The organism is Polaribacter sp. KT 15 (genome assembly GCF_900143115.1).
GTDB lineage: Bacteria > Bacteroidota > Bacteroidia > Flavobacteriales > Flavobacteriaceae > Polaribacter > Polaribacter marinaquae.
The window spans coordinates 115,344-173,014 of record NZ_LT670850.1 but is presented as its reverse complement, the minus strand read 5'-3'; the positions used below and the strand labels follow the sequence as shown (position 1 = coordinate 173,014).

General features: G+C 29.5%; 53 protein-coding genes and 1 riboswitch (1 of these 54 only partly in view). Of the genes, 35 read left to right on the top strand and 18 right to left on the bottom strand.

Annotated features, from left to right (window positions below):
* A protein-coding gene (gene fumC, locus B5464_RS00875) for a class II fumarate hydratase (protein WP_079736814.1) crosses the window boundary here: on the bottom strand, positions 1-922 show its 5' portion. Its footprint begins 479 nt before the window's first position; only the first 922 of its 1,401 coding nucleotides appear in the window; its start codon is at positions 920-922; its stop codon lies beyond the left edge, outside the window.
* A 152-nt stretch (positions 923-1,074) separates the two neighbouring features.
* Between fumC and B5464_RS14395 the strand changes: the two genes are divergently transcribed.
* Positions 1,075-1,248 (top strand): hypothetical protein, encoded by a 174-nt coding sequence (locus tag B5464_RS14395; protein WP_172830837.1) that lies wholly within the window; start codon positions 1,075-1,077, stop codon positions 1,246-1,248.
* 142 nt (positions 1,249-1,390) lie between these two features.
* On the opposite strand, the gene B5464_RS00870 is transcribed toward B5464_RS14395, so the two are convergent.
* The 3 genes from B5464_RS00870 to prfB form a co-directional block, all read right to left on the bottom strand.
* Entirely contained in the window at positions 1,391-3,856 is a 2,466-nt protein-coding gene (locus tag B5464_RS00870; RefSeq protein ID WP_079736813.1) for a TonB-dependent receptor, read from the bottom strand.
* Between the two features lie 96 nt (positions 3,857-3,952).
* Positions 3,953-4,294 carry an arsenate reductase (glutaredoxin) gene (arsC, locus tag B5464_RS00865; protein ID WP_079736812.1) on the bottom strand — a complete coding sequence of 114 codons (342 nt, stop codon included), beginning with the start codon at positions 4,292-4,294 and terminating at the stop codon, positions 3,953-3,955.
* A 14-nt stretch (positions 4,295-4,308) separates the two neighbouring features.
* Positions 4,309-5,406, bottom strand: a complete 1,098-nt coding sequence (gene prfB, locus B5464_RS00860) for a peptide chain release factor 2 (protein WP_079736811.1) — start codon at positions 5,404-5,406, stop codon at positions 4,309-4,311.
* Between the two features lie 87 nt (positions 5,407-5,493).
* On the opposite strand from prfB, the gene B5464_RS00855 reads away from it, so the two are divergent.
* The gene (locus B5464_RS00855) at positions 5,494-7,908 is read left to right on the top strand and encodes a zinc-dependent metalloprotease (RefSeq protein WP_079736810.1); all 2,415 of its coding nucleotides are present in this window, start codon (positions 5,494-5,496) and stop codon (positions 7,906-7,908) included.
* A 20-nt stretch (positions 7,909-7,928) separates the two neighbouring features.
* Positions 7,929-8,948 (top strand): low specificity L-threonine aldolase, encoded by a 1,020-nt coding sequence (locus B5464_RS00850; protein ID WP_079736809.1) that lies wholly within the window; start codon positions 7,929-7,931, stop codon positions 8,946-8,948.
* Here B5464_RS00850 and B5464_RS00845 read toward each other — a convergent pair.
* From B5464_RS00845 to B5464_RS00835, 3 genes are read right to left on the bottom strand one after another with little or no spacing between them, the layout of a single operon-like run.
* Positions 8,945-9,424 (bottom strand): hypothetical protein, encoded by a 480-nt coding sequence (locus tag B5464_RS00845; RefSeq protein ID WP_154066912.1) that lies wholly within the window; start codon positions 9,422-9,424, stop codon positions 8,945-8,947. The two genes, B5464_RS00850 and B5464_RS00845, sit on opposite strands and share 4 nt — an antisense overlap.
* 11 nt (positions 9,425-9,435) lie before the next feature.
* Positions 9,436-10,050 carry a hypothetical protein gene (locus tag B5464_RS00840; RefSeq protein ID WP_079736807.1) on the bottom strand — a complete coding sequence of 205 codons (615 nt, stop codon included), beginning with the start codon at positions 10,048-10,050 and terminating at the stop codon, positions 9,436-9,438.
* Positions 10,051-10,053: 3 nt separating this feature from the next.
* Positions 10,054-10,548, bottom strand: a complete 495-nt coding sequence (locus B5464_RS00835) for an RNA polymerase sigma factor (protein WP_077809560.1) — start codon at positions 10,546-10,548, stop codon at positions 10,054-10,056.
* Positions 10,549-10,667: 119 nt separating this feature from the next.
* Between B5464_RS00835 and B5464_RS00830 the strand changes: the two genes are divergently transcribed.
* The 4 genes from B5464_RS00830 (at position 10,668) to B5464_RS00815 (ending at position 14,379) form a co-directional block, all read left to right on the top strand.
* Positions 10,668-11,561: a MerR family transcriptional regulator gene (locus tag B5464_RS00830; protein WP_231963619.1), complete on the top strand. Its 894-nt coding sequence runs from the start codon at positions 10,668-10,670 to the stop codon at positions 11,559-11,561.
* Between the two features lie 61 nt (positions 11,562-11,622).
* Positions 11,623-13,086 (top strand): NAD(P)/FAD-dependent oxidoreductase, encoded by a 1,464-nt coding sequence (locus tag B5464_RS00825; protein WP_079736805.1) that lies wholly within the window; start codon positions 11,623-11,625, stop codon positions 13,084-13,086.
* Positions 13,087-13,090: 4 nt separating this feature from the next.
* On the top strand, positions 13,091-13,933 hold the full coding sequence (locus B5464_RS00820; RefSeq protein ID WP_079736804.1) for a phytoene/squalene synthase family protein: 843 nt from the start codon (positions 13,091-13,093) through the stop codon (positions 13,931-13,933).
* Complete coding sequence (locus B5464_RS00815) at positions 13,933-14,379, top strand: sterol desaturase family protein (RefSeq protein ID WP_079736803.1); 447 nt, start codon at positions 13,933-13,935, stop codon at positions 14,377-14,379. The genes B5464_RS00820 and B5464_RS00815 overlap by 1 nt, the downstream gene beginning before the upstream one ends.
* 44 nt (positions 14,380-14,423) lie before the next feature.
* Here the strand turns inward: B5464_RS00815 and B5464_RS00810 are convergent, their stop codons facing one another.
* On the bottom strand, positions 14,424-15,239 hold the full coding sequence (locus B5464_RS00810; RefSeq protein ID WP_079736802.1) for a DUF1853 family protein: 816 nt from the start codon (positions 15,237-15,239) through the stop codon (positions 14,424-14,426).
* 57 nt (positions 15,240-15,296) lie between these two features.
* On the opposite strand from B5464_RS00810, the gene B5464_RS00805 reads away from it, so the two are divergent.
* On the top strand, positions 15,297-15,971 hold the full coding sequence (locus B5464_RS00805; RefSeq protein ID WP_079736801.1) for a DUF2461 domain-containing protein: 675 nt from the start codon (positions 15,297-15,299) through the stop codon (positions 15,969-15,971).
* On the opposite strand, the gene B5464_RS00800 is transcribed toward B5464_RS00805, so the two are convergent.
* Entirely contained in the window at positions 15,963-17,300 is a 1,338-nt protein-coding gene (locus B5464_RS00800) for an MATE family efflux transporter (RefSeq protein ID WP_079736800.1), read from the bottom strand. The two genes, B5464_RS00805 and B5464_RS00800, sit on opposite strands and share 9 nt — an antisense overlap.
* 95 nt (positions 17,301-17,395) lie before the next feature.
* Between B5464_RS00800 and B5464_RS00795 the strand changes: the two genes are divergently transcribed.
* The 3 genes from B5464_RS00795 to B5464_RS00785 are packed head-to-tail and all read left to right on the top strand — an operon-like array spanning position 17,396 to position 19,574.
* A complete protein-coding gene (locus B5464_RS00795; protein WP_079736799.1) occupies positions 17,396-17,791 on the top strand; it encodes a thioesterase family protein in 396 nt (131 codons plus the stop codon).
* Between the two features lie 30 nt (positions 17,792-17,821).
* Positions 17,822-18,943 (top strand): DEAD/DEAH box helicase, encoded by a 1,122-nt coding sequence (locus B5464_RS00790; RefSeq protein WP_079736798.1) that lies wholly within the window; start codon positions 17,822-17,824, stop codon positions 18,941-18,943.
* A gap of 1 nt (position 18,944) precedes the next feature.
* Complete coding sequence (locus tag B5464_RS00785; RefSeq protein ID WP_077809550.1) at positions 18,945-19,574, top strand: trimeric intracellular cation channel family protein; 630 nt, start codon at positions 18,945-18,947, stop codon at positions 19,572-19,574.
* 36 nt (positions 19,575-19,610) lie between these two features.
* Here the strand turns inward: B5464_RS00785 and B5464_RS00780 are convergent, their stop codons facing one another.
* Positions 19,611-22,844, bottom strand: coding sequence for a S41 family peptidase (locus B5464_RS00780; RefSeq protein ID WP_079736797.1), 3,234 nt, complete (start codon positions 22,842-22,844; stop codon positions 19,611-19,613).
* A gap of 99 nt (positions 22,845-22,943) precedes the next feature.
* Here B5464_RS00780 and B5464_RS00775 point away from each other — a divergent pair, with 99 nt between their 5' ends.
* Positions 22,944-23,408, top strand: coding sequence for a MaoC family dehydratase (locus B5464_RS00775; protein WP_079736796.1), 465 nt, complete (start codon positions 22,944-22,946; stop codon positions 23,406-23,408).
* Positions 23,409-23,420: 12 nt separating this feature from the next.
* On the opposite strand, the gene B5464_RS00770 is transcribed toward B5464_RS00775, so the two are convergent.
* Positions 23,421-23,840, bottom strand: a complete 420-nt coding sequence (locus tag B5464_RS00770) for a hypothetical protein (RefSeq protein WP_079736795.1) — start codon at positions 23,838-23,840, stop codon at positions 23,421-23,423.
* Between the two features lie 170 nt (positions 23,841-24,010).
* On the opposite strand from B5464_RS00770, the gene B5464_RS00765 reads away from it, so the two are divergent.
* Together B5464_RS00765 and B5464_RS00760 are read left to right on the top strand one after the other, a co-directional pair.
* Positions 24,011-24,406 carry a hypothetical protein gene (locus tag B5464_RS00765; RefSeq protein WP_154066911.1) on the top strand — a complete coding sequence of 132 codons (396 nt, stop codon included), beginning with the start codon at positions 24,011-24,013 and terminating at the stop codon, positions 24,404-24,406.
* A 1-nt stretch (position 24,407) separates the two neighbouring features.
* On the top strand, positions 24,408-24,608 hold the full coding sequence (locus B5464_RS00760) for a helix-turn-helix transcriptional regulator (protein WP_079736793.1): 201 nt from the start codon (positions 24,408-24,410) through the stop codon (positions 24,606-24,608).
* Here B5464_RS00760 and B5464_RS00755 read toward each other — a convergent pair.
* The 5 genes from B5464_RS00755 to B5464_RS00735 all read right to left on the bottom strand — a co-directional run bounded on the left by B5464_RS00755 (position 24,605) and on the right by B5464_RS00735 (position 30,916).
* Positions 24,605-26,008 (bottom strand): TolC family protein, encoded by a 1,404-nt coding sequence (locus B5464_RS00755; RefSeq protein ID WP_172830836.1) that lies wholly within the window; start codon positions 26,006-26,008, stop codon positions 24,605-24,607. The two genes, B5464_RS00760 and B5464_RS00755, sit on opposite strands and share 4 nt — an antisense overlap.
* 4 nt (positions 26,009-26,012) lie before the next feature.
* A complete protein-coding gene (locus B5464_RS00750) occupies positions 26,013-27,368 on the bottom strand; it encodes an HlyD family secretion protein (RefSeq protein ID WP_079736792.1) in 1,356 nt (451 codons plus the stop codon).
* 5 nt (positions 27,369-27,373) lie between these two features.
* Positions 27,374-29,041: a peptidase domain-containing ABC transporter gene (locus tag B5464_RS00745; protein ID WP_079736791.1), complete on the bottom strand. Its 1,668-nt coding sequence runs from the start codon at positions 29,039-29,041 to the stop codon at positions 27,374-27,376.
* A 1-nt stretch (position 29,042) separates the two neighbouring features.
* Positions 29,043-29,714 carry a TetR/AcrR family transcriptional regulator gene (locus tag B5464_RS00740; RefSeq protein WP_077809542.1) on the bottom strand — a complete coding sequence of 224 codons (672 nt, stop codon included), beginning with the start codon at positions 29,712-29,714 and terminating at the stop codon, positions 29,043-29,045.
* A 173-nt stretch (positions 29,715-29,887) separates the two neighbouring features.
* A complete protein-coding gene (locus tag B5464_RS00735; protein WP_079736790.1) occupies positions 29,888-30,916 on the bottom strand; it encodes a hypothetical protein in 1,029 nt (342 codons plus the stop codon).
* A gap of 267 nt (positions 30,917-31,183) precedes the next feature.
* Between B5464_RS00735 and B5464_RS00730 the strand changes: the two genes are divergently transcribed.
* Positions 31,184-31,636: a cold-shock protein gene (locus B5464_RS00730; RefSeq protein ID WP_077809540.1), complete on the top strand. Its 453-nt coding sequence runs from the start codon at positions 31,184-31,186 to the stop codon at positions 31,634-31,636.
* Positions 31,637-31,709: 73 nt separating this feature from the next.
* Here B5464_RS00730 and aroB read toward each other — a convergent pair whose 3' ends face one another.
* A complete protein-coding gene (gene aroB / locus B5464_RS00725; protein ID WP_079736789.1) occupies positions 31,710-32,768 on the bottom strand; it encodes a 3-dehydroquinate synthase in 1,059 nt (352 codons plus the stop codon).
* A gap of 89 nt (positions 32,769-32,857) precedes the next feature.
* On the opposite strand from aroB, the gene B5464_RS00720 reads away from it, so the two are divergent.
* From B5464_RS00720 to B5464_RS00665, 12 genes are all read left to right on the top strand, one after another.
* A complete protein-coding gene (locus tag B5464_RS00720) occupies positions 32,858-34,018 on the top strand; it encodes a proline dehydrogenase family protein (protein WP_079736788.1) in 1,161 nt (386 codons plus the stop codon).
* Positions 34,018-34,302 (top strand): LETM1 domain-containing protein, encoded by a 285-nt coding sequence (locus tag B5464_RS00715; RefSeq protein ID WP_079736787.1) that lies wholly within the window; start codon positions 34,018-34,020, stop codon positions 34,300-34,302. The genes B5464_RS00720 and B5464_RS00715 overlap by 1 nt, the downstream gene beginning before the upstream one ends.
* Before the next feature lie 45 nt (positions 34,303-34,347).
* Positions 34,348-34,442: riboswitch (TPP riboswitch) on the top strand.
* Positions 34,443-34,486: 44 nt separating this feature from the next.
* Positions 34,487-34,690 (top strand): sulfur carrier protein ThiS, encoded by a 204-nt coding sequence (thiS, locus tag B5464_RS00710; RefSeq protein ID WP_077809536.1) that lies wholly within the window; start codon positions 34,487-34,489, stop codon positions 34,688-34,690.
* Between the two features lie 18 nt (positions 34,691-34,708).
* A complete protein-coding gene (gene thiC, locus B5464_RS00705) occupies positions 34,709-36,565 on the top strand; it encodes a phosphomethylpyrimidine synthase ThiC (protein WP_079736786.1) in 1,857 nt (618 codons plus the stop codon).
* Positions 36,566-36,685: 120 nt separating this feature from the next.
* Complete coding sequence (locus B5464_RS00700) at positions 36,686-37,285, top strand: thiamine phosphate synthase (protein WP_079736785.1); 600 nt, start codon at positions 36,686-36,688, stop codon at positions 37,283-37,285.
* 5 nt (positions 37,286-37,290) lie between these two features.
* Entirely contained in the window at positions 37,291-38,058 is a 768-nt protein-coding gene (locus B5464_RS00695; protein WP_079736784.1) for a hydroxymethylpyrimidine/phosphomethylpyrimidine kinase, read from the top strand.
* Complete coding sequence (gene thiE / locus B5464_RS00690) at positions 38,048-38,695, top strand: thiamine phosphate synthase (RefSeq protein ID WP_079736783.1); 648 nt, start codon at positions 38,048-38,050, stop codon at positions 38,693-38,695. The genes B5464_RS00695 and thiE overlap by 11 nt, the downstream gene beginning before the upstream one ends.
* A gap of 5 nt (positions 38,696-38,700) precedes the next feature.
* Positions 38,701-39,468, top strand: a complete 768-nt coding sequence (locus tag B5464_RS00685; protein ID WP_079736782.1) for a thiazole synthase — start codon at positions 38,701-38,703, stop codon at positions 39,466-39,468.
* Positions 39,469-39,471: 3 nt separating this feature from the next.
* The gene (thiH, locus tag B5464_RS00680; protein WP_079736781.1) at positions 39,472-40,587 is read left to right on the top strand and encodes a 2-iminoacetate synthase ThiH; all 1,116 of its coding nucleotides are present in this window, start codon (positions 39,472-39,474) and stop codon (positions 40,585-40,587) included.
* Positions 40,588-40,592: 5 nt separating this feature from the next.
* A complete protein-coding gene (moeB, locus tag B5464_RS00675; protein WP_079736780.1) occupies positions 40,593-41,654 on the top strand; it encodes a molybdopterin-synthase adenylyltransferase MoeB in 1,062 nt (353 codons plus the stop codon).
* Between the two features lie 117 nt (positions 41,655-41,771).
* A complete protein-coding gene (typA, locus tag B5464_RS00670) occupies positions 41,772-43,544 on the top strand; it encodes a translational GTPase TypA (protein WP_077809528.1) in 1,773 nt (590 codons plus the stop codon).
* 93 nt (positions 43,545-43,637) lie between these two features.
* Positions 43,638-44,015, top strand: coding sequence for a hypothetical protein (locus tag B5464_RS00665; protein WP_077809527.1), 378 nt, complete (start codon positions 43,638-43,640; stop codon positions 44,013-44,015).
* Positions 44,016-44,023: 8 nt separating this feature from the next.
* Here the strand turns inward: B5464_RS00665 and B5464_RS00660 are convergent, their stop codons facing one another.
* Positions 44,024-45,202: a nitrate/nitrite transporter gene (locus tag B5464_RS00660; RefSeq protein WP_079736779.1), complete on the bottom strand. Its 1,179-nt coding sequence runs from the start codon at positions 45,200-45,202 to the stop codon at positions 44,024-44,026.
* An 84-nt stretch (positions 45,203-45,286) separates the two neighbouring features.
* Between B5464_RS00660 and B5464_RS00655 the strand changes: the two genes are divergently transcribed.
* The 8 genes from B5464_RS00655 (at position 45,287) to guaB (ending at position 57,662) form a co-directional block, all read left to right on the top strand.
* Positions 45,287-46,144: a hydroxymethylglutaryl-CoA lyase gene (locus B5464_RS00655; RefSeq protein ID WP_079738943.1), complete on the top strand. Its 858-nt coding sequence runs from the start codon at positions 45,287-45,289 to the stop codon at positions 46,142-46,144.
* 150 nt (positions 46,145-46,294) lie between these two features.
* Entirely contained in the window at positions 46,295-48,202 is a 1,908-nt protein-coding gene (locus B5464_RS14485) for a CHRD domain-containing protein (protein ID WP_231963617.1), read from the top strand.
* 91 nt (positions 48,203-48,293) lie between these two features.
* Positions 48,294-49,796, top strand: a complete 1,503-nt coding sequence (locus B5464_RS00645) for a bifunctional UDP-sugar hydrolase/5'-nucleotidase (RefSeq protein ID WP_079736778.1) — start codon at positions 48,294-48,296, stop codon at positions 49,794-49,796.
* 98 nt (positions 49,797-49,894) lie between these two features.
* Positions 49,895-51,085 carry a DUF4856 domain-containing protein gene (locus B5464_RS00640; protein WP_079736777.1) on the top strand — a complete coding sequence of 397 codons (1,191 nt, stop codon included), beginning with the start codon at positions 49,895-49,897 and terminating at the stop codon, positions 51,083-51,085.
* A gap of 89 nt (positions 51,086-51,174) precedes the next feature.
* The gene (locus B5464_RS00635; RefSeq protein WP_079736776.1) at positions 51,175-52,275 is read left to right on the top strand and encodes an imelysin family protein; all 1,101 of its coding nucleotides are present in this window, start codon (positions 51,175-51,177) and stop codon (positions 52,273-52,275) included.
* A 70-nt stretch (positions 52,276-52,345) separates the two neighbouring features.
* Positions 52,346-53,716 (top strand): HTTM domain-containing protein, encoded by a 1,371-nt coding sequence (locus tag B5464_RS00630; RefSeq protein WP_079736775.1) that lies wholly within the window; start codon positions 52,346-52,348, stop codon positions 53,714-53,716.
* Positions 53,717-53,719: 3 nt separating this feature from the next.
* Positions 53,720-56,119: a TonB-dependent receptor gene (locus B5464_RS00625; RefSeq protein ID WP_079736774.1), complete on the top strand. Its 2,400-nt coding sequence runs from the start codon at positions 53,720-53,722 to the stop codon at positions 56,117-56,119.
* 67 nt (positions 56,120-56,186) lie between these two features.
* Positions 56,187-57,662 carry an IMP dehydrogenase gene (guaB, locus tag B5464_RS00620; protein WP_079736773.1) on the top strand — a complete coding sequence of 492 codons (1,476 nt, stop codon included), beginning with the start codon at positions 56,187-56,189 and terminating at the stop codon, positions 57,660-57,662.
* Positions 57,663-57,671: the final 9 nt, after the last annotated feature.

Sequence of the window (57,671 nt, the reverse complement as noted above, 5' to 3'; positions counted from 1 at the left end):
TTCCAGATCTTGGTCCAGAAGACATTAAACGAATATCGTTTGCTATTTTATTTAAAGAAACGGCAATTTGCTTTAAAGCGCCATGTGTTTCTACCAATGCATCATGAGCAGCTAAAGCTTCGAATTTATTTTCTGCAGTAATAAAAGGTAAATCCGTAAACTCTGCTATATATTTAGCAACCATTACATCATAACCTGCAGGTGTATTTAAACCTGTACCCACAGCTGTACCACCAAGTGCTAACTGACTTAAATGTGCTAAAGTATTTTCTAAAGCTTTTAAGCCAAAATCTAATTGCGCTACATAACCAGAAAATTCTTGCCCTAAAGTTAAAGGTGTAGCATCCATTAAGTGAGTTCTACCAATTTTAACTACATCTTTAAAAGCAACGGCTTTATCATTTAAAGTATTTCTAAGTTTTATTATTCCTGGTATTGTTGTCTCTTTAATCTTTTTATAAATTGCAATATGCATTCCTGTTGGAAATGTATCGTTAGAAGATTGAGATTTGTTAACATCATCATTGGGTTGAATTGTTTTCTCACCTTCACCGATAACTTTTCCAGCTATTTCATGGGCCCTGTTTGCGATAACCTCATTTACATTCATATTAGATTGCGTACCAGAACCTGTTTGCCATATAACTAATGGAAATTGATCATCTAGTTTACCTTCTAAAATTTCATCACAAACTTGTGCAATTAAATCTCTTTTTTCTGTAGCTAAAACTCCTAACTCTGCATTTGTAAAAGCTGCTGCTTTTTTTAAATATGCAAAACCATATACTATTTCTAAAGGCATAGAAGCTGCGGCACCAATTTTAAAATTGTTTCGAGAACGTTGTGTTTGTGCTCCCCAATATTTATCAGCAGGAACTTCTACATTTCCCATTGTGTCTTTTTCTATTCTGTATTTTGACATTTTAACTTTATTTTAGATCGAACAAATTTACAAAAACTAAGCTAAATCTTAATAAAACAAACTATTAAATACTATTGAAAAAAAATAATTTTTGATAGTAATTTTTAAAAATTAGTATTATTTTTGCTGTAATAATTTTTCAAAATATATAAATGTTAGATTTTTCACAATTTTCAGGTTTAGTTTTATTTATGTTTATTTTTACAGCTGGTTTTTGGTTGTTAATTTTCTTGTTAACATTTGTAGTACCTTATTGGATTGGTGGAACTATTTGGGAAAATTTAAAACTAAAAAGTGATGCAAAAAAGGCAGCAGAAGGTAAATAGTCTTTTTTCTTAAGATATTAAAAAAACTCGTTCAATTTATTTGAACGAGTTTTTTTGTTTTTAATTTTGAGGGATTTTACATAATTAATTTTCTATCTAAATATAAACGCTCAGAGTTTTATAAAACTCTGAGCGTTTAATATTAAAACTCGTCTCCGCCACCATCATCATCTCTTTGTTGTTGGTTTCTTTCTTTCTGGCTTTTATTCTGATTAAATCTATATGTAAAGTTTAAAGAAACTTGACGAACACGCCATTGAAAGGTTTGGTTCGAAATATTTGTAGGGTTTTCTCTACTTGGTGCAAAAGCGTTTGTTACATATTTTCTAGAGTTAAAAACATCACTAACATTTAAGACCAATGTACCTTTGTCTTTTAAAATATCTTTACTAAAAGCTAAGTTTGCAGAGAAAACTCCGTCTGTGTCGCTCTGAGCATCACTTCTTGGTCCTCTGTAAAACAATCTTGTTTGCCATTCGATATCTAAAGGCAAGCTAACTCTTGCGTCAAACCTTGTAAACCAAGATGTATTTTTTGCATCAAAATCTTGTGTAACACTTGTAACTGTATTCGTTGTTGGGTTTGTTATATCATAAGTATATTCTCCGTTTGTTTCAAACTGAAAAAAGTTAAAACTACCAGAAAGCTTTATTTTTCTAGACGGATTGTAGTTGGCATTAAACTCGAAGCCCATTCTATCTTCCGAAGCCAAATTAATAGGCTCTCTAACCAATACATTTGTTTCTTTATTATTTATAATTCTCACTTCTTCTCTGTTTACTCGTACAATGTTGTTTGTAGAATGCTGATAATAGATAGAAGAGTTTAATGTTAATTTTCCCCAACGGTTTAAGTAACCTAAGTCAAAAGAATTTGTATAAGTTGGGTCTAAGTTAACGTTACCTTTAGAAATAACAGTTTCGCTGGCTCTGTTTTCAAACGGATTTAAAAAACGAGATCTTGGTCTTCTTAATCTTCTACTATAACCTAAAGTAAAGCTTTGATCATCGTTAACTTCATAACCTAAATTTACGGTAGGAAAAAAGTCTGTAAATCTTTTCTTATAATTTTCTTGAGTTGTTAAAAGATTTATATCTATTGCTGTAATTTCTGCTCTTAAACCTAATAAATAAGAGAACTTATTTATCTTGTTTCCGAATTGAGTGTAAAATGCATTAACGTTTTGAGTAAATTCTAAGTTATTAGACGGATTAAATCTTGGATCTAAATTAGGAGCAACAACTAGATAATTAGAAGTTAAATCTTGAAAATTACCTCTATAACCAGCTTCAAATTGTGCACTTTCTCCGATTGGTAAAACATAATCTGCCTGAAATAGGTTGTCAACAGAAATCTCTTTTGTTGAATTAAACTCTAAATTTGTGTCAAAAATATCTGCACTTTCAAATTCATTACTAGCGTTGTACTGATAATCAACAGTAAGTTTATGACCTTTATCATTAAAGTTATTAGCATAATTTAAAGAGAATTGTAAAGATTCGTCTTTTTCGTCTTCATCTTGAATTCTTACCGAGTTGTATAAATTGTTACCAGAAGGATCAAAAGAACTTATGTTGTTTGTAGAATAAGAATTGTTATTAGAACTTCTTACAAAAACAGTACCTGTAATAGAACTATCATCATTTAAATAATACTCTAAACCTACATTACCATTAAAACCAGCACGATTTCTGTCGAAGTTTCTTTTTTCTGTTCTTAAACTATCGATTGCACCGTCAGATAAATAAGTAATATCTGCTAAATAATTACCAGGTCCTTTTCTATCATTATATCCAAAATTAGAAAAAACATTAACTTTTTCTGTACGCATATTTAAATTTACGGCACCTTGATAGTTCTGCGGATCACCTACAGTAACATTTACAGAACCATTAAATCCAACGGCTTTTCCTTTTCTTAAAATAATATTTAAAATTCCTGCGGTACCTTCAGCATCATATCTTGCAGATGGTGATGTAATAACTTCTACACGTTCTATGGCATCAGAAGGTAATTGTCTTAAGGCATCTGCACCATTTAAACCTACTAAAGCAGATGGTTTTCCATCAATTAAAATTCTTACGTTTTCACTTCCTCTTAAACTTACTGCTCCTTCCGGATCAACATCAACAGAAGGTACATTGTCTAAAACATCAGAAGCGGTACCACCTTTTACTGTCATATCTTTACCAACATTGTAAATCTTTTTATCTAAACGAATATCTACTGTAGATTTTTCTGCTACAATTACAATTTCATTTAAACTATTAGTATCTTCTGCTAGTTTAATTGTACCTAAATTTTTGTTAGATGTAATTTCTTCTGCAGGAAAACTTATCGATTTAAAAGAGATAAATTCTACACTAATTTGATAATTGGCTTTTGGTAGTTGAATCGAAAAGTTTCCGTCTAGATCTGTAATTCCTCCAGAAACTTTTTCTGTTTTGGTGTTTTTTATAATTATAGTTGCATATTCTAAAGGTTGATTAGTTTTAGCATCTATAACTTTACCAAAAATTTTAATTGTGTTTGCAGCGTCTTTGCTTTGCGAGAATGTTGTTGAAATAGTAAATAAACAACAAATAAAGAATGTAAATTTTTTTGTCAAAACTGAGTTGGGTTTTCTTTTAAGACTACAAAAATCATTTATAGTTTAATCCAACTCAGTTAAAGAAAAGTTAAAGAAATGCTAATTCATTTTTAACTATAAAATTGTAGCAATATTTTCTGGAGGTCTACCAATTACTGCTTTGTTGTTATTTATAACTATTGGTCTTTCTATTAATTTAGGATTTTCTATCATAGCAGTAACTATTTCATCATCAGAAAGCTCTTTTCCTTTAAAATTTTCTTTCCAGATTTTTTCTGTTTTTCTAACTAATTGAATAGGAGAGACGCCTAGTTTTTCAATAATAGCTTTTAATTCTTTTTCTGATGGAATTTCTTCTAAATATTTAACTATTTCGAACTCTTTTTTAGATTCTTCTAATATTGCTAAACCTTGTCTAGATTTAGAACAACGCGGATTGTGGTATATTTTTATCATAATTAGGATTATTTTTAAGAGGTTTCTTTTTGTCCGTTCATCATTAAATAAGATTTTAAAAACGGATTAATATCACCATTCATTACATTATCTACATTACCGGTTTCATGGGCAGTTCTAACATCTTTTACTAATTTATAAGGATGCATTACGTAGTTTCTAATTTGGCTTCCCCATTCATTTTTTAATTTTCCAGATTCTATTTCGTCTCGTGTTGCTTGTTGTTTCTGCAACTCGATTTCATACAATTGAGATTTTAACATTTTTAAAGCTGTAGCTCTATTATCGTGTTGAGATCTAGAGTTAGAGCAAGAAATTTGAATTCCGGTTGGTTTATGTGTTAGTTGTACTTTTGTTTCAACTTTATTTACATTTTGTCCGCCGGCACCACTAGATCTAGCAGTTACAATTTCAATATCAGCAGGATTAATTTCAATTTCTATAGAATCATCAGCAACCGGAAAAACGTAAACAGAACCAAAAGTTGTATGTCTTTTTGCATTCGAGTCAAACGGAGAAATTCTAACCAATCGATGCACACCATTTTCTCCTTTTAGCCAACCAAAAGCATAATCGCCTTCAATTTCTATAGTTATAGTTTTAATACCAACAACATCGCCAGCTTGATAATTTAAAGTTTTAAGTTTGTAACCTTGTTTTTCTGCCCACATTGTGTACATTCTCGATAACATTTCTACCCAATCGCAACTTTCTGTTCCGCCAGCACCTGCATTAATTTGTATCGTTGCAGATAAAGAATCTCCTTCATCAGAAAGCATATTTTTAAATTCTAAATCTTCTAAAAAAGTACTTGTTTTTTCAAACTGGGCTATTACTTCACTTTCATCTACTTCGCCTTCTTTATAAAATTCATATAGCACATTTGTGTCTTCATATAAAGAAATGGTTTTATTGTAGTCTTCTACCCACTTTTTTTTGAACCTTAATTCTTTCATCAATACTTCTGCTTCTTTTGGGTTGTTCCAAAAATCTGGGTTTGCAGTTTTTTCTTCCTCATTGGCAATTTCAATGAGTTTTTTATCAATTTCTAAATAAGATTTTAATTTATCTATTCTTGTAGCTATGTCTTTTAACTGTTCTTGTGTAACCATATATAAAGCAAAAATAAATGAAATTTTAAGATTTCTTGTTTTTTAAGTTGATAGTTATTTTATAGATTTATAAAAAATATACCAAACATGAAAAAACTACTACTTATTCTCTTTTTTATTACAATTTCTTTTGATGGATTTTCGCAATTTTTTACTGATAAAAAAAGTGACAAAATGCAAAAAGGAATTACAAAATACGAAGGTTATTTTACGTATTATTATGATGTAAATTCAGATAAAATTTACCTTCAAGTAGAAAAAATAGATTCAGATTTTTTATATGTTCGTTCTCTTTCAGAAGGTGTGGGTTCTAACGATATTGGGTTAGATCGAGGCCAATTGGGTAGCGGCGTAGTTGTGCATTTTAAAAAAGCGGGTAATAAATTATTACTTGTTCAGCCAAATCAAGATTTTAGAGCAATAACTTCTAATAAAGAAGAAAAGCAATCTGTAAAAGAAGCCTTTGCTAAATCTGTTTTACATGGTTTTGTAATCAAAGAAGAAAAAAATGGCAAGTTTTTGGTTGATGCAACCTCTTTTTTTATGAGAGATGCGCATGGTGTTGCAAGAACTTTGGCAAGAAATAATCAAGGTAATTATAGTTTAGATAAAAGCAAATCTGCATTTAATTTAGAGCGTACCAAAGCGTTTCCAAAAAATGTAGAATTCGATGTTTTATTAACTTTTAAAGGAAGTGCTAGAGGTTATAATATTAGAAGTGTTACGCCAGATGCAAGTTTGGTTACTGTACACCAACACCATTCTTTTGTAGAATTACCAGATGATAATTACAAACCAAGAAAATTTGATCCAAGATCTGGAGGTTATCCAATGTCTTATTTAGATTATGCAACTCCTGTAAACGAATCGATTACAAAACGATTTGTTTATAGACATCGATTAGAAAAGAAAAATCCGAAAGCCGCAGTTTCTGAAGCTGTAGAACCTATAATTTATTATTTAGACAGAGGTACACCAGAACCTGTACGTTCGGCTTTATTAGAAGGTGGTAGATGGTGGAATCAAGCTTTTGAGGCAATTGGTTACAAAGATGCTTTTCAAATGAAAATGTTGCCAGAAGGTGCAGACCCTTTAGATATTCGTTACAACATGGTACAATGGGTTCATAGATCTACAAGAGGTTGGAGTTACGGTGGAAGTATTTCTGACCCAAGAACAGGTGAAATTTTAAAAGGGCATGTTAGTTTGGGGAGTTTAAGAATTCGTCAAGATTTTTTAATAGCACAAGCTTTACAAGCACCTTATAAGAATAAAAAAGCAGAAGATGATTTTGCTTTGCAAATGGCAATTGCAAGAATTAGACAATTATCTGCACACGAAATAGGGCATACATTAGGCTTTGCACATAATTTTGCTGCAAGTACAAATGGTAGAGCTTCTGTTATGGATTATCCGCATCCGCAGTTTTCATTAAAAAATGGTAAAATTGATTTTTCTAAGGCTTATGATGATAAAATAGGTGATTGGGATAAAGTTACTGTTGCATATTTTTATCAAGATTTTGAAAAGGATGAAGAAAACGAACTGAATAAAATTTTAGATAATGCAACTGCAAAAGGTTTAAAATACTTATCAGATTCTGATGCTAGACCACAAGGAAGTGCAAGTATTTCTGCGCATTTGTGGGATAATGGTGGCAATGTTCACGACGAATTATATAATATTTTAGAAATTAGAAAAAATGCAATTCAAGATTTTTCTACGGATAATATAAAATCTAATCAACCATATTCTGTTTTAGAAGATGTATTTGTTCCGCTGTATTTTTTCCATAGATTTCAAACAGAAGCTACTGTGAAAATTATTGGTGGTTTAGAGTATTCTTATGCAGTAAAAGATGGTAAAGAAACAGTTGTAAAAAACGCTTCTGGTGCATCAGAAAGAATAGCATTGCAAGCTGTTTTAAAAACTATTGATGTAAATGAAATCGCAATTCCGAAAGATAAGTTGTCTTTATTTCCGCCAAGAGCAATGGGGTTTGGTAGATCTAGAGAATCTTTTAAAAGTAAATTAGGTGTAGAGTTTGATGCTTTTAGTGCAGTAGAAACAGCAAGTGAAATGACGTTGAATTTATTATTGAATCCGCAAAGAGTTTCTAGATTAGTAGCTCATAAAAGCTTAAACAAGAATAATTTAGGTTTCAATGAGTTATTGCAAGAATTGATTACAAAATCAATAAAAAAGAATTACAACGATTCTTATTACCAAGAACTTCAAAATGTTATAAATGTTAAGCTTTTAGAACAATTATTTTATTTAGCAGCTAATAAAAATCAGTACAAACAAGTAAATGCAATTGTAGATTATAATTTAAATGAGATTAAAGATTATTTAAAAAACACGAATAAAACAGGAGTTCAGAAAATGTATAATTTATCATTGATTAAAATGATAGATAATTTTATGAAAAATCCAGCGTCATTTAAAAAAACAAGAGCACCAAAAATTCCAGATGGTTCGCCAATAGGAAGTTTTAATTAAAAGTTTAGAAAGATTAATACATGATTATAGATTTAATTTCGGATACAGTTACAAGACCAACAAAAGAAATGTTGGCTTCGATGATGAGTGCTAAAGTTGGTGATGATGTTTTTAACATGGATCCTACGGTAAATGAATTGCAAGAAAAAGCTGCTAAAATGTTTGGTATGGAAGCTGCTTTATTTTTTCCTTCTGGTACGATGGCAAATCAAACAGCTATAAAATTACATACACAACCAGGTGATCAATTAATTTGCGATAAATATGCACATGTTTATAATTACGAAGGTGGTGGTGTTGCTTTTAATTCTGGTGTAACTTGTAAATTGATTGATGGTAACAGAGGTATGTTTACTGCAGAACAGTTAGAAGAAGTTGCTAGTACAACACCTCAAATATATTTACCTTTTAATAAATTAGTTTGTATAGAAAATACAACAAACAAAGGTGGTGGAGCATGTTGGGATTTTTTTGAATTAGAAAAAATTAAAAAAGTAACTAAAGATAATAATTTAAAATTTCATTTAGACGGAGCACGTTTATTTAATGCTTTAGTCGCTAAAAATGAAACTCCAAAACAATATGGGCAATTGTTTGATACTATTTCTATCTGTTTATCAAAAGGTTTAGGTGCCCCAATTGGATCAATCTTATTAGGTTCTAAAAAAGATATAGAAAAAGCCTTAAGGTTAAGAAAATTATTGGGTGGTGGTATGAGACAAGTTGGTTTTTTAGCAGCTGCCGGAATTTACGCATTAGACAATCATGTAAATAGATTGGCTGAAGATCATCAAAAAGCAAAAGAAATAGGAATTGTTTTAAAATCTTGTTCTTACATTACAAAAGTAGAAAGTATAGAAACAAATATTGTTATTTTTTATGTTGATAAAGAAATAGGAGCAGACAATTTTATAGCTAAAATGAAAGACAAAAATATTTTATTAACTCCTATGGGAGAAGGTAAAATAAGAATTGTAACGCATTTAGACTATACCAATGAGATGCATGAAATCTTATTAAGAGAATTAAAAAATTTTTAGAAGTAAAAGCGAACTATAGGAGAAATAGGTGAAGCAAAAACACTTTTATTTTCATCATATAAAACATCATATCTAATTCCGACAGCAAATCTACCTTGGTTGTAAGCCACACCCAAGTGTAGTGCTGGGAAATTTGTATTTACAGATGCAAATTGATCTTTTTGATTCGCAAAATTATAATCAAATTCACCAGATAATTGCACACCAAATTTTGTTTGATATAAAGAGATAATACTTGCGCCATAAACACTTGTAGAAAAATCGTTAATTTCTGAATACAAATAATTTAAACCTGCACCTAAGGCAAAACCGTTATCAAAATTATATATGGCACTCGGTGAAATACCAATAGTAGTTTGGCTTCCGAAACCTAAACTAACACCACCGCCAAATTGTACGTTTTCCCAAAAATCTGACTTTTGAGAAAATAAAGACATAGATAAACATAGGCATACAAGTAAAAAAATCTTTTTCATAGCATTTAATTTTATAAGTTGCCGTCTAATTTAGCTAATTCTTTATAATTTCTATTTAGTTTTCTTAATAAAAATCCATAAAGTAATTGATAAAATAACCACAATATAGCTAAAGCTACTATTGTAACTACCAATGTTAGTAATACAATAAGTAGTATTTGCTTTCTTGATAAATCATCAATATTTAAATTGATATTAGCTACAGAAACAATTATTAGCAATAAAGCCATGTAACCTAAATTAAATAGCATGTAGTTTCTAACAGTTTTTCTAGTTTTAAGAATTTTCTTCATCAACAATTTTGTAGAATCAGATGTTGAAATTTTTTGGTAGTTCTTATAAAACATTATCAAAAAATAGAAAATTATTAAATAGGCTAATATTTGTGAATAATATACAAAGTTCTCTAAACCTAACTTTTTGTATTCGTCATACGCTTCATCCATATCAACAAAAAAGTACATAGAATTTAAAATTACAAATTCTAAAATACCAATAATAAATATCCATTTTACAATAGATGATGATCTAGATTGTGCAAGTTTGTAAATTTCTACAGTAGAAAATTTACTTTCTTCTTCTGGTTGATTTTTCCAGGCTTTTTTATAATTATCTAATAAATCCATAGTTTATGGGTTTAGAATGTTTTTTAACTTTTCTTTTGCTCTATTCATTTTAACTCTTGCATTTACACTGGATATTCCTAGTGTTTCCGAAATTTCTTTATACGGTTTATCTTCTAAGTATAAAAAAATGAGCGCTTTATCAATATCATTTAACCTATGAATCGCTTTATAAAGTGCTTTTAATTGCACTTCTTCGGTATCATCATAATCTGTAGCTTTAATTTTAAAGGCAACATCACTAAAATCTTGAGTTTTTACTCTTCGGGTAGATTTTCTATATAATGAAATTGCTGTATTTAGCGCTACTCTATACATCCAAGTACTAAATTTAGAATCTCCCCTAAATTTTGGGTAGTTTTTCCAAACTTGTATGGTTATTTCTTGAAACAAATCGTTATGAGCATCTTTATTTGTAGTATAAATTCTACAAATTTTATGCGCAATATTTTGGTTTGTTTCAAAGTCTACTAAAAATTTAGCTTCTAAATCTTTTTGCACTTTTGTAATTAGGTTAGTTATTTATAAGTAGCGTAAATGTAGAAAATGTTACAATTATTATAAAAAATATTTTTTTGAATTAAATTTCTTTACATTTGTTGAATAATAAACGAGAAACATTGAACAATATTAAGCAAGATTTTACGATTAAGGACCTAGAAAATATATCTGGTATAAAAGCACATACTATACGTATTTGGGAAAAAAGGTATAATTTGCTAGAACCACAAAGAACAAATACCAACATAAGATATTATTCTCATAAGAATTTACAAAAGCTATTAAATGTTGTTTTACTATCTAAAAACAACTTTAAAATATCTAAAATAGCAAAAATGACTGATGAAGAAATTTTTGAAAATTCTAGAGAAGTAGCTTTTAAAGAAGGCTTAAACGACGAAGCAATTAATGCATTTAAGTTATCCATGCTTCAATTTGATAAAGTTTTATTTAATGAAACTTACAATAGATTATTAGAGGTTAAATCTTTTAAAGACATTTTTAAAGATGTTTTTATTCCGTTTTTAAATTATATAGGTTTATTATGGCAAACAGATACTGTGTTGCCAGCGCATGAACATTTTATATCGAATTTAATTTCTCAAAAAATTCACATAAAAACAGAAAATTTAGAACAGCAAAACACAACTTCAGACAAAGTTTTTGTATTATTTCTTCCAGAAAACGAAATTCATGAATTAGGTTTATTATATTTAAATTATGAATTAGTTCTTAAAGGATATAATACGATTTATTTGGGGCAAAATTTACCTCTAAACAATCTTAATTATTTCTTTAAACACAATACTAAACTTTGTTTTGTAACTTCATTAACAGTGCAGCCTTATGAAGATAAAGTTGAGGACTATTTTAAGGAAATTGAAGAAATTTTACAAAACACACATCACGATTTTATTGCAATAGGTAGAAAAACAAATTTAATAAAACATAATACTTATAACTTTAATGTATCATTTTTTGATACTGTTACAGATGTGTTAAAACAAATATAAAATTTACATTAAATAAATATAATGTTTAATAATTATATATATTTGTTAAACAAAATTAAATATGAGCAAAAATATATATATTATTGGTTCTGGTTTTTCTGCTTTATCAGCTTCTTGTTATTTAGCTAAAGAAGGATATAAGGTTACAGTATTAGAAAAAAATGATACTTTAGGTGGTAGAGCAAGACAATTTAAAAAAGACGGTTTCACTTTTGATTTGGGTCCGTCTTGGTACTGGATGCCAGATGTTTTTGAAAGGTTTTTTGCAGATTTTGGTAAAAAAGCATCAGATTATTATGTTTTGGATAAATTAAATCCTGGCTATGAAGTATATTTCGGAGAAAACTCATCGTTAAAAATTTCTGAAAATTTAGAAGAGATTTATCAAATGTTTGAGAACGAAGAGGCTGGTAGTGCAAAGCATTTAAAAAGCTTTATAAGTTCTGCAAAATCAAATTATGATACAGCAATAAAAGATTTAGTTTATAAACCTGGTGTTTCTCCTTTAGAATTGGTAACAACAAAAACTGTTACAAGAGTTTCTCAATTTTTTTCTACTATATCTAAACAAGTCAGAAAAAATATAAAGAGTAAAAAACTCATAAAAATATTAGAATTTCCTGTGTTGTTTTTAGGTGCAAAACCTAGTGATACTCCTGCTTTTTATAATTTTATGAATTATGCAGATTTTGGATTAGGTACTTGGCATCCAAGAGGAGGAATGTATAAAGTAGTTGAAGGAATGGTCGCTTTAGCAACTAGTTTAGGCGTAGAGTTTAAAGTAAATGCTAATGTAGATAAAATTGTTACAAATAGTAATAATGAAGTTGCTGGTTTAGTTGTAAATGGCGAAAAAATTGATACAGATTTGGTATTGAGTGGTGCAGATTATCATCATACAGAAACTTTATTGAATGAAGATGAAAAACAGTATTCAGAAAAATACTGGAGTAAGAAAACTTTTGCGCCTTCGTCTTTGCTTTTTTATGTGGGTTTTGATAAGAAAGTAGAAAATGTAAGTCATCATACATTATTTTTTGATACTGATTTTGAATTACATGCAAAAGAAATTTACGATAATCCTAAATGGCCTTCAGATCCATTGTTTTATGCAAATTTTACATCTATTACAGATAAAACTTCTGCACCAGAAGGTAAAGAAGCAGGTTTTTTTCTAATTCCTTTAGCACCCGGAATAGAAGATACTGAGGCTTTAAGAGAAGAATATTTTCATAAAATTTTAGATAGATTTGAAACTTTAACAAACCAAGAAGTTAAAAAACACGTATTGTTTAAAAGGTCTTTTTGTGTTAAAGATTTTAAGCAAGAATACAACTCTTATAAAGGTAATGCATACGGAATGGCGAATACGTTATTGCAAACTGCATTTTTAAGACCAAAAATTAAGAGTAGTAAAGTTAAAAATTTGTATTTTACAGGGCAATTAACAGTTCCAGGACCAGGTGTGCCACCAGCTTTAATTTCTGGAAAGATTGCAACAGAATTAATAATTAAAAACCAATAATAAAATGAAAGAATTATTTGATAGTGTTTCTAATGATTGTAGCAAATTAGTTACTAAAAAATATAGTACATCATTTTCTCTTGCGGTTAATATGTTATCGCCAAAAATTAGAGAAGATATTTATAATATTTACGGCTTTGTGCGTTTTGCAGATGAAATTGTAGATTCTTTTCATGATTATGATAAAGAACATTTGATGCAACATTTTGAAAGAGATTATTATCTTTCTAAAGAACATGGTATTAGTTTAAATCCTATTTTAAATTCTTTTCAGCATACCATAAAGAAATATAAAATTCCAGATGAAATGGTGCAAGCCTTTCTAAAGAGCATGAAAGCGGATTTACACAAAACTACTTATAATACAAAACAAGAGTATGACGAATATATTTATGGTTCTGCAGATGTAGTTGGTTTAATGTGTTTAAAAGTTTTTGTTGATGGAGATGATAAAAAATACGAAGAACTTAAAGATGCAGCAATGCGTTTGGGTTCTGCGTTTCAAAAAGTGAATTTTTTACGAGATTTGAAAGATGATTTTGAGACTTTAAACCGTTCTTATTTTCCAAATATTGACTTAGGAAAATTAGATGCATCTTCTAAACAAATAATTATTGATGAAATTGAAGCTGATTTTGAATATGCATATAGCAACGGAATTTTAAAATTACCGGTTGAAGCAAAATTCGGAGTTTATACAGCTTACAGATATTACAGAAGGTTACTAAAAAAGTTAAAAATGGTGCCATCAGAACAGATTATGGATTCTAGAATTAGAATTTCTAATCCTATGAAAATTAATCTATTAGCAAGAAGTTACGTAAAATATAAATTAAATATTATTTAATGATTTATGCCCTTATAACATTAGCGGTTTTTTTAATAATGGAATGTGTAACTTGGTGTACACACAAATATGTAATGCATGGTTTTGGTTGGTTTTTACATGAAGATCATCATCAACCAAAATATAGCGGATTCGAGAAAAATGACGCTTTTTTTGTAGTATTTGCGATACCAAGTATTGCACTATTTTATTTTGGAACTTATACAGAACATACCTATTTATTTTTTATTGGTTTAGGTATTTTATTTTATGGTTTAGCGTATTTTTTAGTGCACGATGTTTTAATTCATCAAAGATTTAAATGGTTTAAAAATACCAATAACAACTATTTAAGAGGACTAAGAAAAGCGCATAAAATACATCATAAAAACATGGGGAAAGAAGATAGCCAATGTTTTGGGATGCTCTTTGTACCTTTAAAATATTTTAAAAAGCCTAAAGTTTAATTACTTATAAATTAAAACTGAATAATTAATTTTATTCAGTTTTTTTATGTCCACCAAACAAGAAAAAATTTCTCAATTTCTCCGTTTTCTTTTTTCAACCAACATAAAGGAGAAAATTGTCTTTCTAAAATAGATGTAACTTCATTTTGAAAGTCAGAGAATTGTAACCAATTCACATTTTTATGCGGAATAATTAACCAATCTTTTTTTATTGGTATATAAAATTTACAGGTATTAAACTGATTTAAATCTTTTAAATTACAATAAAAGCCAACGATACAATTGTTATTTAATATACTTAAATTAATGTTCTTTTTATTTATCGGCACAAATAATTGTGCTTTAAAATAAATTTGTTGCGAGATATCTTTTAAAGAAATTTCTAAGTTATCTAGTAGATTTTCACATTCTTTTACGAACAAAATTGGCAGTTGTTTACCTTTAAGTTTTGTTAATTTTTCTATTAGAGCATCTTTTCTATTTGGGCCAATAAAATGCTCAATTTCAGTATGACCAATTTTATCATCAAAAAGATAAAATTTATAAATAATTTCTAAATGTATAGGAGAGTTGTTCTTTAATAACAAACAATCTAGCTCGCCAAGTGTAATTTTATTTCTTTGAATTTGTATGTTTTCGGCTAAAATTTCTATGGATTTGTTCTGAGATAATTCAAAAGAAACAAAACGCTCTATGTATTTTCCTAATCTCAATTTTTCATCAAGTTCAATATCAATTTTTGATGATTTATAAGGTGTTTCAAACTGATTTAAATTAAAAACAGCGTTATTTTTCCACAGATTATGAGTTTGTAAAAATCCGTCGAATCTTTTCTGAATATCTTTTGTTTTTTGATGCATATCAAATTCGAAGTTACAAATCTATTTTGTAAATTTATACTTTAAAAGATCTATAAAATGCAAATCGAAAAATCTACTTTAAAATTTTTAAAAGACTTACAAAAAAACAATAATAGAGATTGGTTTGCAGAACATAAAGAAACTTATGTTTTAGAGCAAAAAAAGGCAAAAGCTTTTTTTGAAGAAGTACATTTAAACCTACAAAAGCATGATGATATTGAGAAATCAAAAATGATGCGTATTTATAGAGATGTTCGTTTTTCTAAAGATAAAACACCGTATAAAGCCCATTTTGCAAATTCTTTTTCTAGATTAGGTAAAGAATTAAGAGGTGGTTATTTTTTAAGAATAAGACCAGGAGAATCTTTTTTAGCTGGCGGGTTTTGGGAGCCAAATAAAGAAGATTTATTTAGAATTCGTAAAGAAATAGAGTTAGATGCATCAGAAATAAAAGATATTTTAAAGGATAAAAATTATCAAAAATATTTTGGAAAAGAATTTGGTAGTTTTTCTGAATTAAAAACGGCTCCAAGAGGTTTTGATAAAGAGCATCCAGATGTAAATCTTTTAAGAAAAAAAGGGTTTATTGCCACAAGAAATTTTACAGATGCAGAAGTATTAGCGCCAAATTTTATAGATGAAGTAGATAAAAGTTTTAAAGCTTTACGACCGTTTTTTAACTTGTTTAGCGATATTTTAACTACTAATTTAAACGGAGAATCGTTATTGTAGATTTTTATCTATTTCTCTTTTTAAAACTATAACAGTTATTATCGTTGATAATAAATCGGCAATCGGAAAAGACCACCAAACCCCAAGAACACCATAATATTTTGGTAAGATATACGCTAACGGAATTAAGAAAATTCCTTGTTTTAATAGTGTAAGAAATAATGCTGGCATTGCTTTACCAGCTGCTTGAAAGTAGGCAGAACCTATTAATTGCATCGCCACAACTGGTGTTACTAAAAATACAATTAGCATTGCATTGGGTGTTTTGTCTAAAAGTGTAGCATCATTAGTAAATATCCAAATTATTTGCTCTTTAAAAGTAGCAACTGCTATAAATATGATGGTTCCAATGATAGATCCAAAATAAATAGATTTTTTAATGGTTTCTTTAACTCTTTCGTTTTTTTCTGCTCCAATATTAAATCCAGCTACAGGTAAAAAACCTTGTGAAACACCTAAAATAGGAGAGAAGGCAAACATCATCACTCTATTAATAATCCCAAAAACAGCAATCGAAATTTCATCACCATAGGTAAAAAGAGAGTAGTTTAAAACAATCATTAAAATACTTACTGCACCTTGTCTTACAATAGAAATACTACCTAATTGAGCAATTTCTTTTACAATATTAAAATTAAGTTTAAAGTTTTTTGGTATAATTTTTAATTCACTTTTAGATGATAAAAAGAAATACAAAATATACAAACCACAACTAGCATAAGAAAGCGATGTTGCTAAACCAGCACCCCACATTCCCCAATTAAAAAATTTTATAAATAAAATATCTAAAACAACATTTAAAACTGCAGGCACCATCATTGCATACATTGCAAATTTTGGTTTTCCTTCAGCACGAATAGTTGGGTTTCCCATCATTGCAAATGCTAAAAAAGGAACACCGTAAATAATAACACTAAAATATTCAGATGCAATTGGTAAAATTTCACCTTTAGCACCGAATAAATCTAAAATAGGAATGCTAAAAACATTTCCTAAAACTACAAATAGTATCGCTAAAATTACTGTTAAACAAATTTGATTTCCGAAGGTTAAAAAAGCCTTTTCGGTATTATTGGCGCCCAATGCTCTCGAAATGATAGAACTTCCTCCAATACCAATTCCCATTCCGATAGAAGAAATTAAAAAAGCAATTGGTAAAACTACAGTTATTGCTGCAATAGCTAAAACACCAATCCATTGTCCTACAAAAATAGTATCAACAATCATGTTTAAAGACATTACTAAAATACCAATAGTTGCAGGAACTGCTTGTTTTAAAAGCAATTTGCTAATTTTTTCTGTACCTAATTCGTTTGCAAGTTTATTCATAGAAGAAGTTGCAAATTACGGTATTTAAATAGAAAATGAAACCACTTTTATTGTTATAGAATTATTAATGTTTTAGTTTTGTAGAAAATTAATAAATGAAAGATATTTTTGAATTAAATATTACAGTAACTTCTAATGATATTGATGATTTAAACCATGTAAATAATGTGGTTTATGTAAAATGGATGGATAAAGTTGCTTTTGAACATTGGGCATATTTAACTAGAAACAATCCTTTACCAGAATATGTTTGGGTTGTAATTAAGCACGAAATTGAATATTTAAAACAAGCTGTAATTGGCGATGTAATTACTGTAAAAACTTGGGTTGGTGAAACCAAAGGTTTTAAATCTGAACGTTTAATGGAGTTTTATAAAAATAATATTTTACTTGTAAAAGCTAAAACTGTTTGGGGAATGTTAGATGCTAAAAGCTATAAACCTTCTAGAATTAGAGAAAATGTTCTAAAAGTATTACAACCTGTTAAATAAAAGTATCTTTGCACAAAATTTAGAGACAAAATGGCATCATTTTCAGAATTAGGTATCAAACCTTCATATATAAAATCGATTAAAGAATTAGGTATTTCTAAACCAACAGAAATTCAAGAAAAAGCAATTCCTGTATTAATAAAATCGAAAACAGATTTTATTGGTTTGGCACAAACTGGTACGGGTAAAACTGCAGCTTTTGGATTGCCTATTTTACACCATGTTGATGCTAAATCTGATCATATTCAAACACTAATTTTGTCACCAACTAGAGAATTGGTTCAGCAACTTAAAAAGCAACTTTTTAAGTTTACGAAATTTAATGAAGATAAAATTTTTGTTGAAGCTGTTTTTGGTGGAGAAAAAATTGACAGACAAATCAATAATCTAAAAAGAACTACTCATATTGTAGTTGCTACACCTGGTAGATTAATCGATTTAATAGAAAGAGGAGATATTGATATTAGTCATGTAAAAACAGTTGTTTTAGATGAGGCTGATGAAATGTTGAGCATGGGTTTTAAGCAAGATTTAAATAGAATTTTAAAATTCTCTTCTCAAAGTAATCGTAATACTTGGTTGTTTTCTGCAACGATGCCAGAAGAAATTAAGCGTATTATTAAAACTTATATGGATGCTAATGCGCCAAGAATCGAAGTCAATAAAAATGCTTTGGTAAATGCAAATATTAGACATCAATTTGTAAAAACTACCTTAAAAACGAAAGCAGATGATATTGTTACGTTTCTAGAAAAAAGAGGAACGCAAAGAGGTATTATATTTTGTAGAACTAAAGCAGGTGCGCAAAATCTTGCAAATTTTTTAATAGAAGAAGGTTTTTCTGCAGGCGCTTTAGAAGGTGATATGCAACAAAAAGAGCGTGATAAAGTTATGCGTGCTTTCAAAAAAGAAAATTTACAATATTTAGTTTCTACAGATGTTTCTGCTCGTGGTATCGATGTTAGTGGTTTAGAATTTGTAATTCATCATCAATTACCAGAACAATTAGAATATTATACACACAGAAGTGGTAGAACCGCAAGAGCAGGAAATACCGGTACTTCTTTGGCTTTTATTCTTTCTAATGAATTAGATAAAGTACATCAAATTCAAAAAGAATTAAACATCAAATTTACAGAAGTTAGCGTTTAAAATGGATGTTGTTTATGTACTAGATATTTTAGGAACTTTTGCTTTTGCGGTAAGTGGTGCCTTAGTAGCTTCTGATAAAAAGTTCGATTTATTTGGTGTAATTATAATTGCTTTTGTAACCGCGGTAGGTGGCGGAATGTTAAGAGATGTTTTAATAAACGCACATCCTATAAATTGGATTGCAGATCTAAATTATTTGTATGTAATTTTTACTGCTGTTGTATTTACTTTTTTATTTAAAAGTAAAATAGCATTTTTAAGTAGAACCATGTTTTTATTTGATACGATTGGTATTAGTGTTTTTACTTTGTTAGGTTTACAAAAAGGACTTTCTTTTAATTTACACCCAATAATAGCTTTAATTATGGGAATGATATCTGCTGTGTTTGGAGGGGTTTTAAGAGATGTTTTAACAAATAAAGTACCTTTAATTTTTGAAAAAGAAATTTACGCTTCTGCTTGTTTAGCTGGCGGAATAATTTATTTATTACTTTTTAAATTCTCAATTTTACCAGAGAAATTTATTTTTATAATTGCGGCTTTGGTGGTTATAACTATAAGGGCAATTTCTGTAAAATATCATTTACAATTACCTAGAATTAAAGACGATCTTTTTGGTAAACTTAAATAAAAAATGCGAAGATTTCTCTTCGCATTTTTTTTACTTCTAGTTTACATCTTTTAATAATTCTCGAATAGATATAATTAATTGCTCATCGATGCCATTATCTATTTTACCTGGCATATTTTTTACTTTTATTGTAGGTTCTGTTTGGTTGTTTTCCATCCATTCTCCAGCTTTATTTTTAGCAGAAACAGGTACAATTCCCCAATAACTGCCATTAGGTAATGTTTCCCATCCTGCAAAACTACAAGTTCCAGGAACTGGCATACCCACAGTTTTACCAATTTTTAAATCTGTATAACCAGAAGCATAACAATGTCCGTCTGAATACATACTTTCATTAAATATAGATAAAGTTGGTTTTGTCCATCTCGAAGTTGGTTCTCCGCCAACAACTTTAGCCTCTGTTTCATAAGTTAAAAATGGTACACCCGTAAAAAACATTGCTAAATCTGCAACTAAATCTCCACCACCGTTAAATCGAGTATCGATTATTACACCTTTTTTATCTAAATATTTACCCATCATGTCTTGATAAATACTTCTATAAGGTCCGTCACTCATACCAGGAATATGAACATAACCTAATTGGCCATTACTTTCTTTTTCTACTTGTTTCTCATTTATTTTTACCCATCTTTTGTATAACAATCTGTTTTCTTGTCCTAATGTGATAGGTTTAACTGTAATTGTTTGTGATTTTTTTGTTGATGGATTTTCTATTTCTAACAGCATAAACTTATTTGCTGCACGATTTAAATATTTGGCAACATCTGTATTTTTATCAATTAAATCGCCATTAATTTTTTTAATAATCATGCCAGCTTTAATATTAAATTTAGCTTTGTCTAAAGGACCGCCTTTAATAACTTCATCAATTAAAATACCGTCCTCTTTAAAATTATGATTCATAAAAATACCTAAAGAAGCTGTAGCATCTGCATTTTTAACATTTCCTCCTCTAAAACCAGCACCAGAATGCGATACATTTAATTCTCCTAATAACTCTGACAACATTTCAGAAAACTCGAATTCATTACCAATATATGGGATGTATTTCTGATATTCTTTTTTTAATTTTTTCCAGTCTTTTCCATGAAAATTCGAATGATAAAAAACTGCATTTGTTCTTAGCCAAACATGATCAAACATTGCTTGCTTTTCTGCAATTTTATCAAACTTTATTTCCGCTTTAATGCTAACTGGTTTTTGTTTATTTGTACTTGGATTTAGTTTTGTAATTCTACCGCTGCTAAGTAAATACAGATTTTTCATTTCTTTATCCCAAGTTAAACTACCGTAACCAACATTTAATTTCATTAGCATTTTTGTTGCTCTGGTTCTTAAATTTGTAGTCCATAAATTAGAACGACCTTCAAAACTTGATAAATAATAAAGTTTATCGCCATCTTTAGAAAGTACAGCATCACCTAAACGAGAAGAATGAATTGTTAATCTCTTTGTTCTATCTTGTAAATTATCCCAATCGAACTGTAAAGGTTTAACATCTTCTTTGTCTTTTTTATCGGCATCTTTTTTCTTAGTATCTTTTTCTTTCTTCTTGCTAGAGTTTTTCTTTTCTTCTTCTTTAATCGCTTTCATTAGTTTATAATCCTCATCACTTAGATTAAATTCATCCCAAGCATCTTGTGTAAAAAACATGCTATAAACATCGCTTTGAGAACTACCACTTGTTGCGTAAGATTTTAATCCGTTTCTATTGCTAAACCAAATCATTTCTTTACCATTATTTACCCATTTAGGATTCGAATCGTAATAACCACTTTCGTTTAAATTTACACGTTTAGAACCGTCTGCTGCCATTAATAAAATTTCACCATTGTTTAAGGTTTTAGACCAATCTACAAGTAGCCATTTACTATCGGGACTCCATGTAAAATTCTTATCGCCATCTCTCATGTGAAATAAATCTTTAGGAGTTAAAAGAGTTACTTCTTTCTTAGATTTTACATCTAAAATTTTTAAAGTTCTTCTTCCTTCAATAAAAGCGATTTTTTTTCCGTCTGGTGAGTATTGTGCTAAATAATTGTCTTTTTTATTATTTATTAAAGCACTTTCTTTAACAAGTGTAGCTGCGTAAAAGAAAGGTTCTTCCTTACGTTGTTTTTCAGTTTTAAAAACGCTCCATTTTCCATTTCTTTCACTAGAATATATTACAGATTTTCCATCAGAACTCCAATTTACAAAACGTTCGTTTTCTGGTGTGTTGGTTAATCTTTTAGTAAAAGTTTTATCTACAGAAGTTACAAACACTTCACCACGAGCAATAAAAGCAATTTCTTTACCATTTGGTGAAACAGCCATTTCGTTAATTCCGCCATTTACAGAAACATATTTATCTGTATTTTCTTTATCTTGAGTAGTAATTGTTATGGCAACTTTTTTAGGTTTTTCACCTTCTTTTAATGTATAAATTTCACCATCATAACCAAATGAAAGCATATCATTAGCAATACTTAAAAAACGTACAGGATGAGTTTTAAAGTTTGTAATTTGTTCTGCAGAAGCTCCGCTTTCTAAATTAGACTTAAATACATTAAAGGTTCCGTTTCTTTCACTTAAAAAATACATGCTTTTTTCATCCGAAGAAAAAACAGGTTGTCTGTCTTCTGCAGTATTTGTAGTAATCATTTTATGCTTTTGAGTTTTGGTGTTATATATCCAAATATCTCTGGTAATAGAAGATGTGTGATGTTTTCTCCATTCGTTTTCGCCTCCTTTTTTATCTTGATAAAGCATCGTTTTACCATCTTTAGAAAATTGTGTGTATTCTGCAGGAATGGTTAACAATTGCTGTACTTTACCAGCTTTTACAGGTACACTGTAAAGTTCTGTTTGAGAACCATGCGGATATTGTCTATGACGAACATCGTCTTGTCTTAAAGCACCAAAAACTACATTTTTATTATCTGATGTAAAGCTATACGGAGTTTCGTTATTAGAGTGAAAAGTTAATCTTTTTGCGGTTCCTCCGTTTGCGTTCATTACAAAAACATCAAAATTACCGTATCTGTTAGAGGCGAAAGCAATTTTAGAACCGTCTTTGTTCCAAGTAGCCATAAAATCATGCGCACTATGAAAAGTAAGTTGTTTTGCGGTTCCGCCAGAACTTGCTACAGTATATAAATCACCTTTATAAGTAAAAGCAATCTTAGATCCGTCTGGTGAGATACTGGAATGTCTTAGCCATTTTGGGTTTGTTTGTGCACTTAGAATACACGTAAATAAAATGAGGAAATAGGTTAGTTGTTTCATGGTTTTAAAATTTTTTCTAAATTAATAATTTGATATAGTTTAGAACTTGTTTATTTTGTTAAATTAGAAGTTGATTTTTTAACATTTAAATTAGATGTAATGAAGCCATTAATATTAAATACGTTATGTGAGTTTATAGAGCTAGAAGGTAAAGATTTGCCAGTTGGCGAATGGTATACAGTAACTCAAGAAATGATTGATGATTTTGCTAATGCCACTTTAGATAAACAATGGATTCATGTAGATGAAGAAAGAGCTTTAAAAGAAAGCCCTTACAAATGCACAATTGCCCATGGTTTTATGTCTGTTTCTATGATTTCTAAATTGTTAGAAAATATTTTTACTATTAAAAGTTTAAAAATGGGTTTAAACTACGGATTGAATAAAGTTCGCTTTCCGAACCCTGTTCTTGTAAACAGTAAGTTAAGAATGATTTCAAAATTAAAGAAAACAGAAAGTTTAGGTGAAAATGGTATAAAAGCTACTTTTTCTTGCACAATAGAAATTAAAGGACAAGAAAAACCAGCTTGTGTGGCAGAATTTATAGCTGCTTTTTTTGAATAGGATTTATACTAATTATTTTAGAATTCCGTCTGCAATACATTTTTTAGAATACCAAATTAAAAATAGGCAAACTAAAATTACCAATATTGGCATAACGTACATGCTTAAATCGATATCTATTAAAATATAAACCTGTTGTATTGTTGCACATATTCCTGATAAAAGAAATAAATAATAAGAAAATTTCTTTTTAGCAAGAAAAAAAATGCAACCTATAACTCCGCCAAACACGGCTAATGCAAATAATGCAGTTAACCACGCTGGATGTTCTATCATCATTTCTGCTTGCTGTTCTGGTGGCATATTTGCAATCATTTCATCTGTAGCTAATGTTTGAAACAAATAAGCGCTTGTACCCATTAAATTCCATAACAAAGCAAGAATACCAATTATCCAAAAAGCTTTACTAGGTTTATTCGAATTTGTAGTCATTTAAAAAAAAGTTTAGTTGATTGATTTTTAAATATACTTAAAAATATTTGTAAAACTACAAAATGTAAAGTATATTTGACATTATATAAAGTTTATTTGTCTAATTGTAAAATAGTTTTGTTATGTCGAAAATGTCAGTTTGTGAACGAGAAAGAAGTTATATTGAAAAAATGAATAAATTTCAATTGTCAAATAAATTTAAAAAGATTGGTTATTATGCAACCTTTTTTATTTTTGGATTGATGATTGCCAAAAAGTTTTTTGACGAACCAATTTGGGTAAAACCGTTGTTATCTGGTTTACTTTTGGTTGGTATGTTGCTAATTTCTATATCAAAAGATAGGGAAGAAGATGAGTTTATAGAAACTTTAAGATCACAATCTTACAGAATAGCTTTTGTTTTAGCAATTTTATACTCTTTGCTGCAGCCAATTATTAATTATGGTGTGGGTAAACTTTTTAATGCTGATGAAAAATTAGTAGGCTTTACTTATTTTGAAGTGTTATTTTATATGTTAGTTGTGCAACTAATGATTTTTTGGCAGTTAAAAAGACTAAATAGATAACATGAAAAACACTTTAAAAGTACAAAGAGCTATTTTAAATTTAACTCAAGACGATTTAGCAAAAGCAATTGGTGTTTCTAGGCAAACTATAAACTCTATAGAAAAAAATAGGTATGTGCCTTCTACAGTTTTGTCTTTAAAGTTGTCTAAAGTGTTTAAGATTCCTGTAAATGATTTTTTTACGTTAGAAGAATCAGATTAATTATCGTTAATATTAAAAACAGCTTCTTTAAATAGTTTTGCTTTCGTTTTAAAGAATTTGTTTTCTAATTTGATAGCTTTTAACTGCGCATCAATAAATTTTTCTTCTCTATAATTCACTAAGAATAAAGAGCTTTCTCCTAAGAAAAACTTTCTTTCTTCTGCCTTTAATAGAACATTATAATCTCTTACTATGGCATCTGTAAAGTTATTTTGATTATCAAAAGAATCTAATTCTAATAACAAACTATTCAATTTATTTTTTATGGTGACTTTAGCAGTTTTGGCTTCTAACTGTTGATCTTGTAATTTTATTTTAGCTAATTTTAAATCTCCTCTTTCTTTTCTGATAAATATTGGAAAACTAAAATTTAAACCAGCTTTGTAATTCGATGAATTAAAAGAATTAATTCGATTTCCATCTGCAGAAATAAAATTATACTGAAGATCTATTTTTGGAAGTAAATTATTCTTTTTTAAACGCTTTTCTACTATTAAACTTTTTACCTTAAAGTCTAACGCTTTAATTTTAGGATGATTTTCGATGTCGAAATCTTCTTGATTAAATAAGGCTATATTAAATGTTTTATCAACAGAATTTTTTGCTTCTAAATCTGGAATTATATTTTCTTTTAACTCGATAGGTGTATTATTATTCAGCCATAAAAAATTAGACAATTCTAAAGATGCTTTGGTATAGTATATTGCAGATTTTTCTAAATTTAATTTTCTTGAGTTTAATGTTATACCTGCTTCTAAAGTATCTATAGCTGGTTTTTCACCTTCTTGAAAAGCTCTTTTAGTTCCTTCAAATCTAATTCTTGCATTTTCTAAGAAAGAAGTAAAAACTAATTTTTCTTTATATGCTTTTAACCAATTAAAGTAACTTAATGAAGCATCAAAAAGAATTTTATTTACCAGTATTTGTTGTTCTTCTTTTGCTTGATTTACATAATATTTTGCTTGTTTTAAAGCAGCCATTCTTTTATTGGTAAGTAAACCCTTAGCTAAAGATACAGAAACACCTGCGCTGTATAAACCATCTAGTGGGACATTGTTTTCTGGATTCAAAAATAAACCATCATTTTTTTCGAAATTAGCTTTAAATTCTACTCCGTACCAAGTTGGTATTTTAAAAGAACTATTTAATTTGTTGTAATATTCTTTTTCTTTAAATAGTTTTTTATCAAAATCTACTTCTATCTTGGGGTCAAATGCACCTCTAGCTTTTAACAATTTAGCTTCACTAGAATTTAAAACTAAATTGGCTTGTCTTACTATTGGATGGTAATTTTTAACGTAACTTAAAAACTCTGATAAAGTTAGTTGATTGCTAATTTCTTCTTGTGCATAATTGGTAGAAAAAAATAACATTGTTAGTATTAGTAAAAACTTCTTCATTGTTTTACTTTTTAGTTTCTTTTTTGCTTTTGTTTGTATTTGGTTGATAGTAATTAGGCGGAAAGCTGTTTAACTGTCTCCATAACTCGAACCAAATTGGTACATCTTCTAATAATGCGATTGTTTTTGCTCCAGAGCCAACCCTAATTGCTTCTGGCCATTTATTTTCTCTTTCGTCTGGTGCCAGTAAAACACGGTATTTACCGTTGTCACTTATAAAATTTTCTATTGCAACTACGGTACCACCATATGTACCATAAGATACATTTGGCCAACCAGAAAAAACAATTGCAGGCCAACCGTCAAACTGAACTCTTACTTCTTCACCTATGTGTAAAAGCGGTAAATCTATTGGTTTTACATAAGTTTCTACAGCTAAATCATACTTTTCTGGCATAATACCAACTAAAGATTCACCTTCTTTAAAAGTGCCTCCAATTCCTCCTTTAATAGCTTTGTTGATGTATCCATTTTGTGGAGAAGTTACGTATAACAGACTATTTCTAACTTTATAGTTGCTATTGCTATTTTCTAATTTAGAGACTTGTGCTTCGGCATCAAAACCATTAGATCTTGCAGTAAACATATCGCTTTGTGCTTTCGAAATTTTATCTGTAAAAGTTGCTTTAATTCTAGATAATTCTAATTTCGCATTAATCACATCATTTTTACTTGCTAATAATTTATTTTGCTGAGCTATTAATTTAGCTTGAGTTTCTTGCAGTTTCAAACGTTTTTGTTCTACATCTACAACGGCTTTTAAACCTTCTTTTTGCAACGTTTCTGTTCTTAAAAACTGCTTTTCTGCAATAGATAAATTAGTTTTTGCAGCTTGTAAGGCAATACTATCACTTTGTACTTTAAGTTTAGATTGCAAAAGTTTGTTTTGCGATTGAGCAGTTTTTAAAACTTGCTCGTCTTTTAATGCATTTATTTGTCTTTGTAAAGCATTAGATTTTTGTTGATATGCATTTACAGAAGAATTTTTTGCATTTATTTGATTGTTTGTTCTTTCGATTAATCGGTTGTCAAAATAATCACTTTTAATTTCAGAGATTCTTAAAATAGTATCTCCTTTTTTTACATAATCTCCTTCTTTTACAAACCATTCTTCAATCCTTCCAGGTATTTGAGATTGTATACTTTGTGGTCTTTGTTCTGGAGTTAATGTGGTAACTAAACCTTGACTAGTAATGTTTTGCGTCCAAGGTAAAAATAAAAGGATAAAACCAATAATAGCAAAAGCTAACAAAAATTTATTTAAAGATTTGTAATAGTTTTTTGTAAAAATATCTTTACCAGATTTAAATTGTTTTAAATCTACCTTATTATTTAATTGATTGTTAGAAATATTTAACATGATTATTAATTTATAGATTTAATTTCTCCTTTTTCTAGAGTTATAATTTGACTGCATTGTGTTTTCCAGCTCTTTTTACTACTTACAACAATTAACGCCCAAGGTCTGCTAGCATCTGTTAAATAGCTAATTATTTTAACAGTTTCCTCTAGATTAAATTGATCTAATGGATCTTCTAAGATCATTACTTTTGGCGCTTTTATTATAGATCTTGCTAAAATTATTTTCTTAGCAATTGTATAAGACATTTGTTTGCCTTCTGGATATAGAACAGTCTCTAATCCGTTAGGTTGTTCTTTTAAAAATTGATTTAAACCAACAATATCTAAAGCTTCAAAAATTGTATCATCTGTAATTTCTTGATTACCAAAAACTAAATTATTTCTAATAGAGCCTTCAAAAGGTGTTTCATCTGAAAGCGATAAACCTAATTGAGATCTGTAATGATTAAGGTGTAAGCTGTTTAAAGATAAATTATTGATATAAATATTACCTTCTGTGGGTTCTATTACACCAGCAATTAATCTTAAAAGGCTAGATTTACCAGCACCACTTTCTCCGTGTACAAGAATTCTAGATTCTGGTTTAATAGTTAAAGAAATATCTTTAATAATTGGTTTTTTTCTATCTTCTACAGCATAAGAAACGTTGTCTAATTCTATAGATAAACCTTTCTTAAAAATTGGTTTTTCACCTTCTTGCGATTCCAATTCTTTATCTACAACTTGCCCTATTTTTTCTATGGATGTAAGCACATCATAAAAAGACTCTAAACCAACAATTAATTTTTCTACAGACTGTATTACCAATAAAATGATAATTTCTGCAGCAACAAATTGTCCTATATTCATTTCTTGGTTAAGAACTAACGCACCACCAATTAATAATAAACTAGCAGTAACAATAACTTTAAAGCCTATCATTTGGCTAAATTGTAAAATTAAAATTCTAAAGTGATTTTCTCTAGCTTCTAAATATTTACTTACCAAATCGTCATTTTTCTTTAATGCCAAATTTGTATTACCAGATAGTTTAAAACTTACAACGGTTCTTGCAACTTCTTGAATCCAATGGGCAACTTTATATTTAATTTTAGATTCTTTTAAACTAGTTTCTAAACCTCTTTGTGCAGTAAATTTAAAAACGATATAAATTAGAAGTAATAAAAGAATACCAAAAATTATAAAGAAAGGATGATAAAAAGAAAGCAATATTAAAGCAAATACTATTTGTAATAGAGCGGTAGGTACATCAATTAATATTTTAGACAATCCTTTTTGTATTGTTAACGTATCAAAGAATCTATTTGCTAATTCTGGCGGATAATTATTACGTAGCTCATTCATTTTAATTTTAGGAAACCTATAGCTTAACTCAAAAGAAGCTCTAGTAAAAATTCTTTGTTGAATTGTTTCTATAATTCTTAATTGCATTAATTGCAAAGCGCCAGAAAATATAACGCCAATTGTAACAACAATAACTAAAATTACCCAAGAAGTAGATATTTGAGCTCCTTGAATTAAATTAATAATTGCCTGTATTCCTAAAGGTAATGATAGTGCTACAACACCACCAAATATGGCATAATAGAAAATTTGAAAAATATCTTTTTTTTCTAGTTTTAAAAGTCCCACAAATCTTCTCCATGGTGTTATTTTATCTGTAGTATTCATTTTATTTTAGTGTGTTTTTAACAAGTTGCGTAAAGAAACGAGTAGGTGTAGCACCTTTTTTACTATTTGTAATAGACGGAAAATGTTCTTTTAAAAAATGTTGATGCAAGCCACCTTCTAAAATTGTGCTCGATAGGCTAAGTGCAAACTCATAATCTGGTTTTAAAGCTAATATCATTTCTTTTATTCTTGTTATTAATCTTTTGTAGACTTCAAAATAACCTTCTTTATTATCTGTATCTACTTCTTTTGTTAAGAAAGATTTAGAACTTTCATTTACAATTATCTTATATAAAATAGCTTCATTTATATGAGAATAATTACTATCTAACGATACCGTTCTAGTAATTACCTCTATTGCTTTTTCTAGTTTTAATTCATTGTCTGATATGCTAAATGTTTCTATAACTAATTGATATTCTAACCAAGCCCAATACCAAGACGATAAATACAATAGTAATTTATGTTTGCTTTCAAAATATCTATAAATAGAACTTTCATTAGATTGTATCTTTGTTCCTAGTTTTTTAAAGGTAAAGTTTTCGAAACCAATTTCGTCTATTAGAAGAATACTATTTTCAATTATTTTTTTACCTAAGTTCGAGGTTTCTGGATCTTTAATAAAAATCTTATCGGGTACCGTAATTTTTAATATTGATAATAAGTTTTTCATACTGAAACTATTTTAGATTGCAAATATAATAGTATTACTATTAAAAAAGAAAGTGTTACTGAAATTTGGTGTTTTTTTAACAATAAATTAATAAACAAAAAAAAGCCTTCCGAATTAACGGAAGGCCCAACATTAACATAAAACATTCAACCAAAAATGTTTTTGTATAATTTTTATTCTTTATGTAAATACACAGCAGAAGCAGATGCTAACGAGGTATTGTAAGAAGGTGTTAAATTACCTCCATTATTTATGTTATTAAATGCTAATATTCTTCCTCCGCCGTTTCCAGCTTCAGCAATAAATACAGTTTTTGTATCGCTATCATAAGCAACATCAACAGGATTACCTAATAAAGTACTTGCACCAGAAACTCTTGTTTGTTGCGAAACTGCTAAAGTAGCATTGTTAGCTGTTGCGTTAAATTTTGATGTAAAATCTTCAATAATATGAAAACCACCATCGTCTTGTCCGTTAGAAGCTTCACCAATATCTGTTAATATCATAACATCAGTTGTAGCATCATAAGTTAAACCATGCGTTCTAACAATCCCTTCAATGGCAATTGTTTTTGTAGCCTCTACTGTTGCTGTACTTGTATTACTTAAAAAGTTAGAAAATACTGCTAATTCATTTGTAGTATCAACAATCGCAAATAAATCATTTCCTTTAAATACAATTCCCCATAATTTAAAGTTTGTTGTAATTGTATTTCTTAAAGTAAAAGAATTTCCATTTTTAGAGTAGATAAATAATCGACCATCTTTAGTAGTATCATCTCCGTCTACATCTGCATTATCTGCAACCACATAAAAGTTACCACTTACTGCCAATTCTCTCGGACTTGTCATATCTAAAGAACCTGTAACACCAACATTAGCTGTTAAAGAAGTACCAGAAACATCGATACCTGTATAACCTTCTAAACCAAATGTGCTTCTAGAAGCTTGCACAACAAGGTCTTCTGAACCGTCATAATAAATTCCGTCTGCTTTTGTAGTTGCAGTTGTTATTGTAGATATTGAGATATTATTCATATCAGATACATTGTACATATTTACATTTCCATCAGAATTATTTGAAGTAAATAAAACTTTGGTTTCTGTTTGTAGGTCTAAGTCTAAATCTGTATCATTATTAGAACAAGAAGTTAAACCAAGCGTAGTAGCACATACTAGTGCCATAATTTTAATAGATTTCATTCTGTTTATTTTTAGTTTTCAGGTATACATACGAAGTAAATTGATGTATGGTTTTTTAAAAATGATTTTTTCTGAAAAAAGTTAATTTTTAGCATATTGTTGGTAATCAGCAATTAAAAAGTATGTATTATTCCTTTAAATTTTGTACCTTTGTCGCTGTAAGACAGAATACAATTCCTTCATTATACTAGTTAGCCTTAATTAGATTTTCTTGTAACGTATTTTATCTTTCTAGAAATATTAATAAAAAAAACCTTTTGTATTTTAATGGCAAAATCGCAGCAAACATTTAGTAAAAGTGAAAAAGAAAAGAAACGTTTAAAAAAACGTCAGGATAAGATTAAAAAAATGGAAGCTAGAAAAGCTGCCAAAGAAGAAAATGGGTCTACAGGAATTCAATTTGCTTATGTAGATCATAATGGTAATTTAACAGATACTCCGCCAGATCCAGAATTAAAAGTAGAGTATGAATTAGAAGATATTCAAATTTCTGTAACTAAAAAAGAAGATTTACCAGAAGAAGATCCTGTAAGAAAAGGTAAAGTTTCTTTCTTTGATACTTCTAAAGGTTTCGGATTTATTATTGATACAGAAAATAACGAAAAGTATTTTACACACGTAAGTGGTTTGATAGATCAAATTGCAGAAAACGATAAAGTTTCTTTCGAATTAGAAAGAGGTATGCGTGGTATGAATGCAGTAAAAGTTAAGAAAGTATAATTTCATTTTTACAACATATAAAAAAAGCCTTTTCAATTGAAAAGGCTTTTTTTATATGTTGTAAAAGTTTATGTTAATTATTGTAAAACTCCATACTTTCTATAATTAAATCTACAGGTACTTTGCAATCAATTTTGTAATCTTCAAAATCATTTAAAAGCACAAAATTAACTTGTCCGTTTACATTTTTCTTATCGTGCTTTAATAATTCTAAAATTGCAGAAAAATCTTCTTTTAATAAATCAATTTTGTCGTAAATAGATAGTACAACATCTTTAACCTCTAAAACTTTTTCAGTAGGAAAACCTAAAAGTTTTTCAGACATATAACTTTCGCAAACCATACCAATTGCAATAGCTTCGCCATGAGTTAAGTTTTCTTTGTCTTCAGATTCTAAATAAAAAGATTCTATAGCGTGCCCTAGTGTATGACCAAAATTTAAAATTTTGCGTAAGTTTTGTTCTTTAGGATCTTGTAAAACAACTTCGTTTTTAATTTCTATAGATCTAAAAATTAAGTCTTTAATATCTAAGCCTTTGTTGTTTTTAATTTCATAAAACAGTTTACTATCATAAGTAATACCATATTTAATAATTTCTGCAGTACCAGATTTTATTTCTCTTTCTGTAACTGTTTCCAAATAATTGGTATCAACAATAACCATTTCTGGGTTTGCAAACAAACCAATTTGATTTTTTAAAACACCTAAATCCACACCAGTTTTACCACCAACAGAAGCATCTACCATAGAAAGTAAAGTTGTAGGGATATTAACAAAATCAATACCTCTTTTGTAACATGAAGCAACAAAACCACCTAAATCTGTAATAACGCCACCGCCTAGAGTAATTACCAAACTTTTTCTATCTCCGCCCAATTCTGTAATCGCGTTCCAAACGCCAGCACAGGTTTCTAAGTTTTTATTTATTTCACCAGATTCTATTTCGATAACTTCAATACGAATATCTGTTTTTAAATTTGGAATAAATTTAGGGTAACAACATTCAAAAGTATTTTCATCCGCTAAAATAAATAGCGTAGAGTAGTTTTTGTTAGAAATTAAGTTTGATAGTTCTTCGTATCCTTTTTCTTGAAAATGAACAGGATAACTTACGGCTTTTATAGATTTCATCATTTTAATATTGAATGTGCAAATTAAATAGAAATTATTGAATTATTTACAGTCTTAGACTATCTTTGTTCTAAATTAAAATCTAACGAATGAAATTTTTTGATAATACTGAAATTGCATTTTCATTAAAAACAGACTCAGAATTAGAAAGAGCATACTTTCTTTTTAAGATGATACAGAACCAACCAATGGTTAGAATAGGTACAGCTGTAACAAATTTCGCTTTAAAAGCACATTTACCTGTAGAGGGTTTAATTCGTTCTACAGTATTCGATCATTTTTGTGGTGGTGTAACAGAAGAAGACTGTTTACCAAACATAGAGAAATTGTATACAAAAGGAGTATCTTCTGTGTTAGATTATTCGGTAGAAGGTAAAGAAGGAGAAGAGGTTTTCGACTTAACTTTAAAGACTATTTTAAAGATTATTAATTTTGGTGAAGAAAAGAAATCGATTCCGTTTGCGGTTTTTAAACCTTCTGGTTTTGGTAGATTTGCTCTTTTTCAAAAAATTACAGAAAAACAAACCTTAACAGTAGAAGAAAAATCTGAATGGATTCGTGTAAAAGAGCGTTTTCATACTGTGTGTAAAGCAGCAGTAAAACAAGATGTACCTTTATTGATAGATGCCGAAGAAAGCTGGATGCAAGATGCAGCAGATGATTTAGTTGAAGAATTGATGGAAAACTACAATAAAGAAAAAGCAATTGTATTTAATACATTACAAATGTATAGACACGATCGTTTAGAGTATTTAAAAGGTTTATACGAAAGAGCTTATCAAAAAGATTTTCATATTGGTATGAAAGTAGTTCGTGGTGCTTACATGGAAAAGGAAAGAAGTAGAGCAGAAGAAAAAGGATATGAATCTCCTATTTGTGCAGATAAACAAGCAACAGATAAAAATTATGATGCTGCTATTTTATATATGATGGAACATAAAAAAATGGCTTTATTTGCAGGTACGCATAATGAAGAAAGTTCTTATTTACTTTTAAAATTAGCAGAACAATATAAAATAGAAAAAGATGATAAGCGCTTGTGGTTTGGTCAATTATATGGTATGAGCGATCATATTAGTTTTAACCTAGCAGATTTAGGTTATAATGTTGCTAAATATGTTCCTTTTGGTCCTGTTAGAGATGTAATGCCTTACTTAATTAGAAGAGCAGAAGAAAATACATCTGTAGCAGGACAAACAAGTAGAGAATTAAATTTGATTAAAGCAGAGCGAAAACGCAGAAAAATATAATGCAAACGATAGATGAAATAAAAATGTTGTTGCATCGAAACAAACTTAGATTGCACCAAGAACTGTTGCAAAGTAAAGAGGCAATGCATTTAATAAGAAAATCTACACATTCGACGTTAACAGAAGAAGAGAAGTTAAAAATAAAAGTGCAGTTATTAGATATTTGCAAAGCAATACCTGCTTTTACTGTTTTTATGCTTCCGGGTGGTGCATTATTATTACCCTTACTAATAAAATTAATACCAGACATTTTACCATCAGCATTTAGAGATGATGTAAAATAATTTTAAAAAAATATAATTTTAAAAAAATAAAAGATATATTTGTCTTGTAAACTTTAGGAGTAGCTATTAAATTAGTTTGAGAAACATCCTTAGAACCTGATTTGGTTAATACCAACGTAGGAAAAAGTTACCTAGATTTAGTTATATAACTACCTCTCTTTGGTTTACAGTAATATTTATACTTATGATTACTATAAATGTAAACCAAGAAAATCAACAATTTTCTGAAGAAATATCAATAGAAGAATTAATTTGTTTTTTGAAAATAAAAACAAACGGAATTGCTATTGCCGTTAATTCTAATGTTATAAAAAAAGAAAATTGGTCTTCTAATTTACTTCATAATAATGATAAAGTTTTAATCATAAAATCTACTCAAGGCGGATAAAACTTACAACTATAAAAAATGAAGAAAAAAGACACAGCACCAAGTAAAGGAATCACTAGAAATCCTTTTCCTAATTCAAAAAAAGTATATGTAAAAGGTAAACTGTATCCAAAAATTAAAGTAGCAATGCGCGAAATAGAATTAAGTGATACGGTAGATTCTATGACCAAGAAAAGAACAGCAAACGAGCCCGTTACTGTGTATGATACTTCGGGTCCGTATACAGATCCTACCAAAGAAATTAATATTCATAATGGTTTAGAAAGAATTAGAGAAGAGTGGGTCTTAGAAAGAAATGATGTTGAGCAGTTAGATTCTTTTTCTTCTAAATATTGTAACGAACGTTTAAATGATAAAAGTTTAGATCATTTACGTTTTAATCATTTACAAAAACCACTAAGAGCAAAAAAAGGGCAGAATGTTACACAATTACATTATGCTAAAAAAGGAATAATAACTCCAGAAATGGAATACATTGCAATTCGAGAAAACCAAAAAATAGATGAGATTACACGTTTGTCTAAACAACATCCAGGTCAAGATTTCGGTGCAAGTATTCCTGCAAAAATATCGCCAGAATTTGTTAGAGAAGAAGTGGCAAGAGGTAGAGCAGTAATTCCATCAAACATTAATCATCCAGAAGCAGAACCTATGATTTTAGGTCGTAATTTCTTGGTTAAAATTAATGCTAATATTGGTAATTCTGCTACTACTTCTTCTATAGAAGAAGAGGTAGAAAAGGCGGTTTGGGCTTGTCGTTGGGGTGCAGACAATATTATGGATTTATCTACCGGAAAAAATATTCATGAAACTAGAGAATGGATTATTAGAAACTCACCGGTTCCTGTTGGTACAGTGCCTATTTATCAAGCTTTAGAAAAAGTAAACGGAGTAGCAGAAGATTTAACTTGGGAGATTTTTAGAGATACATTAATAGAACAAGCAGAGCAAGGTGTAGATTATTTTACAATTCATGCCGGTGTGCGTTTACGTTATGTGCCAATGACAGCAAAAAGAATTACCGGTATTGTATCTCGTGGAGGTTCTATTATGGCAAAATGGTGTTTAGCACATCATAAAGAAAGTTTTTTATATACACATTTTGAAGAAATTTGTGAAATTATGAAAGCGTATGATGTTGCTTTTTCTTTAGGAGATGGTTTAAGACCAGGTTCTATTGCAGATGCAAATGATGAGGCACAGTTTGCAGAATTAGAAACTTTAGGAGAATTAACTAAAATAGCAAGAAAGCACGAAGTACAATGTTTTATTGAAGGTCCTGGTCACGTGCCAATGCATATGATTAAAGCAAATATGGACAAACAATTAGAAGCTTGTGATGAAGCTCCTTTTTATACTTTAGGACCTTTAACCACAGATATTGCACCAGGATATGACCATATTACATCTGGTATTGGAGCAGCAATGATTGGTTGGTTTGGTTGTGCAATGTTGTGTTATGTAACTCCAAAAGAGCATTTAGGTTTACCAAATAAAGAAGATGTTAGAACCGGTGTGGTTACTTATAAATTAGCAGCACACGCTGCGGATTTAGCAAAAGGACATCCAGGTGCACAACACAGAGACGACGCTTTAAGTAAAGCACGTTTTGAGTTTAGATGGGAAGATCAGTTTAATTTAGGTTTAGATCCAGAATTAGCAAGAGAATATCATGATGAGACTTTACCAGCAGAAGGAGCTAAAATTGCACATTTTTGTTCTATGTGTGGTCCTAAATTTTGTTCAATGAAAATTTCTCAAGAAGTTCGAGATTTTGCAGCAGAAAATAAGGTTGAAGGTGATGAGGTTTTTGCAAAAGGAATGGAAGAAAAATCTAAAGAATTTAAAGATAAAGGTTCAGAAGTATATTTATAATATACTTTTGCCATAAAAGCGCTTCTACGTCTTGGGGGAGACGTAGTTGAGCTTTTTTTTAATATAGATTGATTACTATTGAAATATTAAAAGGTGTTTTTTAGATAATTTTTACTACTTATGATAATACTTATTGCGCCAGAAAATGATATTTCTAATGAAATAGAAATTTTAGATACTTTGTTTAAAGAAGGGCTAGAGTATTATCATTTAAGAAAACCCAATAAATCGAAAGAAGAATATTTACAATACTTAAGCCAAATAGATACAGCTTTTCATTCTAAGATAGTTTTACATTATTATCATGAATTGATTCACGAATTTAATTTGAAAGGAATTCATTTTCAAGAGCAAAAGCGAAGAGATGTTTTAGAAATCGGAGCAGATTATTTATCTAATTTTAATTTGAAGGGTAAAACGATAAGCAGTTCTTTTCATGAACCAAAAGAATTAGAAAGTTGTAAAATAAAATTTGATTATAATTTATTAAGTCCGGTTTTTTCTTCAATTTCAAAACAGGGTTATCAAGGTAGAGGTTTTGATGTAAATCATATTGATAAACCAATCATTGGAATGGGAGGCGTAAATAAAGAAACAATACCAAAAGTTTTAGATTTAGGATATAATGGTATCGGAGTTTTAGGTGGAGTTTGGAATGCGAAAAATCCTATTGAAAGTTTTAAAGGTATTAGAGATCAGTATAAAGTAGCTAAAGGTTAATTTTTATGTTAGATGATAACAACTTTATTTTAACTATTGCAGGCCTAGATCCATCTAGTGGTGCTGGTTTAACGGCAGATATAAAAACTTTTGAAGCACATGGTTTATACGGTTTATCTGTTTGTACAGCTGTAACTGTTCAGAATGATATTAATTTTAAACATTGTCTTTGGATTGCAGAAGAGGTTATTATTAGTCAAATAGAAACTTTATTCGAAAGGTTTTCTATTGATGTAGTTAAAATAGGTGTTATCGAATCTTGGGAACGTTTATTTAACATTATAAATAAATTAAAAGCGTTAAATGCATCAATAAAAATAATTTTAGATCCTGTTTTAAAAACTAGTAGTGGTTTTAATTTTCATACAAATCAAAATCTAAAAATTTTAGAAAAAATACTCACATCTTGTTTTTTTATTACACCAAATTACGATGAGATTAAGGCTTTGTTTCCTAAAAAAGATATTGAAGAAACGATAGATTTTATGGCGAATAAAACAAACCTGTATTTAAAAGGCGGACACAGAAAAGAGCAGAAAGGTTTAGATGAGGTTTATTACAATAGTTTGGTTCAGTTAAATATACCACCAATTGCTGAAAAAGTTTACGAGAAACATGGCAGCGGTTGTGTTTTATCATCTGCATTAGCTGCAAATATAGCTTTGGGTTTTGGTATAGATGATGCTTGTAGAAAAACAAAGTTATATACAGAACAATTTTTAAATTCTAATACAAGTTTATTAGGAAATCACAAAAATAGAAATGATAAGTAAATTACATTATATATCTCAAGGTAAATCACCAGAAGAGCATTTGCAAAATATTCAAAACGCATGCAGCTCTGGGGCAGAGACAGTTCAATTACGTTTAAAAAATGTAGAGGAAGATATAGTTTTAGAAACAGCAAAAAAGGTTAAAGAAATTACAGATAATTTTCAGACAAGATTAATTATAAACGACTATTACAAAGTTGCAATTGCTATAAAAGCTGATGGCGTTCATTTGGGTAAAACAGATGCTTGTCCTAATTTGGTTCGTAAAGAACTAGCGTCTTGGCAAATTATTGGTGGTACTGCAAACACTTTAAAAGATTGTAAAGCTTTATTAGACAAAAAAGTAGATTATATTGGTTTAGGTCCGTTTAGATTTACAAATACAAAAGAAAATTTAAGTCCGGTTTTAGGAGTAGCAGGTTACAAAGTTATTTTAGAAGAATTAAAAACTACAGTGCCAATAATTGCAGTTGGTGGCATCACTTTAAGCGATGCAGAGTCAATTATTGAAACAGGTGTTTACGGATTGGCTGTTTCATCAGAAATAACTAATAATTACAATGTAATTTCAAACTTTCATAAAATATTGCTTAAAGATAGAGCTCAAGAGCAAATATTTAAGTTTGATAAAAATTAAGTAGCATGGAAAAATTAATAATTGCCGATAAAACATTTAATTCTCGCTTATTTACCGGAACAGGTAAATTTAGTTCGTCTAATTTAATGCAAGATGCACTATTAGAGAGTAAAAGCGAATTGGTTACGGTGGCATTAAAAAGGGTTGATGTGACGAATGAGGAGGATGATATTTTAACGCATCTAAGTCATGAAAGAATTAATTTATTACCAAATACTTCTGGCGTAAGAAATGCTAAAGAAGCAGTTTTTGCTGCAGAATTATCTAGAGAAGCTTTACAGACAAATTGGGTAAAATTAGAAATTCATCCAGATCCTAGGTATTTGTTGCCAGATCCTATAGAAACTCTAAAAGCTGCAGAAGAATTGGTTAAAAAAGGTTTTGTAGTGATGCCATATATTCATGCAGATCCTGTTTTATGTAAACGATTAGAAGAGGTAGGTGTACAATGTGTAATGCCTCTTGGTGCTCCGATTGGTAGTAATAAAGGTTTAAAAACAGTAGATTTTTTAGAAATTATTATCGAGCAATCGAATGTGCCAGTTATTGTTGATGCAGGTATTGGTGCTCCTTCTCATGCAGCATTTGCAATGGAAATAGGTGCAGATGCAGTTCTTGTAAATACAGCAATTGCAGTTTCTAAAAATCCTGTGGCAATGGCAAACGCCTTTAGAATGGCAGTTGAAGCTGGTAGAATGGCTTTTGAAGCAAAGTTGGCTCCTGTAAATAAAAAAGCAGTTGCAAGTAGTCCGTTAACATCATTTTTAAATTAAAAGATGCGCAACTTTAAAACACTTTTTGATACTTATAACTGGAGTGAAACTTTAAATAGTATTTACAATAAAAACAATAAAGATGTTGAGTTGGCGCTTTTAAAAGATAATCTAGATTTAGAAGATCTTAAGGCATTGTTGTCTCCTGCAGCAAAACCACATTTAGAGCAAATGGCTCAAAAAAGTCATGCACTTACTAAAAAGAGATTTGGGAATACAATACAAATGTATGCACCCATGTATCTAAGTAACGAGTGTCAGAATATCTGTACGTATTGTGGTTTTAGTATGACTAATAAAATACCACGAAGAACGCTAACAGATGCAGAAATTTTAAAAGAAGTTGCCTTCCTAAAAAAGAAAGGATATGATCATATTTTGTTAGTTACTGGCGAAGCAAATAGAACCGTTGGTGTAGATTATGTAAAAAATGCGATTCAATTAATACGCAGTAAATTTTCTAACATAACTATAGAAATTCAGCCTTTAAATACAGAAGATTACATTCTTTTAAAAGAAAATGGATTATATGCCGTACTTGTTTATCAAGAAACCTATCATAGAGAAGAATATAAAAAACATCACCCAAAAGGGAAGAAATCTAATTTTGATTATCGTCTAGATACACCAGATCGATTAGGTAAAGCCGGTGTGCATAAAATTGGTTTAGGCGCTTTATTTGGTTTAGAAGATTGGAGGGCAGATAGTTTTTTTACAGCTTTACACCTAAAATATTTACAAAAGACGTATTGGAAAACTAAATATTCGATTTCTTTTCCTCGATTAAGACCGCATTCTGGTGGTTTAGAACCAAAAGTAGAAATGACGGATAAAGATTTAGTACAAACAATTTGTGCTTTTCGTTTGTTCGATGAAGATGTAGAATTGTCTATGTCTACCCGAGAAAGTGAAATATTTAGAAATCATATCGTTAAATTAGGAATTACTTCTATTAGTGCCGAGTCTAAAACAAATCCTGGTGGATATTCTGTTGAACCACAATCTTTAGAACAATTCGAAATTTCTGATGAAAGAAGTACAGAAGATGTTGTAAAAATGTTAAAAAATAATGGTTTAGAGGTTGTTTGGAAAGATTGGGAACATTTTGAAAAGGTATAATTTATATGAATTTATCTACCGAAGAATATCAACAATACAATCGTCATCTTATTTTAGATAAAATAGGAGAACAAGGACAATTAAAATTTAAAAAAGCAAAAGTTTTAGTAATTGGAGCTGGCGGATTAGGTTGCCCAGTTTTACAATATTTAAGCGCTGCAGGTGTTGGTAATATTGGTATTATTGATGATGATGTTGTAGATCAAAGTAATTTACAACGTCAAATTTTATATACCATTGATGATATTGGCTTGTCGAAAGCTAAAGTTGCCGCAAAAAGATTATCAGCATTAAATCCGTTTATTAAGTTTGATGTTTATCAAGAGAAATTAACAAGAGAAAATGCTATTCGATTATTTAAAAAATATGATATTGTTGTTGACGGATCCGATAATTTTTCAACAAGATATTTAGCAAATGACGCATCAGTTATAGCGAATAAACCATTAGTTTACGGAGCAATTTTTAAATTTGAAGGCCAAGTAAGTGTTTTTAATTACAATAATAGTGCAACTTACAGGTGTTTGTATCCAACGCCACCAAAGCCAGATGAATCACCAAATTGTTCAGAAATTGGTGTATTAGGTGTTTTGCCGGGTATTATAGGTAGTTTTCAAGCAAATGAAACGATAAAAATTATTTGTGGAATAGGAAATGTGTTGTCAAATAAATTGTTATTATATAATACATTAACAATGCAGCAAGTAACTTTAAATTATCAGAAAAACACTAAAATTGATATTCAGAAATTAGAAGAGAATTACGATGTTTTCTGCGGAATAGAGTTAGACATTGAAGAAATTACTCTTACTTCTTTAAAAAGCAATATTTCTGATTACAATTTGTTAGATGTTCGAGAAGATGACGAGAGAATAAATTACCATATTGGAGGTCAACATATCCCGTTAAGTGATTTGAAATCAAGACTAAAAGATGTAAATGTTGATAAAAGTTTAGTTGTTTATTGTAAATCAGGTGTAAGAAGTACAAAGGCTATCAGAATTTTAAAACAGTATTTTCCTTCTTTAAAATTAATTAATTTAAAAGGAGGTTGTTTCGTAAAATAATACACCATAATCTTCTCTTAGATATATTTATAGTTATTAGATAGTTAAACTTTTTTGGTTTGAAACCAATCTTTAAACTAAAAACACTACTTTTGCACGAAATTTAAGAACGCAAGAATGCAACCAATTAGAAACATCGCTATTATAGCCCACGTAGATCACGGTAAAACAACGTTAGTTGATAAAATTATAGATCAAGCAAAAATCTTAGACGAACGTAAAGAACGTACAGATTTATTGCTAGACAACAACGATTTAGAACGTGAAAGAGGAATTACGATTCTTTCTAAAAACGTATCTGTAAATTATAAGAACACAAAAATTAACGTAATTGATACTCCTGGTCACGCCGATTTTGGTGGAGAGGTAGAGCGTGTATTAAAAATGGCTGATGGTGTTTTATTATTAGTGGATGCATTTGAAGGGCCAATGCCACAAACTCGTTTTGTATTAGGTAAAGCCTTAGAATTAGGATTAACACCAATTGTAGTTGTAAATAAAGTAGATAAAGAAAACTGTACTCCAGATTTAGTTCATGAGAAAGTTTTTGATTTGATGTTTGCTTTAGAAGCAACAGAAGAGCAATTAGACTTTACTACAATTTACGGTTCTGCAAAGAACAATTGGATGTCTACAGACTGGAAAAATGAAACTGACAATATCGTACCTTTATTAGATGCTGTATTAGAATCTATTCCAGAAACTAAATACAACGAAGGTACTGCACAAATGCAAATTACTTCTTTAGACTTTTCTGCTTTTACAGGTAGAATTGCAATTGGACGTGTATTTAGAGGTGATTTAGAAGCTGGTAAAGATTACATGTTATGTAAAGCTGATGGTTCTACTAAAAAAGTTAGAATTAAAGAATTACATGTTTTTGAAGGAATGGGTAAAGTACAAGTAGATAAAGTACCTTGTGGTGATATTTGTGCTATTACTGGTGTAGAAGATTTTGAAATTGGTGATACAATTGCAGATTTAGAAAATCCAGAGGCATTACCAAGAACAGAAATTGATAAACCAACAATGAGTATGTTGTTTACTATTAACAACTCTCCGTTTTTTGGTAAAGAAGGTAAATTTGTAACATCTCGTCATTTACGTGACAGATTGTTTAAAGAAATGGAAAAAAACCTTGCATTAAGAGTAGATACTACAGATTCTGAAGATAAATTTAACGTTTTCGGACGTGGAGTTTTACACTTATCTGTATTAATTGAAACTATGCGTAGAGAAGGATATGAGTTGCAAGTAGGTAGACCACAAGTTATTTTAAAAGAAATTGACGGAGTGAAATGTGAGCCTTACGAGACTTTATCTATCGATGTTCCAGAAGATGTTGCTTCTAAAGCAATTAATTTAGTATCTCTTAGAAAAGGAGATTTATTAATCATGGAGCCAAAAGGAGATTTACAACATTTAGAATTTACAATTCCTTCAAGAGGATTAATTGGTTTACGTAATAAAATTTTAACTGCAACAGCAGGTCAAGCTATTATTAACCACCGTTTTTCTGAATATGGACCTTATAAAGGTGATTTCTCTGAGGATATTAAAGGTGCAATTGTATCATCTGCAGCAGGTAAAGCAACAGCTTATGCTATTGATAGATTACAAGATAGAGGTCGTTTCTTTATTGATCCTAATCAAGATATTTATATTGGGCAGGTTGTAGGAGAAAACTCGAAAGCCGATGATATGGGTGTAAACTTAATTAAAGGTAAAAAATTAACCAACGTTCGTTCTTCTGGTACAGATGATAGTGTTAAAATTGCACCGAAAATTGATTTTTCTTTGGAAGAATGTATGGAGTATATTAAAGCTGATGAGTATTTAGAAGTTACTCCAGAAAGCTTACGTATGCGTAAAATTAATTTTAGACCATAAAAATATATTAAAATACCTTTTTGATTATAATAATCTAAGATTATTAATATCTTAAAAACGCCACTTTTTAGTGGCGTTTTTTATATTTGTACTATGAGTGAATTTATCCATTTTTTTGAAGTTTTAAAGGAAAGTATAACAAACGATGAGTTTGTTAAATTAACAGTTAGTAAACCCATTAGAAAAAGTGAAGGTTTATTAAATGTATATGCACGTTTGTTTAAAATTGATGACAAAGATGTTTTCGAATTAAAGTATCGTTATACAGATGATAATCAATTTAAGCAATTTACTTTAGAAGAATTAAAATCAGAATTAGAAAGTTTACTTATAAATAAATTTAGAACAGCTTGCTTATTTACTTTAAATGAAGATTTAATTGTACTTGTATCTAAAAAGAAACTTGTTTCTTACAGGGATAATGCGCCAAGTTTTAAAAATAAATTACCAGAAATACCTTTACAATCTTAAAAATATTATTAGTTTTTAGAAAATTTACTACTAGTTTTTAAAGCGATTAAACCTAGAATAGGGCCAATAGCTAATATTAAGTATATAAATGTTGTGTTGGTTGTATGATATATATAACTAATTATTTGAATGCTTAAAATTGTAATGGCATAACCTATACAGTTTACAATTGTAAGAGCTGTACCTTTATCTTTTTTTGGAGCACTTTTAGCGATTAGCGTAGAAAATAGTGGCGAATCTGCAATAACAACCATTCCCCAAAATAATAGAAAACTAATAAAAATTATTGCATTATCAACCATAAAAATAAAAGGAGATATCAAACAACAAAAACAAGATAAAAGTAAAGACCAATAAGCTGTTTTTTTTGTACCAATAGCCGCCGCAACATTGCTACCAACAATACATCCAATACTTCCTATAGAAATAATAAAAAAAGATAATAATGGAATTTTAAAGTTAACTTCATGTAAGTTAGAGTATGTAATTAAAAGTATCGGTACAAATGCCCAAAAGGTATAAAGTTCCCACATATGACCAAAATATCCAAAAGCAGCTTGTCTAAATTGGTTGTTTTTAAAAACTTTATAGCAAATAGAAATGTCTAAAGCGGTTCCTTTTTTTCGATAAGGCCCATTAGGAACTAAAATAAATAATAGTAATCCACCAAAAATGGCTAATATCGAAATGAATAAAACAATATTTTGCCAAGAATAGTCTTGTAAACTATCTTTAAGTAGATGTGGTAAAGCAGTTCCTAACACTAAGGCACCAACTAAATAACCTAAAGATTTTCCCAACCCTTTTTCAAAATAATCCGTAGCAATTTTCATCCCAACAGGATAAATTCCTGCTAAGAAAAATCCTGTTAAGAATCTTAATAAAAGTAAGCTAAATAATGTGTTTTCATTAAAAATTAAACAACCATTAAAAACTGCGCCTAAAGCGGCACAAAAGAAAAATACTTTAGAAGGCGAGAATCTATCTGCTATAGAAAGTAGTGCAAATAACAATGTTCCTAAAATAAAACCAAATTGAACTGCAGAAGTTAAATTTTCTAAGGCATTAGTTTTTAAACTGAAGTTATCTATTAAATCTGTTAATACGGCATTGCTTGCAAACCATAAAGACGTACAACAGAATTGAGAAATAACAATTATAAGAAGAACAAATTTGTGATGTTTCATTTAGAAAGCAAATTTATTGAAAAGAATGTAATATTCAATTTAAAATTAACATTGAAATCAGTTTGTTTTTTTATCTTTGATTTGATGAAAAAAGTCAAAATTATAGAATGTCCTAGAGATGCAATGCAAGGTATAAAATCTCATTTTATTGCAACCGAGCAAAAAGCATTATATATAAATTCTCTTTTAAAAGTTGGTTTTGATACTATTGATTTTGGTAGTTTTGTATCTCCAAAAGCTATTCCGCAAATGCGAGATACGGCAGCTGTTTTATCAAGATTAGACTTATCGAAAACAGATAGTAAATTATTAGCGATTATCGCAAATATTAGAGGTGCAAATGATGCTTCTGTTTTTGAAGAAATAGATTATTTAGGATATCCATTTTCTATTTCAGAAAACTTTCAAATGCGTAATACGCATAAAACAATAGCCGAATCTTTAGAAACCTTAGATGCGATTTTAAACATTGCAGATAAGTCTAATAAAGAAGTTGTGGCTTATTTATCAATGGGATTTGGTAATCCGTACGGAGATCCTTGGAATGTTGAAATAGTAGGTGAGTGGACAGAAAAATTGTCTAAAATGGGCGTTAAAATTTTATCGCTTTCAGATACTATTGGTAGTTCTACACCAGATGTTATAGAATATCTATTTTCAAATTTAATTCCAGAATACTCAAATATAGAATTTGGGGCGCATTTACATACAACACCAGATAAATGGCACGAAAAAGTAAACGCAGCATTTAAAGCTGGTTGTAATAGGTTTGATGGCGCTATTAAAGGTTACGGAGGTTGCCCAATGGCAAAAGACGACTTAACAGGTAACATGCCAACCGAAAAATTATTATCGTATTTTACTGCAGAAAAAGCTTTTACAAATATAAAGCCGATGAGTTTTGAAAGCGCTTACAATAAGGCTTTAGAAACTTTTCTATAAATTTAAAACTTCTTAAAGTTTCTCAATTACTGTTAATTATCTTAAAGTTACGTTAATTTTTTATTTGAGTTACTATTTAATCTTAATAAGTCAATCTTTCAATAATGTTTTGTTTAACTTTGATGTAAAATATTTAAACAAAACAATATTATGAAAAAAATTAAACTTTTATTACTTCTTGTAGTTACAACTTTTATTTTCCAAAGTTGTGAAGATAATGACAATGATGAATTTATGTTGCCATTACCAAATGGAAATGCGGTACGATATGATTTATCATCTAAGGATGTTGACGGAATAAGTGGTTCAATTACATTTAAAGAAAATACAGATGCCACAATTACTGCATCTATAACTATTTCTGGTACACCTGTTGGAGGAATTCATCCCGCACACATACATGTGAATACAGCAGCAGAAGGTGGTGCTATTGCTGTAAGTTTAAATCCGGTAAATGGTGATATTGGAAAAAGTACAACTACATTTTCAACTTTAGATGATGGTTCATCGATAACTTATAATCAACTTTTAAATTTTGATGGTTACGTTAATGTTCATTTAAGTGCAGATCAATTAGGTACAATTGTATCTCAGGGAGACATTGGTCAGAATGATTTAACGGGAGATACTAAAACATATGATTTAGGAGAGAAAGATGTAGACGGAATATCTGGTAATATCACTTTTTCTGAGAGAATTAACGGAGAAGCTTTAGCGGAAATTAGTATTATGAATACTCCAGAAGGAGGAATGCACCCAGCGCACATTCATCAAAATACAGCAGCTGAAGGTGGAGATATCTTATTTACTTTTAATCCAGTAAACGGAGATACAGGATCGAGTCTTACCAACGTAGATACTTACACATATTCACAACTATTAAATGTTGATGGTTATGTGAACGTGCACTTAAGCGCAGATCAATTAGGTACTATTGTGTCTCAAGGTGATATTGGTCAAAATGATTTAACAGGTACTTCAAAAACATATGATTTAGGTGAGAAAGATGTGGAAGGAATATCTGGAGATATAACTTTTTCAGAGAGAGTTAATGGAGAATCTTTAGCCTTATTAAAAATAAATGGAACACCAAATGGAGGAATGCATCCTGCTCACATTCATCAAAATACAGCTTTAGAAGGAGGTAGTATTTTATTTTCATTTAACCCAGTGATTGGAGATACAGGAATGAGTTTAACAAATGTTGATACTTATACATACTCAGAAATTATAAACATTGATGGTTATGTAAATGTTCACTTAAGTGCAGATCAATTAAGCACAATAGTGTCACAAGGAGACATTGGTGAAAATGATTTAACAGGAAATACAACAATGTACGACTTAGGCGAGAAAGATGTAGCGGGAATTTCTGGTACTGCAACTTTTTCTGAAAGAGTTAACGGAGAAGCTTTAGCTACTTTAGATATTATGAATACACCCGCGGGTGGAATGCATCCAGCACATATTCATGCCAATACAGCCGTAGAAGGTGGTGCAATATTATTTTCTTTTAATCCGGTAAATGGAGATACAGGAATGAGTATGACCAATGTATCTACTTTTGATGATGGATCTTCTTTTGTTTATGCTGATATTGCAAATTTAGATGCTTACATCAATGTTCATTTAAGTGCAACTCAACTTTCTACAATTGTAGCTCAAGGAGACATTGGTAAAAACGATTTAACATCAGAAAGTAAAGTGTATACCTTGGCAGAAAAAGATGTAGCAGGAATTTCTGGTACTGCAACTTTTTATAAAAGAATTGACGGTTCTGCATTGGCAGTATTAAATATTATGAATACACCAGCAGGTGGAATGCATCCAGCACATATTCATGAAAATGATGCAGCTACTGGTGGACCAATTGCTTTTAGCTTTTCTCCTGTAAACGGAGATACAGGAATGAGTATGTCTCAAGTAGAAACTTTAGATGACGGTACTGCAATTACTTATGATGAAATTTTAACTTTTGATGGTTATATTAATGTACATTTAAGTGCATCTCAGTTGGGAACTATTGTTGCTCAAGGTAATATAGGTTCTAATGAATAATTAGATGTCTAACACAATAATTCTAAAACCCATCATTTTTTGATGGGTTTTCTTATTTTATGTTGTTACTTTTGAAACAAAAATTATCGTCATGAAATTTTATATAAAACTGCTTCTTTTATTGTTATTAGTTTCTTTTACTGATTGTAAAAAAGACGACTCTAAAATAGATTTTACATTTTTACAATTGAATGATGTTTATGAAATTGCGCCAATTCAGGGTGGTGAATATGGCGGAATGGCAAGAGTAGAAGCTATTCATCAAGAACTATTACAAGAAAATAAAAATACCATGCTTTTTATGGCAGGTGACTTTTTGAATCCGTCTTTATTAGGAACAATAAAAGTAGACGGAAAAAGAGTAAAAGGAAAGCAAATGGTAGAAGTAATGAATGCCATGAATTTCGACTTGGTTGCTTTCGGTAATCATGAATTCGATCTTTCTAAAAATGAATTGCAGCAAAGATTAAATGAAAGTACTTTTCCTTGGATTTCTGCAAACGTAAAACTGAAAACTAAAGAAGCTGCAGTTTTATATTACAAAGAAAAGAATGGTGAAAAAGAAAATGTTAACGAAACTTTTATAAAAGAGTTTACAGACAAAGATGGCACAAAAATTAAAATTGGTTTTATAAGTGTTTGTATTCCTTCTAATCCTAAAGAATATGTAGAGTATGGTAACATGTTTATAAAGGCAAGAGCTTCTTATGCAGCTTTAAAAGACAAAGTTGATATAGTTTTTGGTTTAACACATGTAAAACTGGCAAACGATAAAAAAATTGCAAAATTAATTCCAGATTTACCTTTAATAATGGGAGGTCACGAACATACTAATAGCAACAACTTTATAGGAAATGTTCAAATATCTAAAGCAGATGCAAATGCTAAAACTGTTTACATCCATAGAATTTCTTTTGATAAAAAAACAAAGAAAACTACAATTCAATCAGAATTAAAAGAAATAAATAGTTCTATTAAAGAAAATAAAAAGGTTAAAGAAATTGTTGCAAACTGGCAATCTATTTTAGATGAAAAAATTAAGCTAGTTATAAAAAAACCTAATGAAATTATTTACAATACTAAAATTCCTTTAGATGGTAGAGATACACCAATAAGAAGTAGACAAACTAATTTAGGAGAATTGATTACTAGTGCAATGTCTTTTGCATATAATTACAAAATTGATGCAGCAATTGTAAACGGTGGTTCTATTCGAATTGATGATGTGTTAGTTGGAGATATTTCTCCGATAGATATTTTTAGAGTTTTACCTTATGGCGGACCAGTTTTAAAAGTTAAAATTAAAGGAAGCTTACTAAAAAGAGTTTTAGATTATGGTGAACTTGCAGCGGGAACAGGAGCTTATTTGCACAGACATAATATTAAATTAAATGAAACTAGTTGGTCTATAAACAAAAAACCAATCGACTTAAATAAAATCTATACAGTTGCCTTTTCTGATTACTTATTAAAAGGTTTCGACATTCCTTTTTTATCAGAAAAGAATATAGAAGTTCTTGAAATTTATCATCCTAAAGAGAATGAAATGGCTATAGATGTTAGAAAAGCGTTGGTTGCTTATTTAAAACAATAAATTTTATTTTAATTTATTCTAAATAAGCTTTGTTGATTTAGATTTGGGTAGTATATTTGCAAAAAAATAAAATACTATTTTAAACTAATCTAAATAAAATGAAAAAATTTTTTTTGACTATAGCCATTGCTGCTTCAATAATTTCTTGTGATAATAATGATAGCGATAACGGAATTGAAACAGTTGATCCAGCGACTTATAAGTTTGAAAGAAACGGAGAAAGTACTGTAAGTTATAGCGGGCAAACTACTAGAATTAGAATGGCAGATGAGTTTGCATCGGCTCTTTTGTCTACTTCAGAAACTATTGCAAGTCTTAAAGGTAAATTTGCGCATGCAGAAGGTGATAATGACTTTACAGAGACAGAATTAAATACATCTTCAAAAAATATTAGAAGTAAAACTGCTGCATCAACAGATTTTTATGCGAGTAATACTACAGATGCATTAGCAATTAAAGCTGAATTTGATAGTTGGATAGAAGCACAAGTAAATGAAGTTTTTCCTAATTGGAATGTAGATGCTTCTGCTGGTGTAGCTGGTCAAATTCAAGAAGCAGGTGGTGGTTCTATGCGATATGTAAATGCGAAAGGATTAGAATATAACCAGTTAATTACAAAAAGTTTAATTGGTGGTTTAATGACAGATCAAATACTAAACAATTATTTAAGTGTTGCTGTTTTAGATGAAGCTACAAATGTTGAAGATAATGATGCTAATGTTTTATTAAGTGGTAAAAATTATACAAACATGGAACATAAATGGGATGAGGCTTTTGGTTATTTATACGGTAACGAACCTGATGCTACTTCACCTGAATTGAACCAAGATAGTTTTTTAAACAAATATTTAGGTAGAGTAGAAGATGATACAGATTTTACGGGTATTGCTCAATCTATTTACAATGCATTTAAACTAGGTAGAGCTGCTATTGTATCTGGAGATTATGATACAAGAAATGAACAAGCAGAAATCTTAAGAGAAAAAATATCTGAAGTTATTGCCATAAGAGCAGTCTATTATTTACAACAAGGTAAAACTAATTTAGAAACTGATAAAGCCAGTGCTTTTCATGACTTATCAGAAGGTTTAGGATTTGTTTATAGTTTACAATTTACAAGAAAACCAAATAGTAGTGTATCTTACTTTACAAAAGAAGAAGTAGATAACTTTATGTCAACTTTATTGGCAGGTAATGGTTTTTGGGATGTTTCAACAACAACTTTAGATGAAATTTCTGCAACAATTGCTGCAAAATTTAACTTTACAGTTGCGCAAGCAGGTTCTTAACAATACATCACATATTGTAGCATAAAAAGTAAACATATTACCTACTTTTTCGTATTTTTGTATCTTTATTTAGAATAAATAGAAATAAAATGATTAAAAAATTTTCTTTACTTATTATAGTAATACTTACAATGAGTTCTTGCTCTTCATCAGAAGGTGGTGAACAAGTAATTACAGATGGTTTTGATAGAGGAGCGATGTTGGTAAATATTGCTGATAATATAATTATTCCTGCTTATGAAGATTTTAACACTAAAATGAATTCTCTTAAGTCTGCAGGTGATAGTTTTGTGGCAAACCCTAATCAAACAAATTTAGATAGTTTTAGATCTGCTTGGTTAACAGCTTATAAAACATGGCAGTATGTAGAAATGTTTAATATTGGCAAAGCAGAAGAATTGCAGTATTCTTTTTACATGAATATTTACCCTTTAACAGTTAGCGATGTAGAAGAAAATATAGCGAATGGTAGTTACGATCTAAATAGCGTAAATAATCATGATGCTCAAGGTTTTCCGGCGTTAGATTATTTATTATATGGTGTAGATGATACTGATGCTAAAATATTAGAAAAATATACTACAGCTACTAACAACGATAATTACAAGAAGTATATTACAGATGTCTTAAATCAAATGTCAACTCTAACAAACACAGTTGTTTCAGATTTTAAAACGCAGAGAGATACATTTGTTGTAAGTACGCAAAATACTGCAACCAGCGTAGTTAATAAGTTAATAAATGATTATATTTTTTATTACGAAAAAGGTTTAAGAGCTAATAAATTAGGAATTCCTGCAGGTGTTTTTTCTAACACAACTCTACCAAACAAAGTAGAAGGTTTTTATAAAAATGATGTTTCTAAAGAACTTTCTTTGGAGGCTTTAACGGCTGTTAAAAATTTATTTGAAGGTACATCTTACAATGGTAATTCAAATGGCTTAAGTTTTAAAAATTACTTAATTCAACTAGAAAGAGAAGATATTGCAAGCGCTATAACAACTCAATTGGCGGCAGCTACATCAGAAATTAATAAATTAGATAATAGTTTTACTGTTCAAGTAAATTCTGATAATACCGCAATGACAAAATCTTACGATGAGTTACAAAAAGTAGTCGTTTATTTTAAAGTTGATATGCTACAGGCTTTCAATATAAATGTAGATTATGTTGATGCAGATGGTGATTAATAAAATAAAAATAAATTAAAAATACATTCCTAATTTTCAGTTGAAATTCAATTGAAAATTAGGTTTTTTTATGTCAAAAAATAAAATTACATATAACTTTACCCAACAAACAAGTGCAGCTCCTTTAGCTGTATTTCGTTTGTTTTTTGGTGTAATGATGTTTGCGAGTATTATTAGATTCTGGGCAAACGGTTGGATTGAAAAACTTTATTTACAACCTAAATTTCATTTTTCTTACTTCGGATTAGACTTTATAAAACCGATAGGTAATTACACATATATATTATTTATTATTTGTGCAATTTCTGCATTAATGGTTGCTGTAGGTTACAAGTATAGATTTGCTATTGTAACCTTTTTCTTATCATTTTTGTACATAGAATTAATGGACAAAACCACTTATTTAAATCATTATTATTTTATAACAATACTTAGTTTTCTATTAATTTTCTTACCAGCAAACGCCTATTTTTCTATAGACAGTTTTCAAAAGAAAAAACAATATTTAAAGGTTTCTGCTTGGACAATAGATAGCATAAAAATTCTATTATCAATAGTTTATTTTTATGCAGGTTTGGCAAAAATAAATTCAGATTGGTTGTTTAGAGCAATGCCATTAAAAATATGGTTGCCTTCTAAATACGATTTACCATTTATAGGAGGTAATTTGATGCAACAAAATTGGTTTCATTTTGCAATGAGTTGGTCTGGATTAATTTACGATTTGACAATTCCTTTTTTACTGTTATACAAAAGAACAAGATATATTGCATTTCTATTTGTAATCATTTTTCATGTTTTTACAAGAGTTCTTTTTCCTATTGGTATGTTTCCTTTTATAATGATTGTGTCTGCATTAATATTTTTTGATGCACCTTTTCATCAAAAAATCATCAATTTTATAAATAATTATTTGCCAAAAAACAATATTCAATCCTTTGATAAATATAGCTTTAGTAAAACAAAATTAGCATTTATAAAGCCAGTTTTAATTGTATTTTTTGTTTTGCAAATTCTAATTCCGTGGAGATATTTATTGTACCCAGGAGAGTTATTTTGGACCGAAGAAGGCTACAGATACTCGTGGCGAGTTATGTTAATGGAAAAAGCTGGTAATACTACATTTAGAATAAAAGATTTAAATACAGGAAATTACTTTCGTGTAGAAAACTCAGATTTTTTAACTTCATTTCAAGAAAAACAAATGAGTTATCAACCAGATTTTATTTTAGAATATGCTCATTTTCTTGGAAATCATTTTACAAAGCAAGGTTATAAAAATATTGGAGTTTTTGCAGATAGTTATGTTGCATTAAATGGCAGATTAAGCACTAAGTTTGTAGATGAATCCGTAAATTTGTACCGCAAAGATTTAGCAACATTTAAACCTATCGATTGGATACTTCCTTTTCAATCAAATATAAAAATTAAAGGTATTTAAGTAATGAACAATAAAATACTTATTATAAGTTTACTGTTTTTTCAAACAATCATATTTGGTCAGAATAAAGTAAATGGTTCTGTAAATACAGTAACAAATAAACCTCTTAAAAACGTGCAAGTATATAACGAAATGGGCGGTTTATTAGCAGAAACAAATGCTTTAGGTGAGTTTAAATTTACTACAGAAAAAACAAAATTGCCATTAATTTTTTATGCAGAAGGATATAAAATTAAAAATGTTTTTGTAGAATTAAATAAATTTCAAAATTTAAAAATCGTTTTAAATACTTTTTCAGAAGATTTATCAGAAATTCAAATTAAAGCAAGAAAAGAAAGAGTTTTCGAATTAAAACGATTAAAAGATGTAGAAGGAACTTCTATTTTTGCCGGAAAAAAGACAGAAGTTATTCTTGTAAACCAATCTACTGCAAATGTGGCAACAAATAATGCTCGTCAAATTTTTAATCAAATTGCTGGTTTAAATATTTATCAAAACGACGATGCAGGTTTGCAATTAAATATTGGCGGTAGAGGATTAGATCCTAACAGAACTGCAAATTTTAATACTAGACAAAACGGCTATGATATTAGTGCAGATGTTTTAGGCTACCCAGAAAGCTATTATACACCTGCTGCAGAAAGTTTAGCAGAAATACAAGTTATTAGAGGTGCAGCTTCTTTACAATACGGAACCCAATTTGGTGGTTTGGTTAATTTTGTGACTAAAAAGCCAACTAAAAACCAAGAAATTATTTTTAGAAATACTATAGGTAGTAATGGTTTGTATACAAATTTTACAAGTTTAAGTGATACGCAAGGTAAATGGAGTTATTACACATTTATAAATTACAAAAAAGGAGACGGATTTAGACCAAATTCTAATTTCGAATCTAAAAATGCGTTTTTACATTTAGGATATCAATTTAATTTAAAAAGTAAACTTTCTTTAGAAATAACAGTTTTAGATTATTTGGCGCAACAAGCAGGTGGTTTAACAGATGCTATGTTTAACGAAGATCCTTATCAAAGTAATAGAGCCCGTAATTGGTTTCAGGTACAATGGTTACTTTATAATTTAAAATGGGAACATTTATTTTCTGATAACACTAATTTTTCTTTTAATTTCTTCGGATTAGATGCTTCTCGAGATGCCATTGGATTTAGAACAAATCGAGTAAACCAAGTAGATCCTGGTTCTGAAAGAGATTTAATTAAAGGAACTTTTAAAAACTTTGGTTTTGAAACTAGATTATTAAGTAAATACTCTTTGTTTGATAAAAAGGCAACTTTTTTAATTGGCTCTAAATTTTACAAAGCCAATAATACGAATATGCAAGGTCCTGGTTCTAATAATTCGGATGCAGATTTTGAATACTATAATAACGATTATCCAAATTATCCGCGTCAATCTGATAGTAAATTTCCGAATTTAAACGTTTCATTATTCGGAGAAAATATTGTGTATTTAAATGATAAATGGTCTGTTACACCGGGTGTTAGATTCGAATACATCAATACAAAAAGAGACGAAATCATTAAAGACATTGTAACTGATGCCGCTGGTAATGTAATTAACGACAATCTTAGAGAAGAAAAAGAAACAAATGAAAGGACTTTTCTTTTGTTAGGTGTTGGTACAAGTTATAAAAAATCAAAAGCATTAGAATTTTATGGAAATATTTCTCAAAATTATAGATCTGTAACTTTTTCTGATATCAGTACAGCAAATCCTGCTTTTGAAATATCACCAGATATTACAGATGAAAAAGGTTTTACTATTGATGCAGGTTTTAGAGGTAATTTTAAAAACTATTTTTCTTATGATGCCAATATTTTCGGTCTTTTTTACAATGATAGAATAAATATTTATACAAGAGATGATGGTAAAGCAGAACGAGATAATATTGGGGATGCTAGAATTTTAGGCATCGAAAGTTTGGTAGATTTTAATTTAAAAAAGTTGTTTCAAATGAATTCTAACTTTGTTTTTAATTACTTTATAAATTCATCATTTATTACATCAGAATATACAAAATCAGAAAAAAATGGTGTAGTTGGTAATGAAGTCGAATTTATACCAAATGTTAATATTAAAACAGGATTTAAGTTTGGATATAATAACTTTATAGCAAGTTTGCAATATTCATATTTATCTAGACAATTTTCTGATGCAACAAATGCGTCTGGCGGAAGTATAAGTGGTGTAACCGGAGAAATACCAGCATATAGTATTTTAGATTTTTCTACTTCTTATAAATACAAGTTTGCAAAATTAGAAGCTGGGGTAAATAATTTATTAGATAATGCCTACTTTACAAGAAGAGCAACAGGTTATCCTGGGCCTGGTATTATAACATCTGCGCCAAGAAATTATTACGTAGGTTTAGAATTAAAATTCTAAGCTTTAATATAGGTTTAAAGTCAATAAATAATTGTAAATTTGCTCGCAATTATATCTTAATTGCAACATGACAGCACATAACAACAAAATTTTAGGAGAAGGTTTAACGTATGATGACGTTTTATTAGTTCCGGCTTTTTCAGAAGTCCTTCCAAGAGAAGTAAGTATTCAAACAAAATTCACTAAAAATATTACCATAAATGTACCAATAGCTTCTGCAGCTATGGATACTGTAACAGAATCTGCCTTAGCAATTGCTATTGCCAGAGAAGGTGGTATTGGTGTTTTACATAAAAACATGACTATCGAGCAGCAAGCGCAAGAAGTTAGAAGAGTAAAAAGAGCAGAATCTGGTATGATTTTAGATCCTGTAACTTTACCTTTAACAGCTACTGTTTTAGATGCAAAAGCTCATATGAAAGAGCATAGCATTGGTGGTATTCCTATTGTAGATGATAACGGAATTTTAAAAGGTATTGTTACCAACAGAGATTTACGTTTCGAGCACAATGCAACAAGACCAATTATTGAAGTAATGACAAGCGAAAACTTGGTTACTGCAGATGTTGGTACTTCTTTAAATGATGCAGAAAAAATATTACAAAATTATAAAATTGAAAAACTTTTAATTGTTGATGAAAATTACAAATTAAAAGGATTAATTACTTTTAGAGATATTACTAAAGTTACGCAAAAACCAATTGCAAATAAAGACTCTTATGGTAGATTAAGAGTTGCTGCAGCTTTAGGTGTTACAGGTGATGCTGTAGATAGAGCAGAAGCATTAGTTAATGCTGGCGTAGATGCAGTTATTATTGATACTGCACATGGACATACAAAAGGTGTTGTAACTGTTTTAAAACAGGTTAAAGATAAGTTTCCAGAATTGGATGTAGTTGTAGGTAATATTGCAACTGGTGCAGCTGCTAAATATTTAGTAGAAGCAGGTGCAGATGCTGTAAAAGTTGGTATTGGTCCAGGTTCTATTTGTACAACAAGAGTTGTTGCTGGTGTTGGTTTTCCTCAGTTTTCTGCAGTTTTAGAAGTTGCAGCAGCTATTAAAGGAAGTGGTGTACCAGTGATTGCAGATGGAGGAATTCGTTATACAGGAGACATTCCTAAGGCGATTGCTGCCGGAGCAGATTGTGTAATGTTAGGATCTTTATTAGCAGGTACAAAAGAATCTCCAGGAGAAACTATTATTTACGAAGGTAGAAAGTTTAAATCTTATAGAGGTATGGGATCTGTAGAAGCGATGAAACAAGGTTCTAAAGATAGATATTTTCAGGATGTAGAAGCAGATATTAAAAAACTTGTACCAGAAGGAATTGTAGGTAGAGTTCCTTACAAAGGAGATTTAGATGAAAGTATTCATCAATTTGTTGGTGGTTTAAGAGCTGGTATGGGTTATTGTGGTGCAAAAGATATCGAAACTCTTAAAGAAACTGGTCAGTTTGTAAGAATTACAGCAAGCGGAATTAACGAAAGTCATCCTCATGATGTTGCAATTACAAAAGAATCTCCTAACTATAGTAGAAGATAATTTTTAAAA

Bases quoted from the DNA above. Each gene is read 5' to 3' on its own strand.
- B5464_RS00700 (WP_079736785.1), top strand. From the start codon at position 36,686: ATGATAATACTTATTGCGCCAGAAAATGATATTTCTAATGAAATAGAA.
- B5464_RS00850 (WP_079736809.1), top strand. From the start codon at position 7,929: ATGATTATAGATTTAATTTCGGATACAGTTACAAGACCAACAAAAGAA.
- B5464_RS00800 (WP_079736800.1), bottom strand. From the start codon at position 17,300: ATGAATAAACTTGCAAACGAATTAGGTACAGAAAAAATTAGCAAATTG.
- B5464_RS00745 (WP_079736791.1), bottom strand. From the start codon at position 29,041: ATGAATACTACAGATAAAATAACACCATGGAGAAGATTTGTGGGACTT.
- B5464_RS00735 (WP_079736790.1), bottom strand. From the start codon at position 30,916: ATGAAATCTATTAAAATTATGGCACTAGTATGTGCTACTACGCTTGGT.
- B5464_RS00755 (WP_172830836.1), bottom strand. From the start codon at position 26,008: ATGAAGAAGTTTTTACTAATACTAACAATGTTATTTTTTTCTACCAAT.
- thiS (WP_077809536.1), top strand. From the start codon at position 34,487: ATGATTACTATAAATGTAAACCAAGAAAATCAACAATTTTCTGAAGAA.
- moeB (WP_079736780.1), top strand. From the start codon at position 40,593: ATGAATTTATCTACCGAAGAATATCAACAATACAATCGTCATCTTATT.
- thiC (WP_079736786.1), top strand. From the start codon at position 34,709: ATGAAGAAAAAAGACACAGCACCAAGTAAAGGAATCACTAGAAATCCT.
- B5464_RS00845 (WP_154066912.1), bottom strand. From the start codon at position 9,424: ATGAAAAAGATTTTTTTACTTGTATGCCTATGTTTATCTATGTCTTTA.
- B5464_RS00840 (WP_079736807.1), bottom strand. From the start codon at position 10,050: ATGGATTTATTAGATAATTATAAAAAAGCCTGGAAAAATCAACCAGAA.
- B5464_RS00630 (WP_079736775.1), top strand. From the start codon at position 52,346: ATGTCAAAAAATAAAATTACATATAACTTTACCCAACAAACAAGTGCA.
- B5464_RS00855 (WP_079736810.1), top strand. From the start codon at position 5,494: ATGAAAAAACTACTACTTATTCTCTTTTTTATTACAATTTCTTTTGAT.
- B5464_RS00790 (WP_079736798.1), top strand. From the start codon at position 17,822: ATGGCATCATTTTCAGAATTAGGTATCAAACCTTCATATATAAAATCG.
- B5464_RS00765 (WP_154066911.1), top strand. From the start codon at position 24,011: ATGAATAAATTTCAATTGTCAAATAAATTTAAAAAGATTGGTTATTAT.
- B5464_RS00815 (WP_079736803.1), top strand. From the start codon at position 13,933: ATGATTTATGCCCTTATAACATTAGCGGTTTTTTTAATAATGGAATGT.
- B5464_RS00730 (WP_077809540.1), top strand. From the start codon at position 31,184: ATGGCAAAATCGCAGCAAACATTTAGTAAAAGTGAAAAAGAAAAGAAA.
- B5464_RS00695 (WP_079736784.1), top strand. From the start codon at position 37,291: ATGTTAGATGATAACAACTTTATTTTAACTATTGCAGGCCTAGATCCA.
- prfB (WP_079736811.1), bottom strand. From the start codon at position 5,406: ATGGTTACACAAGAACAGTTAAAAGACATAGCTACAAGAATAGATAAA.
- B5464_RS00810 (WP_079736802.1), bottom strand. From the start codon at position 15,239: ATGCATCAAAAAACAAAAGATATTCAGAAAAGATTCGACGGATTTTTA.
- B5464_RS00780 (WP_079736797.1), bottom strand. From the start codon at position 22,844: ATGAAACAACTAACCTATTTCCTCATTTTATTTACGTGTATTCTAAGT.
- B5464_RS00635 (WP_079736776.1), top strand. From the start codon at position 51,175: ATGATTAAAAAATTTTCTTTACTTATTATAGTAATACTTACAATGAGT.
- B5464_RS00805 (WP_079736801.1), top strand. From the start codon at position 15,297: ATGCAAATCGAAAAATCTACTTTAAAATTTTTAAAAGACTTACAAAAA.
- B5464_RS00750 (WP_079736792.1), bottom strand. From the start codon at position 27,368: ATGTTAAATATTTCTAACAATCAATTAAATAATAAGGTAGATTTAAAA.
- B5464_RS00785 (WP_077809550.1), top strand. From the start codon at position 18,945: ATGGATGTTGTTTATGTACTAGATATTTTAGGAACTTTTGCTTTTGCG.
- B5464_RS00770 (WP_079736795.1), bottom strand. From the start codon at position 23,840: ATGACTACAAATTCGAATAAACCTAGTAAAGCTTTTTGGATAATTGGT.
- thiE (WP_079736783.1), top strand. From the start codon at position 38,048: ATGATAAGTAAATTACATTATATATCTCAAGGTAAATCACCAGAAGAG.
- thiH (WP_079736781.1), top strand. From the start codon at position 39,472: ATGCGCAACTTTAAAACACTTTTTGATACTTATAACTGGAGTGAAACT.
- guaB (WP_079736773.1), top strand. From the start codon at position 56,187: ATGACAGCACATAACAACAAAATTTTAGGAGAAGGTTTAACGTATGAT.
- B5464_RS00825 (WP_079736805.1), top strand. From the start codon at position 11,623: ATGAGCAAAAATATATATATTATTGGTTCTGGTTTTTCTGCTTTATCA.
- aroB (WP_079736789.1), bottom strand. From the start codon at position 32,768: ATGAAATCTATAAAAGCCGTAAGTTATCCTGTTCATTTTCAAGAAAAA.
- B5464_RS00740 (WP_077809542.1), bottom strand. From the start codon at position 29,714: ATGAAAAACTTATTATCAATATTAAAAATTACGGTACCCGATAAGATT.
- B5464_RS00625 (WP_079736774.1), top strand. From the start codon at position 53,720: ATGAACAATAAAATACTTATTATAAGTTTACTGTTTTTTCAAACAATC.
- B5464_RS00760 (WP_079736793.1), top strand. From the start codon at position 24,408: ATGAAAAACACTTTAAAAGTACAAAGAGCTATTTTAAATTTAACTCAA.
- B5464_RS00775 (WP_079736796.1), top strand. From the start codon at position 22,944: ATGAAGCCATTAATATTAAATACGTTATGTGAGTTTATAGAGCTAGAA.
- B5464_RS00795 (WP_079736799.1), top strand. From the start codon at position 17,396: ATGAAAGATATTTTTGAATTAAATATTACAGTAACTTCTAATGATATT.
- typA (WP_077809528.1), top strand. From the start codon at position 41,772: ATGCAACCAATTAGAAACATCGCTATTATAGCCCACGTAGATCACGGT.
- B5464_RS00655 (WP_079738943.1), top strand. From the start codon at position 45,287: ATGAAAAAAGTCAAAATTATAGAATGTCCTAGAGATGCAATGCAAGGT.
- B5464_RS00640 (WP_079736777.1), top strand. From the start codon at position 49,895: ATGAAAAAATTTTTTTTGACTATAGCCATTGCTGCTTCAATAATTTCT.
- B5464_RS00715 (WP_079736787.1), top strand. From the start codon at position 34,018: ATGCAAACGATAGATGAAATAAAAATGTTGTTGCATCGAAACAAACTT.
- B5464_RS00720 (WP_079736788.1), top strand. From the start codon at position 32,858: ATGAAATTTTTTGATAATACTGAAATTGCATTTTCATTAAAAACAGAC.
- B5464_RS00660 (WP_079736779.1), bottom strand. From the start codon at position 45,202: ATGAAACATCACAAATTTGTTCTTCTTATAATTGTTATTTCTCAATTC.
- arsC (WP_079736812.1), bottom strand. From the start codon at position 4,294: ATGATAAAAATATACCACAATCCGCGTTGTTCTAAATCTAGACAAGGT.
- B5464_RS14485 (WP_231963617.1), top strand. From the start codon at position 46,295: ATGAAAAAAATTAAACTTTTATTACTTCTTGTAGTTACAACTTTTATT.
- B5464_RS00820 (WP_079736804.1), top strand. From the start codon at position 13,091: ATGAAAGAATTATTTGATAGTGTTTCTAATGATTGTAGCAAATTAGTT.
- B5464_RS14395 (WP_172830837.1), top strand. From the start codon at position 1,075: ATGTTAGATTTTTCACAATTTTCAGGTTTAGTTTTATTTATGTTTATT.
- B5464_RS00685 (WP_079736782.1), top strand. From the start codon at position 38,701: ATGGAAAAATTAATAATTGCCGATAAAACATTTAATTCTCGCTTATTT.
- B5464_RS00645 (WP_079736778.1), top strand. From the start codon at position 48,294: ATGAAATTTTATATAAAACTGCTTCTTTTATTGTTATTAGTTTCTTTT.
- B5464_RS00665 (WP_077809527.1), top strand. From the start codon at position 43,638: ATGAGTGAATTTATCCATTTTTTTGAAGTTTTAAAGGAAAGTATAACA.